This is a genomic window from Halalkalibacter kiskunsagensis (genome assembly GCF_037027555.1).
In the GTDB taxonomy this organism is placed as follows: domain Bacteria; phylum Bacillota; class Bacilli; order Bacillales; family Bacillaceae_D; genus Halalkalibacter; species Halalkalibacter kiskunsagensis.
In genome coordinates this window covers 1-48566 of sequence record NZ_JAXBLX010000035.1, presented here as the reverse complement: position 1 = coordinate 48566, position 48566 = coordinate 1, and the positions used below count along the sequence as shown (strand labels likewise).

Below are 48566 nucleotides of genomic sequence, written 5' to 3'. Positions count from 1 at the left end.
AAATTCTTCACTATATTTAGCCATAAAAATACACCCCAGAAGTCAGATTGTAACTCTAACTTTTGGGGTGCAGATCAAAACCAACCTTTTCAGTGGCCTCAAAAATTGACCTTTTTTAGTAGCCTCTTTAACTCAAGTTTTTTTGAGTTACTGGAAGTTTCCTTGAAATTTTATCAGAAAGTGACTGGTAAGCTTCTAATAAAGTTGGAGAGTCATTTATTAGAAGGGGAGGCTGTTCATCTATTTGTGTATAACATATAGGAATTTGAGCTAAAAGTTCAGTGTTTAAATTGGTTGCTAGTGCTTGGCCGCCATCTTTCCCGAATAAAAAGTACTTTTCTGTACCAAGAGAAGGTGTGAAATACGACATGTTTTCGACAACACCTAAAATCGTATGATTTGTCTCTTTCGCCATCAATCCAGCACGTTCTGCAACATGAACGGCATTTGGGTGAGGGGTAGTAACGATGATTTCATTTAAATTAGGTAATTTATTATGCAAATCCAGAGAGATATCACCTGTTCCTGGAGGCATATCAAGAATAGCGTAATCAACTTTCCCCCAAATGACTTCGTCCAAAAAGTGATCTACCATTTTACCGGCCATTGGACCACGCCATATGATCGGATCATTTCCCTTTGTTAAAAAACCCATCGACATTACCTTGATGTTTTCGTAACCAACGGGAATGATTTTGTTATTCATTGTCTTTGGTTTTGAGGTTATGTTTAAAATTTTAGGGACACTATTTCCGTAAACATCAAGATCTATAAGGGCTACTTCCTTTCCTGAATTCGCTAAAGTAAGGGCAAGGTTAATCGCAACTGTCGATTTCCCGACACCACCTTTCCCGCTAGTGACTGCTATTACATTTCCATTTAACATTTTGTTCACTCCTTTACTAGTAGATTACTGAATTTCATTCTAAAAGACTGTGATAATGATCACTCTTTTGTTCGTAAAAAAAAATAAGACTGAAATGAAGTCAGTCTTATTTTGGATTACATTCTACAAATTTCTAATGGACAATTTTCGCAATGACAAATGTCTTTTAATGCTTTAAGATTATTGATAACAAGATAGCCCTTATCTTGGCTTAGAATTTCTTTGTCTCGTAAGTCTGAAAGCATGCGATTTACACTTTCTCTTGTTGCACCGATATATTCTCCTAATTCACCGTTTTTTACTTTCTTTGTAATACGGATTTCATCTTCGAACGTCTTTCCATAAGAATTTGCCATTCGAATCAATGTTGAACAAAGGGCACCAAGCTTGCCGTGAAACGTTAGATCTCGGAGCTTTGATTGCGTGGTCTGGTTTAACAAAGACGTCCATTTCAAGAATTCAACAGCTATTTCTCCGTGTTGCCATAAAAGGATCTCTAAATCCTGTTGTTGAATGACACTAATCACACAATCAGATAATGCTATTGCATTGTAGCTATAATTGATTGGCATAAAGCTGCTTAGTTCTCCAAATAAATCACCGGAACCATACATATTTAGAATATAATCTTTGCCGTCTGCAGTACCTTTTACTATTTTTACATTGCCTTCTATTATATAAAAAAGCTTATCAGCGGCATAGCCTTCCCAAAATAAGTACGTACCAGCGTCAACTTTTTGTTCATACATAATTTCTGTTAAAGCAGTTAATGTTTTTTCCGAAAGGTGAAATGTATTTTGATGAGTAGTTCGCTCCAAATTTAGTGTTGCCATGTAAAAAACCTCCTACCAAATGATTAATAACTTCATTATAAGTGAAATGAAAAATGCAAAGTGTGATAAAAATCACACTTGCTTGAAAGTTGGTGTGTCCCTTTTAGGTCATAACAGTGACGGGCTTAACAGTTTTCAGCAGGTTTTTCGTTTTAAGCTTTTCTCACCCTTCCGTATACGAACGAAAGAAGTTGGTTCTCGTTTTTTTTATGCGCAGATGATGTTGTTCATTAAACTTTCACAATGATTTTTTCTAATGTGACGAACCTCACAGTTTAACTGAGGAAGAAAACTTACAATAAACTTATCAAATTAAGAGTCACAAATAAGGAGTGGCAAAATGAGTCAGATTGAAAAATCATTTTATTCGAAAGCAAGTATGTATTCATTCGTTATTGTTATGGTCCTGATTTTCTTAATGTGGGTAGGCACGGGGCAATTCTCACATGTAGATATGATGTTGTTTGGCTACTTAATCGCTTCATTTGTTTTTGCGATTGGAATGACCGTTCGATTATGTGCATGGGCAGTTAGACCAGCAACGCACCAAGTGCTTAAAAGAAGTTTTCGAAATATGAAGAAGAAGAAAAGAGTAAAACGAAATTGGAAAGCCGTAGCAAAAACGGCCTTTGATAACATCATACTTCAGAAGTTCATTTTTAAACGTGGTATTTATAGAGGAATTATGCATTGGTTGATTGCTTGGGGCTGTATTGGCTCATTTGCAATTACCTTTGGTTTAACATTTGGCTGGATGCACTTTAAACTTATTGATCCGGAAACATATCAGATGGTTGTGATGGGAATTCCGACTATTACGATGGCAGCAAATGGATTATTTGCTGAACTAGTGTACAACGGTTTAAACATCACAGCGATGATGGTGTTAATTGGTGTGACCATGGCACTTATTAGACGCTCTAGAAACCAAGATGTGAAAGTAACCCAACGAGTTGAATTTGATCTATTTCCATTATATATCCTACTTTGGGTAACGGTATCTGGATTGATACTTACGGTTTCTTATAAATTTTTAGGTGGCTGGATGCACAACTATTTAGCACTCATTCACCAAATAACAGTTGTTATTTTCTTAGTGTATTTCCCATTTGGTAAGCTGTTCCACCTTCCAGTAAGACCATTAACAACAGCTGTGCCTATGAATTATCAAGAAGTGGTTGGTATTGATACGAGGGAGTGTAAGTCATGTCAAGCACCATACAGTAATGATGATCAAATAGAAGATGTAAAAGAAATTCTTGGAGCACAAAGTTTTGACTTGCAACTAGCGGACGGTTCGTATTTAGCTGATTATTGTCCGAGTTGCAGAAGAAGAATTCGTGTGATGAAGCAGTTAAACATTCAATCAAACTTACCTTCTCCCAATGGACCGATTCAAACGAATAATGGCATTCATATCCCAGGATTCGGGCAAAAGCGAGAAGATTCTTATTACGAGAAAACGGGGGACAAATAAATGAGTGAATTTCTTGTCAAAGAGGGAGTAAAGAACTTACAAAAGCCTGGTGAAAAACTAGTGACCACGCATTGCTGCTATTGTGGCATGCAATGCGGAATGCATATTAGAGTGAATGAAAAGTCTGGAAAGGTCGTAGGGGTTGAACCACGTTATGATTGGCCGGTTACACTCGGAAAAATGTGTCCTAAAGGGGTTACGGCATATCAGACAGTTAATCATAAAGAACGTATCTTAAAGCCGTTAATAAAAAAGAATGGGAAATTTGTTGAGTCTAGTTGGGAAGAAGCCTATGACTTAATTGAGAAAAATTTCAAGAGACTTCAAAAAGACCATGGGAAAGATTCTGTTGGTGTATTTGGTGGAGTATCTATGACAAATGAAAAATGTTACTTAGTTGGTAAATACGCTCGTGTTGGAATCGGGACGAGATTCCTAGATTATAATGGTCGCTTCTGTATGTCCTCTGCGGCCGGTGGACTAATGAAAACTCTTGGAGTTGACCGTGGATCTAGTTTACCATTACCCGAATTTGAGCATACCGACTGCTTATTTATGGCCGGTTCTAACACAGCTGAATGTCATCCAACGATGATCCAATGGTTGTGGAAGGCAAAGGATAAAGGAGCGAAGTTAATCGTTGCCGATCCAAGAGAAACACCAACAGCACGAGTCGCCGATGTTCACCTAGATTTAAAACCAGGGTCTGATTCAGCGTTAGCAAACGGGATCATGCATTTACTCGTTAAAGAAGGCTATGTTGATGAAGAGTATGTAAATGAAAGATGCAATAACTATGAGGAATTAAAAGCGATGGTTATGAAATTTACTCCTGAATATACAGAATCCATCACAGGAGTTTCGAAAGAAAAAATCATTAAGGCAGCCCATATTTACGGAAGATCTCCTAAATCAATTGTAACGTTCTGTCGTGGGATTGAACAACAAAACAAAGGGGTAGACAACGTAACACTTTACACATCAATGGCGTTACTTCGAGGTCAAATCGGAAAATTTGCTGCTGGTGTTGCAACGATAACAGGACAAGGAAATGGCCAAGGGGGTCGAGAGCATGGACAAAAGGCGGATGCCCTACCTGGTTACCGAAAAATTGATAACCCAGAGCATGTCAAATATGTAGCGAGTGTGTGGGGAATTAAACCTGAGGAAATGCCGAAAGCAGGCGTTTCTGCATATGAAATGTTCCATGAAATTCAAAAGGAGAATATCCGCGGAATGCATATTATGTGTAGCAATCCTGCGGTATCTGCGCCGAATCTTGAATACATTTGGAGTGGATTAAAAAAGCTGGATTTCTTAGTAGTAAGTGATTTCTTTTTATCTGAAACAGCCGAATTTGCTGATGTCGTTCTACCAACAACAACTTGGGCAGAAGATGAAGGAACCACAACCAATTTAGAAGGTCGCGTCATCCGGGTACGAAAAGTAACAGAGCCAGTAGGAGAATCAAAAACAGACTGGCAAATCATGTGTGATATCGCCAAGAGAATGGGAAAAGAACAATTCTTTACCTACGACAACCCAAAACAAATTTTTGAAGAATTAAGAATTGCTTCAAAAGGTGGGAAAGCAGATTATCACGGGATTACATGGGAACGAATTGATAAAGAAGATGGTGTATTCTGGCCTTGTCCATCCGAAGATCACCCAGGTACACCAACTATGTTTAAAGAGAAGTTTGGAACAGAGGATGGAAAAGCGAACTTGGCTGCTGTTGATTGGGCAGAGCCTGCTGAGGTGCCAACGAAGGATTATCCTCACATTTTAACAACAGGCCGAGTTGTCTTTCATTATTTATCAGGTACACAAACGAGACGTGTTGACTTTTTAATGCAGCAATGTCCTCTGCCATATATTGAGATCCATCCTGAACTTGCAAGTCAATACAATATTTCAAACAAAGATAAGGTGTTGATCACAAGTCCACGTTCGAATATGACCGTTGAGGCCCGAATTACAAAAGCCATTCGTAAAGACACGGTATTTATTCCTTATCACTGGGGCAAGGAGCTAGCTGCGAACAAATTAACGAATCCTGCATTAGATCCAGTTTCAAGAATGCCGGAATTTAAAGTCGCAGCCGTGAAACTCGAAAAAGTATAAATCAAAGCTTACTGGAGGAACTTCCTATGAATAAAATTATGTACCTAGAATTTGAACGTTGTATCGGCTGCCGCGCATGTCAAGCGGCATGCCGAGAGTGTGGAGATCATGATGCAAAAGAACGGAATTATGTAGAATATATTGATTTTACTGAGAGCAGACAGACTTTTCCGATGATGTGTATGCAGTGTAAAGACCCAGCTTGTGCGCGAGTCTGTCCGGCTAATGCTATTCAAATTACGGAAGAAGGAGTTGTATTATCAGCGATGGACGAAAAATGTATCGGCTGTCGTAACTGTACATTTGCCTGTCCGTTTGGTATCCCTAAGTTTGATTTTGAAGAAAACAAAATGTATAAATGCGACATGTGTTACGACCGTTCAAAATATGATATTGCTCCAATGTGTGCATCGGTTTGTCCGAGTGAAGCGATTCGCTTTATTGATTTTGAAGAGATGCAGTCACTAAGGAGACGTCGTACGCAAATGAACTTAATTGATGGTAAGAAACCAAGTGAAAATGATAAATGGAAATATGTACCGGAATTTTTTGGAGTGTATTCAGACTAGTAGGAGGAATTATCATGACTGAGAAAACGAAATGCAAACGTGAGAAACATCAAAGCAAAGATGACATGATGAACTTAACGGGGAACATTAGCCGTTTTGATGACTTAAAGTTTAATAGAAGAGCTTTCTTAAAAACGGCAGTTGGAGCAACTGTAGCTCTTGGGCTCACAACATTACCATTTTCCGTAAAGGCACTGTTTGGTGATTTTGAAGAGGAAAGAGAGCTTGTTGAAATTGCCAAGCTAGATTCAGTACCTAAAGGTTCATCAATCACATTTAATTATCCAACTGAAAATGACCCAGCCCTTCTAGTTCATACAAAAGCAGGGGAGCTAAAAGCGTATAATAGTGCCTGTACTCATTTAATGTGTCCGGTATTTTATGAGCAAGAAAGTGAAGTGTTGTTATGTCCGTGTCATCAAGGATATTTTGATTTAAATAATGGCCATCCGATTGCAGGACCACCTCAGCGCGAATTACCTTTAATTGATATTGAAGTTCAAAACGGGACTGTCTATGCAGTTGGAAGGAAGATTCGACATGGCTAAAAAGATCTGTTGGGCTATTATTTTCATAACCTTAGCAATCAATGTTGTGATGTTACAGTGGACCATTGAAGCATATCTTGGATTAGAATTTGAACTCGTTTTTCGAAATACCATTATTGCCTTACTATCCTCGGTAGTAGCCTTTATTACATTTTTACTTTGGAGAAAATGGGAGTATAGCTAATAAAACAAGGGCGACTTCTATAAGTCCTCCTTGTTTTTTTCATTTAATCACAAGTAAGTTCTCTATTTTTCGTTAACGATTAATAAAAAAGGTAACATTACTCACAGACTTAAGAAACGAAATAACTTATAGTAAATGATAGTTATTTGGTTAACGAGGAGAGCTTGTAGAAGACATAATAATTTCATCTCCCCAAAAAATCGCAACATTTCGTTAAATCAAATGCTTAAATAGGAAGGAGTACAACGATGAAAAGAACTGATTTACCTCTTGTGTATTCATGCTCTGGATGTTCCTCGGCCGCACAAACCGCTAACATGATTGCGATAAAAATGGATCGAGAAAACGTTGCTGAAATGTCGTGTATTGCTGGTGTTGGTGGGGATGTCAAACCACTTGTCAGAACAGCGAAATCCGGTCGAGAGATCATTGCAATTGACGGTTGTCTCTTATCCTGTTGCAAGAGTTCTTTAGCTAGGCATGACATTCAACCTAAGCACCATTTTGTCCTGTCTGACTTTGAGGTACCAAAGATTAAAGGTGAAGATCCCAACCCTGACCTTTATATGAATGCTTACAAAAAGATTTTGGACCTTACAACCAATCATTCTTAGTAACAGGGAACACGTAAAACGTGTTCCTTTTTATTTTAATAACTTTCCAATCTTTCTTCCCTTTGCTCATCTATTTTATTTAAATGTCCCTTTTCGTAATGGTGACTTAGATCACCTTGTTACTCGATAAAAAATGATACCGTTAATGTAGAAATGGGGGAACCTCTTTCTAGCTTAAATGTCTTCTATTTATTCTAAGGGGGAGGAATCGTTAATGAGAATCAATAAACAGCTTTCTTTGCTGTTGGGTAGGAAGGAGCGTTTCATATCTGAATTAACAACACTTGTTAAACGAGGGGTGTTAGTTTCAAATGTGCTACCTGTTTTTATTGGATTTTGGTTAGCACTGCATTTTTCCAATGATTCTTTTATGAACCATGGAAATGTATTTTTTTTAACGATGATAGGAAGTACATTCGTAATTGCAGGTGCTCTTATCCTTAATAACTGGTACGATGTTGATATAGATCGATTAATGGAAAGAACGAAAAAACGTCCAACTGTAACGGGTACGATTCCTCTTCATGTTGTTTTGTCAATGGGGATTATCTTGACGGTACTTGGTTTTATCCTTTTGCTTTTTACAACTGTGGAAGCGACCATTTATGCATTTGTCGGGTGGTTCACCTATGTTGTTCTGTATACAATGTGGTCAAAACGAAGATATACGCTAAATACGGTTATTGGAAGCGTTTCTGGAGCTATTACCCCTTTAATTGGCTGGGCTGCTATCCAGCCAGCTTCACATATCGTTCCAATTGTCTTGTTTTTACTCATCTTTATTTGGCAAATGCCACATACGTTTGCGATCGCGATACGGAAATGTGAAGAATATAAAGCGGCAGGAGTTGCGATGCTTCCCGTTGTACATGGATTGAATGTGACGAAGCGGCAAATCGTTGTCTATGTTGCTTGCTTGTTGCCATTGCCCTTTTATTTAATGTCACTTGGAACAACTTTTATTGTGATTACAACCTTATTAAACGTAGCTTGGTTCGTTTTAAGTCTATACGGCTTTTTTACGAAAAATGAATTAAAATGGGCCCGTATCATGTTCTTGTGTTCTGTGAATTATTTAATGATCCTATTTTTCTTGATGATGATTGTTACTTTGCCAATATTTAGCCAACCGAAATAATAGATGCCCCGGAGGATTTACAATTTGATTGTAAACTTCCGGGGCCACTTTTTGTATTTTCCTCAAGTTGTCTATTTCTTTTTTCTACCTTACAGATAGTCGTTCACTATTTAGCCACACTCTAAGTGATTCAACTCACCACCTTAAGAGGCGTTATTAAATAAGATATGAGTAAGAAGATAAGGAGGTTGATAATCTATGGAAGCTAAAAAGAATAAGCAGGAGGCTATCAAAGATCATGGTACACGCGTAGGCACCTGGTTTTCCTTAGGAGTAGTAGCAGCAGTCATTCTCGGAACGTATGTATTAATGTTTTCGGTATATTTAGCTAGAGTATAGGGGGGAGTACGATGAAATTTCATCTCGATGAAAAAATATGGCTTATTGTAAGCTTTGGTATGATTATAGGATTCATGCTTTTTACAGGTTATCAAACATTTGTCTTAGGAATGGGACCACCAAGTCACATGGAAACGATCGATCCACAAAAGGTCGATGAGACAGCACCATTTGATAATCCAGGTGTGAAACAAATTGGTGAAAACGAATATGAAGTTGTTATGACACTGGAAATTTTCAGGTTTAATCCAAATAACATTGAAATTCCTGCTGGATCGACTGTACATTTTACGATGACTTCAAAAGATGTTGTCCACGGGTTCCAAGTTGCTGGAACAAACTTAAATGCAATGGTAACGCCAGGACATATCCAAAAAATATCACAGACGTTTAATGAACCAGGTGAATATCTAGTCGTATGTAATGAATACTGCGGCATTGGTCACCAACATATGGCTACAACAATTACGGTGAAATAAAAGGGGGGACCAAAAGTGGAAACAGCTATAAAAAAATCTTTTAACGAAAAATCGAATAAAGTGCTCGGAATAAGTCCAGAAGATGCCATCATATCAAAATCCTATTTACTTGTAGCATTCGCAGCACTTCTTATTGGTGGAGTATTAGGTTTGTTGCAAGGGTTAAACCGAGCAGGTCTTCTGGAACTACCATCCTGGTTTACTTATTATCAAGTGTTAACAGCACATGGTTTATTATTAGTTCTTGTGTTAACTGCGTTCTTTACGGTTGGTTATTTCTATGCAGCACTCTCTCATACGCTAGGAGGGCTTCTTCCTAAAGTAAGAAAGCTAGCATGGGTCGGTTTTGGACTGAAAATGATCGGGTTCGTGTTAGCGGTTGTCCCGATCCTAATGAATGAAGCATCTGTTTTATATACATTTTATCCACCTATGGCAGCACATCCTGTATTTTATATTGGTTTAGTATTTATTGTATTGGGTGTATGGATGTGTGCATTCGGAGCATTTATTCAAGTTGCGAATTGGAGAAAGAATAATAAAGGAAAGCACGTTCCAATTCTTGCTTACTTTGCTACAGGTGTATTTGTACTACTGTTTTTCGGGAGCATTCCTGTAACGATAGAAGTGTTAATGATCATTCCATGGGCGATTGGTTGGGTCGAGACGATCAATGTGATGCTTGCCCGGACACTATTTTGGGCTTTTGGACACACACTAGTAAATATATGGTATTTAACAGCCGTGTCTGCATGGTACGTTGTTGTCCCCAAAGTAATCGGTGGAAGACGGTTTAGTGATACATTAACTCGTGTCGTTATAATGTTACTTGTAATTATGAATATTCCGGGAGGGTTCCACCATCAAATTATTGACCCTGGAATTACAGAGCATGTTAAATTTTTACACGTGTTTATGAGCTTAGCGATCGGTTTTCCTTCGTTAATGACTGCGTACGCGATGTTTTCTGTGTTTGAGAAAACGGCCAAGAAGAAAGGTGGAAAAGGAGTCGTCAGTTGGTTTAAAAAATTGCCATGGGGCGATGTTCGGTTCTTAGCACCGATGATTGCAATGATTGCCTTTATTCCTGGTGGCGCAGGTGGGATTGTTCAAAGTACAAACCAATTAAACCAAGTCGTTCACAATACGATGTGGGTTGTCGGGCATTTCCATTTAACTGTAGGAACAAGCGTTATTTTAACGTTCTTCGGAATCAGTTACTGGTTAGTCCCTTATTTATCAAAGCGGGTGTTGACACCTAAAATGAATAAATTGGGAGTTATCCAAACATTGATTTGGACAGTAGGTATGGCACTCATGGCAGTTGCGATGCATTGGGTTGGAATACTAGGTTCACCTCGTAGAACTTCCTATACAACTTATTTTGATAATGCAACGGCATTAAGTTGGGATCCATATTTGATGTTTTTAGCTGTTGGAGGAACTTTACTAATGGTCGGGGTTATTCTTCAAGTCTATGCAGTTGTCCATCTCATGTTCTTTGCACCAAAAGGAGAAACAGAATTTCCTATCGCTGAGGTGGAAGTAAATGCTGCGAAAACACCTTATTGGACAGAGCGTTGGGGACGTGTGATCATCATTATGCTAGTCGTAATTGCCATCGGGTACGTGATCCCATTGTGGGAAATTATCGGGAATGCACCTCCAGGATCACCACCATTTAAAACGTGGTAATCGTGCGGTCAAGCTTATGGGGGGTGTCATATGAAAAGCGGGTGGAATTCCCGTCAACACATAGCTACACTCAATCATAGCGAGTCTTTGAGGTGTCGGGTAACCGACACCTTTATACATAGAAAGATATATTCAGCGAGGAAGGAGAGCCAAGGATGATAGATAACAGCAGTTGCAGTTTTTTTATATAAAGGATTCTTAAGTTTTTAGACCAACAATTAGATGGAACAAAATAATAACAAAAAGTAAGACTAAAGAACCGATAAAAAAAAGATATGAGGGTGTCACAGTCAACATACCTGAAAGGAAGGAACCAACTATTACACCGAAAGAAAAACAGGCGTAAAATAGCCCAAAGGCTTTCCCGCGTTTCGTTTCTCCAGAAGACTCCACTACAGTTGCGCTTGTAGATGGGAAGATGAAAGCAAACCCGATCCCATAGATGACCATCGTCAATAACAAATGCGCGAACGTGACTGACAACGATAAACCAATTAAAGCTAGAGAAGTGATTATTAGCCCTAACGTCATTATTCGAGTTCTTTTCCATTTATCAAAGAGAGAATTAGTAGGAAGGATAAAGATTAGAATCGCAACCATTCCAAATACGCTTAATAAAGGCCCTGTTAGTTCAGTATTCAATTGAAGTTCGTTTACTTTTAAAGGCAAGGCGAATGTTAGTATCCCTAGCGTGAATAATAACAAAAAGATAGAAAGATATGAGTAGAGAAGTGGTTTTGTTATGGAAAAGGGTTCATGGTTATTTTGACTGTTCACGCCATGGTCATCACCCCCTTTTTCTAAGGGAAGATCTTTTACAAAAATGATAGCTAATAAGGCAAAACCTATCATTAGGAAAGTAACCAAATAAAACAAAGAATCATAACCGAACCTTCCACTAATAATTGCTCCAAGTGCTGGTCCTGCAATTGCAGCAACCCCAACAGAAGCCCCTGAAAAAGCCATCAACTTGCTTTTTGATTGATCTGTCTTTATCGATCCTAAAAACGTAAAAGCAGCAGGTACAATCAACCCGCCAGCTATACCATGTATAAAGCGAACATATACTAACTGGTGTGGGGTGGTAACCATTGAATAGAAGAAAAGTACCACCCCAACAGATATCATTCCTACACAAAGTATTATTTTGGGTCCAATTCGATCGATCCAATATCCAGATACGATATTCCCGATAATATTTGAAAACGAATAAACACCAATAATAATTCCTATTTCGAATGGACTGGCTCCCAAACTAATAGAAAAAGGAGCGATAATTGGAAGCTGTGAAAAAGTATCTATAAATGCCACTACAATAATTATGTAAATTAATATCAATAACGTCACCCCATTTTGACTGATCATACAAATTACTAGTTGTGATTGAAACGTAATTGAATGACAACTTACATTGATTAAAACAATTATTATTTTGATAAGCAATAGATCAAATGTATTTTTTGGAATTTGGACAATTAAGGGTAAGGTAGTTATGTACCTAGAGCTATTACAGGGAAAGAATTAGAATTATGACATTCAACAAAAAGATGTAACTTGGAAGTGAACAAAGCGTGGATTCCAACAGAAAATAGATGATTGAACTTTTAAAAATGAGGCAATTAGTAAAGCATCGGGTGAATTTGATCTTTTTTTGTTGGAAACGTATCATTAAGTACCATATTGTAGGATAACTAGCATATGAATAGCCAATTCTATATAGCAAGGCATTGTACGTTAAAGGGAGGATTTTCTGTGAGTGACAACACGTTAAGCAATCTTATTAGTCATGTACATTCAGATGACTTTCGTGAGATGTGTAAGGAATTCAAAATTAAAGTCGACTACTCTCCTAAAAGCATAAAACAACTAGAAAAAGAGTTACCCTTTTTATTTGATACTGTTGAAGATGATTTAAAACTTAAAGTATCAATCCTATTCGCTGTTTATTTTGGAGAAGTTTTGAAACACACGTTTGAAGGGATGGTAGAGTGGGGCTCTTATTATCCGGTTGAGCCAGAGAAAACGGAATTGAAAATAATGACTGGAGAATCTGAGGCAATCCTTCGTCCTGTATTAGCCATTAGAAACTTTATTTACAAGGGAGAGCCTTTGTCCAATTACGTAAACTCTGTTGAGAGTATAGTGAACTCCAGCGATAATGCTTAGAATCAACTAAAAAAAAGAAATTCCTCTTACCAATGATTATGATGCCATTATTGACGATGGTTCTTCTATCGTCCATCGATTTTAGATAAACAAGGTGATAAAAATTTAGTTTTTGTAATGGATGATGGAGGTGCTAACTCATAAGATGGTAAGTGAAGAAGAGGCAGAATCTAAAAGGATTCTGCCTTAGGATGGTGTACTAGACATGGATTCAACTTGCTGAGATTGAATACTAAAGTAAATAACTCCTCTTATTAAGGGAGTCCAAAAAGGGCATACTATGTTTATTATTTAAAGTTGGAGGGGTTATTCTTGAGCACAAAGGTAAATGCAGTATCCATTTTCGCCTTAGGTGGCTTGCATGAAATTGGGAAAAACATGTATGCAATCGAATGTTCAAACGATATTGTAATCATCGATTGTGGGAATAAGTTTCCAGATGAAAGTTTACTTGGGATTGATTTAATTATACCTGATATTACCTATTTACTTGAAAACAAAGAGAAAGTCAGAGCGTTAATTGTCACTCATGGACATGAAGATCATATCGGGGGCATCCCATTTTTCTTAAAAAAGATAAATGTACCCGTTTATGCAACGCGCTTTACATTAGGATTAATTGAATTAAAATTAAAAGAGCATAAAATTCTGAGGGAATCTGAATTGATTGAAATTAACGCCAACTCAACTGTAACGTTTGACGATATAAGTGTAGATTTCTTTAAAGTGACTCATAGTATTCCTGATTGCTTAGGAATGGTCTTTCACACACCAGAGGGGAATATCGTACATACCGGTGACTTTAAGTTTGATTTAACCCCAGCAAATAACGAGCATTCTGATATTCATAAAATGGCTGAAATCGGCAAAGAAGGAGTCTTGCTTCTATTATCTGAAAGTACCAATGCAGAACGGCCAGGTGCTACCCCTTCTGAACAAAGGGTAGGTGAACATGTTGACGAGGCATTCATGAGGGCAGAACGCAAAGTCATTCTCTCTACGTTTGCTTCAAATATTAGCCGTGTTCAGCAAGTTGTGGATGCTTGCCAAAAAACAAATCGAAAGCTAGCATTGCTTGGAAGAAGCATGGTGAATGTCGTTGCTGTTGCGATGGAACGTGGGTATTTAACTGTTCCTGAGGGGATGTTGATTGATCAAAATGAAATCAATGAATTGGCTCCGGAAAAGGTCGCGATTTTATGCACGGGGAGTCAAGGGGAACCAATGGCTGCTCTTGCACGTTTATCTACCGGAAACTTTCGAGGTGTCGAGATTTTAGCTGGAGACACAGTTATCTTTGCAGCTGGTCCTATTCCAGGAAATGAACGGAATGTCACAAGTATCGTAGACAACTTATTTTCACTTGGAGCAAGAGTGATTTATGGAACAGGAAGTTCATCAGGTATGCATGTTTCCGGCCATGGTTATCAAGAAGATTTAAAGCTAATGCTTACATTAATGAAACCAAAATATTTAATTCCGATTCACGGTGAATATCGAATGCTCCACCATCACCGCTTGTTAGCAGAATCTGTTGGAGTAAAGCAAGGAAACACGTTTATTATCAATAATGGCGATGTTGTCGATATTGAAAACGGAATTGCGCGCCAGACTCGGAAAGTGCCTGCAGGGAATACTTATGTAGACGGGGTAGGTGTTGGTGATGTTGGAGATCTTGTGTTACGAGATCGCAAACAACTCTCTGAAGATGGGATGCTCGTAATTGTGTTAACATTGAGCAAAACAGAAAAAAAATTGGTTTCTAGACCGGACGTTATTTCTCGTGGATTTGTGTATGTCAAAGAGTCAGAGGAGCTCCAAAGAGATGTGAATCGCCTGATTACCAAAAACGTGAACGAGCTACTAGAAGCGAATAAATATCAATGGAATGTCTTGAAACAAACGCTAAAAAAATCAGTAGGACAATATTTATTTTCACATACCAAGAAAAAGCCAATGATCCTTCCTATTATTATTGAAATTTAATATCAAAACCGTTTTTTAATGGAAAGGGCGCTAACCTAACAATGGATTAGCGCCAGTTTTTATTTGTGAAGTAGAAATTCCGGACTAGAAGCCTACAAAAGTTTTGACAAGATTGAATACATCTTTTTAAAACAATGCGATTCAGAACACACAACTGGTGACTGACTCTAAACAAAATAGCATGTAATAATAGGTTACGGTCAGGAATAAATCTACTATTAACCACAAATACCATCATGTTACTCACAAGCATTTAAGTTTGTTTCTAATGTTTTAATTGTTACTATAGAAATGAATCTTCAACAAGAAAGGACAAATTTAAATGTCGAATATACAAATACCTGTTTCGGTCTTAAATCTGGCCCCGATTCGTGAAGGGCAGGGGGCGAAAGAAGCCATCGATGCAATGGTCGATTTGGCGCAAGCGACTGAGAAAATGGGCTATGTACGATATTGGATAGCTGAGCACCATAATACGCCAACTCTAGTGAGTTCAGCTACTCCCATTTTAATCAAACATACATTGGAACATACAGAGCATATACGTGTTGGAGCTGGCGGAATTATGTTACCTAACCATTCTCCTTTAGTCGTAGCCGAACAATTTGGAACGATGGCAACGATCTATCCAAACCGGTTGGACTTAGGGTTAGGCCGGGCACCTGGAACTGATATGAAGACTGCAAGTGCACTAAGACGATCGCAAAATGATTCGGTCTATACATTTCCAGATGATGTGAATGCATTGTTGACGTATTTTGGACCCGAAGAGCTTCAAGGTTATACAAAGGCTTATCCAGGTGTGGGCACGAATATTCCGATTTATATCCTCGGTTCATCGACAGATTCAGCTGTTTTAGCAGCAAAGTTAGGCTTGCCATATGTATTTGCTTCTCATTTTGCCCCAAGATATATGGAGGAAGCAATGACTATTTATCGTAGTAAGTTCCAGCCATCTGAATACTTAGATGCTCCATTTATGACTGTCTGTCTGAATGTCATTGCAGCTGAAAGTGACGAGGAGGCAAAATTTGAATCAACAACGATGCAGCAATTTTTCTTGAATGTTGTACGTAACTCCAGAACGCCATTACGTCCTCCGGTTGAAAATATGGATCTCATTTGGAGTCAGCATGAGAAAGAAATAGCGACATCGATGTCTAGTGTGACTTTATTAGGAGGAAAAGATTCGATACGAGAACAGTTGACGCGCTTTCAAGAAAACTATAACGTTGACGAAATCATGGCCGTATCCTATATTTATGACCCTGACAAACAAAAAAGGTCTTATGAACTTTTAAAAGAAATAGTTGATGGCAAATGACGAATGAGTAGAAAAATAAAAACTATGTCTAAGTGAGGTTACTGAAATAAGGTGAAAATCGAGGCCACTGAAAAAGTCCATCGAGGAAGCGGCAATGGCTCGCACGTTGCGCGCCCGCGATTGAGAAACCCACTCATAGCCGGCTTTAAGGTGTGAGACACTTCTCACACCAATGGCAACGGCTACGCTCATTGCCCTTTGAAAATTAACCTTTTAGTAGCGGTCATAAGCAAAAATAACAGTAGGTATCGATTTTAAAAATAATAAACCTAAGAAAGACGCGGAGTTCTTCTGAATTCATGCGTTTTTTTGTTGTTAGAATAAGCAAGAACATGGTCCACTTAGGTCAGTAGTGAATTAATTTAGTTTGAAAATTTTTTTATCTGTTAGTTTAGAATCTTTGTTTATGCTAATCAACGCTTTTTCGTTTTTGCTATAAAGATACTACCAATCACAAGGATACCTGAAATTAGCCAAATTAGATAACGATTGTTGCCATGCTTTTTTGTTTCACCTTCAAATTCTACCTCTACTGACGGTGCTAAACCGTCACCGAGTACGTCTAAATCTTCTTTTGCATCTACTACTAGTGCTGTCCGAGAGCAAAGAGATACGTCATATCCATCTTCATTTTCCAAGGCATAAATTAAATATTCGCTGCCAACTTGAAATTCAAAGCCGCAACTTGCAGAATTTGTAGCAGTATATAAGATAATTTGTGAATCCTCTACTCCTTGCCATACTCTATCTACTTCAACTACTATAGCAAGCTCAAACAGTATTAAACGCAAAAAAACTTAGAGAATCTCTAAGCTTTTTACTGTTGTGTGCCCGGCATGTCTAACAGCTAGGTGGTGAAAGTCCATTACAAGCTTGGCGGTGGGAACTGTTAGCGAATGTCATCTCAATAGGGCATATAAAAGAGTCAAGAAGAACAAAGGAAAACCTGGGATAGATGGAATGACGGTAAATAAATTGCCACTATTTTAGCCAAAGAAAGTAGCCGTATACGGCTCCGTACGTACGGTGGTGTCAGAGGTCTGGGGTTAATTCCCTCTCCTACTCGATTACTGGGTCTTATTTGTAATCGATTTCGATTCCCGAAAATTTTCAATGTTCGCATCTGAAAATATTGAAATTGTACCTCTAGTACTTTTGTTATAGTGAAAGCAAGAATAGAGCCTAACCAAAAGGTGCCTGCAATTGGCAAGAAGGAATTTCATAATAATCTTAGCTTTTGCGGTAATGGTAGGGCTGATTTTGATAGCTGTATTTAAGCATATGAAAGGTATCAAGTAATTATATATTGAAACAGCATAGTCTAGAAATATGAAACGAAGGGGTATCAAATGTTAAAAAGATTAGTTGTTCTTCTTCTTGTTATCTTTTCACTGTCTTTTATTTTCATAATATTTATATATAAACCATTGGTAGAGGAAAAACCTAAAATAACAGTTGTTTTAAAAGATTTAAATTCAGAGTATTGGAGAATTGTTGAAGCTGGGTTAAGAGATGGATTCCAGGATTTTGGTATAGAGGGTAAAATTATTGCCCCCAATAACCTATCATTTTTAGAGCAGGTCGAATTGTTAGAAAGTATTCTTATAGAAAAACCCGATATATTAATTATATCCCCAATGTATCCAGATTATAGTATCCCTATTTTAGAAAGGTTTATCGAAAAAGATATTCCCGTTGTTTTATTAGATACAGACCATCAATGGGAGAATAAAACAACTTATATCGGTACTGATAATGTTGCTTTAGGTAGAATAGCAGGAACGCTACTCGGTTCGCAACTGCAGCCTGGAAGTGAAGTAGCCATAATAGGAGTAGATTTATATAGTCCGGATGCATCAGAACAGATTAAGGGAGCTAAACTAAGTCTAGAGGCTGTAGGAATCAAAATTGTTGCAGAAAAAGTAAATATATACTCCGAAACTATGATAGTTAAAAAAGAGATTGAAAGAATTTTAGAAAATCATCCTAAAGTTAAAGGGTTAATAGCTACCAATGACGAACTGGCATTAGCCGCTTTTGAGGTAATTGAAAAGTATGGGTTTAAATTGCCAATCATTGGAGCAGATGGAATGAACGATATGATTAAATTGATAGAAGAGGGAGAGTTACCTGGAACCGTAGCACAGAATCCTTATGATATGGGATATTTAAGCGTTGAAACCGTAAAGAAAGTGATAAATGGAGAGAATGTTGAAAAACATATTGATAGTGGAGTCGATATAATTATTAAAGGAAATGCGAAGCAGAGGTTAGAGTTCCAGAAAAGGTTATTGAAATGAAGTGGTCCAAATTTAACTCTTTCTTTAAATATTATTTGTTTATAAGTACAAACTAATGTTGAAATTACATAAATATCTCTAAACTGCTATCTGTTTGGACGCTTATCTATCTTGACACTTTGTTTGAGGGGGGAACAGTTTTTTTATTGTTTTGAATTAGCATATTAAAAGGAGCTTACAAATGAAGTCCTTAAAAATTGGTAATACTTTCATCTTTATGATTATTTTGGCAATTTTTATTACTGCTATCAGTATGAATGCGCTTATAGTTAGTGCAAGTCCGGAAAATGATTCCGTTGGTCTTTATTTAGAAAAATATCGTCCTCAATTTCATTTTTCTCCAGAAAGAAATTGGATGAATGACCCTAATGGTTTGGTTTTTTATAATGGAAAATATCATATGTTTTATCAATATAACCCTTATGGTAATAAATGGGGAAACATGAGTTGGGGGCATGCCATTAGCAAGGATCTTGTCCACTGGGAACATCTCCCTGTTGCCTTAAGACCTGATAAGCTTGGAATGATCTTTTCTGGAAGTGCTGTAGTAGACAAGCATAATACAAGCGGATTATTTAAAGAAAAGCCGGGTGGTCTGGTTGCCATATATACGAGCGCTGGAGAAACACAGCAACAAAGTTTAGCCTATAGTACAGATGATGGAGTGACATGGACAAAATATGAGGGAAATCCGGTTATTCCAAATCCGGGGATAGAAGATTTTAGAGATCCGAAGGTTATTTGGTATGAGAAGGAGAAAAAGTGGGTTATGCTTCTGGCAGCAGGCGACCATGTAAGGCTCTATTCTTCGAAAAACTTAATCGACTGGGAATATATGAGTAAGTTTGATGAAGGTGCCCATGGAGGGGTTTGGGAGTGTCCAGAACTATTTGAACTTCCAGTGAATGGAGATCCGAACAATACAAAATGGGTTTTGCAGGTTGATCTTAATCCTGGAGCTGTTGCAGGAGGCTCTGGGGGACAATATTTTATTGGAGAATTTGACGGTAAAACATTTATCAATGACAATCCTCCTGATGAAATTCGTTGGGTAGATTATGGAAAAGACTTTTACGCAACCCAAACATGGTTTAATACAAATAATCGGAAAATTTGGATTGGCTGGATGAACAATTGGGAATATGCTGAATTCATTCCAACTCATCCATGGAGAGGTGCCATGTCTCTTCCTAGAGAATTAACATTAAAAACAATACCAGGAGAAGGAATTAAGCTGATTCAAGATCCGGTTATTGAATTGCAGGCAATTAGGCAAAGACCAAATGAATGGAAAGATCAAAGGATAATACCTGGACAAAATATTCTTTCTGATATGAACAGTAACACCATTGAAATTAGAGCTGAATTTGAAATAGGATCTGCAACCGAGTTTGGATTTAAAGTAAGAAAAGGGAAAAGTGAAGAAACGATTATCGGGTATAATACAGATCGCAACCAGCTGTTTGTGGACAGAACGAATTCTGGAGAAGATCAATTTCATGAACAATTTGCCGGCAAGCACACAGCGCCGCTTCATCCTGTAGATAATCGAATAAAATTACACATTTTTGTGGATCATTCATCTGTTGAAGTGTTCGGAAATACGGGTGAGAGAGTAATTACAGATCGAATTTTCCCAGAGCCTTCAAGTAAAGGTGTAGAATTATATGTTGAAAATGGAGATGTACAGTTACTTTCTTTAACAGTCAACGAGTTGGACTCCATCTGGCAAAAATAATTGGCGGCAAGAATCATGAATAGAAAAATTATCATGGCCTTGAAGCTTTTTAGATATAATGAAAGCCATAAAATTTCTAATAATGACAAAAAATTTTATGGCTTTTGCATTGGAACTCTTAAAAATTATTATTTATTTAGATTCATTATCGATATAATCTGCTGTACGAATTGACAAGGCGACAGTGGTAAGTGTAGGGTTTACTCCGCTAGAAGGTAAGAGGCTGTTGTCTGCTACAAAGAGTCCAGGAACGTTATGGATTTGACCATATCGATTGGTTGCAGAAGTCAAGGGGTTATCACCCATGCGACAGGTTCCACCTGAATGGAAAGTTGATCCAGGCGGGTTCATGCAAATATCCGGCTTTCCATTTATCCGCTCGATAGGCGACTTCATTATTTCAGAAACCTGCTCTATCGCTGCCCCCATTTGATTAATGACCTCTTTATCTTTTTCACTATAGGAGAAATGAACCTGAATTTCCGGAAACCCATATTTATCTTTCCTGTTAGGATCTAGATAGATTCTATTTTCAAAACGTGATTCAACTTTTCCATATCCACTTAAACCTATCATCAATTCGTCCTCTAAGGATGGTTCTTCTTCATAAGGCTGCCTCCAAAAGTAATCTCCATGAATTCCGAATGGCCCTCCAATTTGAATTTGGTAAGGACGTTGTTTCGTTTGGGGAACGATAATACCTAAAGGTCCTAAAGTTTCTGGATATTCTCTGCGATTTATTTTTCCGGCAGCTCCTACATTAGAAGAGTCGACCAGATAATGACCGATTGCTCTTCCTTGAATTCCTGAATTTAACAAAATTTTGGTGGTTTCAAAAGTACCTGCTGACAAAACAACGTGTTTGGCTTTAATAAAATATTGTTTCTTATCTGGTGACATGACTTTTACACCAGAAGCCTTACCATTTTCTACAAGGACTTGAACAGCATTAGCGTTCGCAGCTAAATCATAGGTTTTACGATTAAGGGCATAGGCCAGAAAAGAAATTGAACTCCAATTGACATTTGAATTGATTACCCCATATTTTGTAGGTTGCAGGTCAACAGCGACGGGGAAGTTTATCACATCATAATAGCTGCTATTGGTAAGGCGTTGAAGAAGGATCGATTGAATAGAAGACTGCTTAAAGTATTCATCCGTAACATTCATGGATTGCTCGGCAGTCCTATAGTAGAATTCCATCTCCTTTTCTTGGATTGGAATTTCTAACATTTCTTGCAAAGGCATTCTTGGAGACACTAATCCCCAAACTAATGTTTTTCCCCCTAAAGCATTAAGTACCCTTGCACCAGGGAGCATAGGTAGAGATTTTCCTATTGGTTGGGAAACTGTTTCAAAATAATTGCTGAGGCGTTCACTATCCATAGTGGCTAAGTTCCGTGCATGTGTCTGCAGTAAAAGATCGCCTTTTTCAATGATACCGATTCTTTTATTGCTATTTCTCCATTTTTCACATAACCTACGGAGGACAGAGCCACCTCCAGCTCCAGTTCCAACAATAAGAACATCATAATCTACTTGCTCCATCTCTTCTAATGATGAAAGCGGAATCCAGTGATAAAGGTAGTTAGGTGATTGGGGAGGAGGACATGGTGGTAAATTGACTTGTTCTGTATACGGCCTTGTAGATGAAGGAAGTTTGATGGCTCTGCCGACTATATTCTTATCAGGACTTGGAATATCTGGATTATGAGAAATGACCTTAATGATGTCGACACCTACTTTTTTCGCAATGGTTCTGAGCGTATCTCCATCATCCGCAATATAGATCTTCATGATTTCACTCCCCTTTTATTGTAAATTCGTATAGATATTATTTAATATGAATAAATGATGTATTTTATGAAAGAACTAGAGCTCTTGCGTTATACTAACCTTTTTTTCTGAAGTTCAAATCTAGGAGTGCTAAGGATTACAAAATCTGAATCAATGGAAAAGTGTAATAATATCCTGGAAATGAACTAAATAACTGCTTACGATTATACAACAAGACTACTACTCGTAAACGGCAAGAAGTTTGATTCCAGACGAGCAAAAAGAAGTTCTTCTAGCAGCTGCTGAAGCATCAGTCGTTGCAGAACGTCAATCTTTATATGAGCAAGAAGAAGAAGGTAAACAACAAGCCATTGAAGATGGGGCAGAAATTAATGAAATTGACCGTGCTCCATTTATCGACATTGCAACGCCATTAAATGAAAAGCAGCACAAGATCTGGGGATTGAGGACTTGTTGAGAAAAATTAATGATCTAAATGAAGTACTTATAAAAATAATGAGTGGAGGGGCACGGACATGATGGTGTTCCTCCCTTTTTGTTAACAGTTACATTGTTCATCCTTGCTGCAAATCTTATGAACTCTGGTCAAATCTCGCAAAAATTAATTAACTTCTCGCTTGCGATTGTTGGTCGTAGGAATGATTTTGAAATAGTCACTTTAGAAAAAGCGCTTCAAGCTCAAACTGTATTAAACGCAAAAAGCTTAGAGAATCTCTAAGCTTTTTACTGATAGAACACACTGCTTGATCCGTCTTGTGAGCAAGTGTTTTGCGTTTTTGCATCTTACAAGTAAGACAGTTTGTGTTGAACTCTTTTATTGTTGTTGGTTTTGCTGTTGTTGAACTTGTTGTAATTGTTGGGTAGCTTGTTGTAATTCTTGTTGAACTTGTTGGAATTGCTGTTGTTGAGCAGGTTGAGAACTATTTTGAGCTTGTTGTAATTGTTGAGTCGCTTGCTGTAGTTGCTGTTGAGCTTGTTGAATTGCTTGTGGGTTAACTGATTGACTTGCTTGCTGTACTGCTTGTTGCGCTTGTTGGATTGCTTGCTGAGCTTGTTGAACAGTTTGTTGTGTTTGCTGTACCGCTTGCTGAGCTTGTTGAACAGATTGTTGATTTTGTTGGTTTTGTTGCATGTGAAATCCCCCTAAAAGTGTTTATGAATTTTTGTTGCCTTTCATATAGTTCCAATTGATTTAAAAGTCATACTTAAATTTTAAAGAATTAAAAAATAATGACCCCAACTGGGTAAGATGTTCCTCACTTAAGTTTAACCGCTCATTTTTCCATCTTGATTCTGTCGCATCCAATGACGATGCTCGGCGAGAGCGTTAATAAATTCTTGAGTGAAAGCAGTTAAATCTGAAGTGTTTCGGACTGTCACAATTCCTAAGTCATAAAATACCTGTCCTTGTGTATCAACTCCAGCTAATGCAATTCGTTGTACATCTGAAGACATGAGTAAGTCTACAGCCTCATTCGTTGCCCCGATTGGTTTGGCATGGACGAAGGAATCGTTTATGAAGTCTTTCGCATCTTTGTGCATCAGTAAACTGTCTACAGACTGCTTTCCTCCAGCAATATAGAGAGCGTCATACATGATTGATCCACTATTTGCATAACTCTTGTTTGCTTCCAACTGCTGGCCTTCAGCGCTTGTGATCATACCTAAATTCATACTGATGATATCTGCGTGAATTCCTGCACCAGACAGGGCTGTCATTACTTGTGTTACATCATTAAAAGTAAACCCATTCTCGATAAGAATAGCTACCTTTCTCGTTCGGGCACTTTTGATCGTATTTTCTTGACTAATAGCTGGAGACGAAGCTGTAACCCCAGTCCCACCAGGTATCTGAGGTGGATTTACTCCAATACCTTTAGCAATCTCGGCTGCTAGCTGTCCGTCAACGTTATTGAACATTTCAACTACACGTTGCTTGAGTTGTTTATCTTTCACACTTCCTACTTCAAAATGGAATGCTTTAATAATGTGTTGTTTCTCGGCACTCGACATACTGTTCCAAAAGAGCGTGGCTTGGCGGTAATGGTCATCGAAGCTAACATTACGTTTTCGAATTTTTTGACCTTCGACCTTCTCAGCATAGTGAGTGTATCCATGCTCAATGTCTGAGGCAGGTTGTGGTGAGTTGTTTCTTAAAGAGTTTGGAGAATAACTAACGGCTCCTTTATCAATGGACATACGATGGAATCCATCACGTTGATTATTATTTACTGGTGCAATTGGACGATTAATAGGAATCTCATGAAAATTCGGACCATTTAAGCGAAGAAGCTGAGTATCAGTATAAGAAAAAAGTCTTCCCTGTAGCAGTGGGTCGTTACTAAAATCAATTCCTGGTACTACATGACCTGCATGAAAAGCTGCTTGCTCCGTTTCAGCGAAAAAATTATCCTGATTACGATTTAACGTCATTTTTCCAATTTTTATAACAGGAACGATTTCCTCAGGCCAAAACTTCGTTGGATCAAGAATGTCAAAATCAAATTTAAATTCATCTTCTTCTTCGATCATCTGTACTCCGAGTTCGTATTCTGGATATTCCCCCATGTTAATTGCATCCCATAAGTCGCGACGGTGGAAGTCGGGATCTTTACCAGCGAGTTTTTGCGCTTCGTCCCAAACAAGGGAATGGACACCAAGCAAAGGCTTCCAATGAAACTTAACGAATCTAGCCTTCCCCTGTTCATTAACAAATCGAAAAGTATTCACACCGAATCCTTCCATCATTCGAAAACTTCGAGGTATCGCTCTGTCAGAAAGTAACCACATAATCATATGTGCAGTCTCGGTGTTATTAACGACAAAGTCCCAAAATGTATCATGTGCTGCAGAAGCCTGAGGTATTTCATTATGAGGCTCTGGCTTTAGGGCATGAACAACATCAGGAAACTTAATTGCATCCTGTATGAAAAAAATAGGGATATTATTTGCAACGAGATCGTAATTGCCATCTTCAGTGTAAAACTTAGTTGCAAACCCTCTTACATCTCGAACGGTATCTGCGGAGCCACGCGATCCTACAACAGTAGAAAAGCGTACAAATACCGGTGTCTTTACTGATGGGTCTTGTAAAAATGCCGCTTTAGAATATTCTGCCATCGGTTCATACACTTGAAAGTAACCATGCGCACCAAATCCCCGGGCATGAACAACACGTTCTGGAATTCGTTCATGGTCAAAATGAGTCATTTTCTCCCGGAAATGAAAATCTTCCATTAAAGTAGGTCCTCGATCACCAGCTTTAAGCGAATCATCCGTGTCGGTAACACGAACACCTTGGTTTGTTGTAAGCTTCGTATTTTTGTGATCGATACGGAAATTTTCTAACTGCTGGTCCTTTTTGTTTTCTAAGTTCTGCTTTTGTTGTTCTTTATCCATTACTATTACCTCCAATTAATTGAATCGAACAGTTCCTAAAGTGAAATTAGAGTATCAAAACTGGAAAATTCATGATATAAAGTTAGTTATTTCTCACTATTCCTGTTTTATACTGAAATTTCATGAAAATAAAAAGGTATTATAACCACAATTAAATACCTAAATGAGATTTTTTAGTTATTGTGATCCTACAGTAAATGATGTACGATAGTCATAGTGATAAGTCGTATTTAAGGATGAAAAAAATGAATATTAAAAATGAAAAAAAAGCAACAGCAAAAGCAATAGCTGAAGAGTTAAATTTATCCCTTACAACTGTAGATAGAGCTTTAAATAATAGAGGAAATGTAAAGAAAGAAACGTACAATCTCATTATGGATAAAGCAAAAGAACTTAATTACACGCCAAATAAACTTGCAAGTTTTCTTTCAAGAAAACAACAATTCAATATTGCTGTTATTTACCCAGAATACCCACGCTATTTTTGGGGGCAAATAGAAGCAGGGATAAGAAGTGCTTATCATGAGTTATCGGATTATGGCTTAAATATTGAAACATATCATTACTCAGATCGTGACCTTTTAAAGAGTGCTGAAATGGTGAGAGAAATTATTCAATCACAGAAATACGATGGAATTGCTTTAACTGCTGGAGAAGATGTGTTTATCGATCTAATTGATGAAGCGATGGATAGCGGCATTCAAGTTTGTACATTTAATAATGATTCTCCAGCTAGTCAAAGATTAGCTTATATTGGTTCTGACTACCGGGCTTCTGGCAGACTAGCTGCTGAATTAATAAGTAAATTAGTAGGGATGTCTGGTAAAGTCGCTATTATTAAAGATGGTGAAACATCTTATCAAATTCTAGAGAAAGTAGCTGGTTTTCGCGAAGTTGTAAAAGAGTATCCAAACATACAATTAGTAGGACCAGTAAGAATGGATCGAGATAAGAATAGTTTTCAATCTTTGGAGCGTATCAAAGAAACTCTTACATCTGTTCAAGGGATTTATGTAGCGAATGCAGAATTAGCGAATGTAGCAAAGTATATGGAACAATTAAACTTAGGCAACATGATATTGATTGGTCATGATTTAAACCAAGACATTTATCAGTACCTTCAAAAAAACATTATTTCCTTAACGATCACGCAAGATCCCGTTTCTCAAGGGTACCTAACTGTAAAAAAGTTATTCAATCAATTATCGAAGCAAGAAGAGATAGGAAATCAAGACGTTATCACTAAACTTGGAATCATATCAAAAGAGAATGCAAAGTTTTATATTGAAGACTTAGTATAGAACTTTGCTCGAAATTCCATTAATGAAATATTAAAAAAATAAAAAATAGTTGAAAAATACAAAGTGATGATGTACGATAGTCATATCTTAATAAGTATTGCTTATTTCACTCGAGAGTTGATGTATGCGGTTACAAAGTGTAAAGTACATATAAATAATGAAATGGATTGAGGCACAGACCTAGTATATGAGTTTGTACTGTCGGAAATGACGTACGTACATCAAAAATAGTATTTGGGTGAATGGGAAGAATTACGGAATCGGATTCTTCAAAAAGTTAGTAGTAGTAAGGATTCAATAAAAACTCCACGGTAGAAAGGAATAGATCAATGGAAGAATTAAAGGTCATTCAAGTAGGAACTGGAGGATTTGGTCAATCATGGTTAAAAGTAATCATGGACTACCCGCAGACCAAATTAGTAGGGATTGTCGATATTATGCAAGAAAACTTAGATGCAGCTCAGCAGATTACAGATTTAGCGCCTACAAAATTATACCAAGATCCAGATCTTGCATTTAAAGAAGTGGATGCTGATTTAGTGTTAATTGTGACTCCCCCGAAAACACACAAAAACCTTGCCATAAAAGCATTACAAGCAGGTTTTCATGTCTTAATGGAGAAACCAATCACTCATACGTTAAAAGAGGCTCAAGAGTTAATTGAAGTGAGTAAGAATATCGATAAAAAAATAGCGGTAAGTCAAAATTATCGTTGGAGAGCACCAATTCTTACAGCAAAAAAACTTCTTTCAGAACAAGTGATTGGTCAAGTTGGTTATATGGAATATGAATTTAGAAAAGCAATGAAATTTGGAGGCTGGCGTGACAATTACTCTGAAATCTTATTAGAAGATATGAGTATCCACCATTTTGATATTATGAGATTTTTACTTGGAGCAGAGCCGTTAGGAGTATATGCGAAAAGTTTTCGGCCGAAATGGAGCTGGTTTAGTGGAAATCCATCGGCAACCTTATCAATAGATTTTGAGAACGATATTCAGGTTAGTTATTTCGGAAGCTGGGTTTCAAGAGGTAAAGAGACAACTTGGAACGGTGACATTCGAATAGTAGGAGAAAAAGGGGCGATTGAAGTCCTTGATGACGAAGTATCGGTTTCCTTAGTTAATGATAATGATGAGGTGACATGTGAGTCTATCAAGCTAGTAGATGTCCCATTCGATGACCGAACGTCTTCTTTGGATAACATGGTTCAGTCGATTTTTACGAATACGACTCCTGCTACATCGATTGAAGATAATATTAAAAGCTTTCAACTAACATGCTCTACGATTGAATCGGCGCAAACTGGTGTGTCGGTAAAAATCAGTGAAATTAAAAATCAACAATAGTTGATGATGAGTAAACTAGTATATAGAGAGGATAGATGACATGAAACTAGGTGTGTTCTTAACATTATTTAGAAGTTATACATTAGAAGAAGCTCTTGTAATTGTATCAAAACGAGGAATCAAAACCGTAGAGATTGCAACAGGAGGATATGTAGGCAATCATCATCTAAAGCCTGCTGAAATTCTTGGAAATCAAGAAAAAATAGATGAAGTGAAAAATCTATTAAAAAAGTATGATATTGAAATTAGTGCCCTGAGTTGTCATGGGAATCCGCTACATCCAAATGAAGAAATCGCCACCGAGCACCACGAGGATTTTAAAAACACGGTGTTATTAGCAAAGGAATTAGGAGTAGACACGGTCGTCAATTTCTCTGGGTGCCCTGGTGAATCGGAAACCTCTCAGAGACCTGTCTGGATCACATGTCCATGGCCAACTGATTTTTCAGAGATCGTCCAATGGCAATGGGAAGAAAAAGTGATCCCTTATTGGATTGAAATGGGAAAGTTTACACGAGAGCATGGCATTAAAGTGGCCGTTGAGCCACATCCAGGTTTTGTTGTTTACAATACAGAAACGTTGCTCGAATTACGTAAAGTAGCAGGAGATAATATTGGAGCCAACTTTGATCCGAGTCATTTGTTCTGGCAACAAATGGACCCGGTTGAGGGCATTGTTAAGCTAGACCAGATTATTTATCATTTCCATGCAAAGGATACAGTCATTAACAAACGTAATACAGAGATTAATGGTGTGCTAGATACGAAGACCTACCGAGATATTGCAAACCGTTCTTGGGTATTTAGAACAGTAGGTTATGGACATGGGGAAGATACATGGAAAGGGATTATAAGTGCTTTAAGAATGGTAGGGTATCATGGTGCGATTAGCATTGAACATGAAGATGGCTTGATGTCAATTGAAGAAGGTTTTGAAAAAGCTGTTAGTTTCCTAGAAAATATTTTAATAACAGATGATGCTGGTGAAATGTACTGGGCATAATGTGTGATGCTTGTAAAAAGGTCGAAATCTTTTGTGGAAAGGAGATATTCGACCTTTTTTATGTGGAAAGGAAGACAGAATTTGACAATGTGTAAAATGAACAATAAATAATAAAAATGGTCAATATTTTTGTAGAGTAAGAACCAGTAGTATATAAGTAACAGAAAGGAGGAGCGATATGAAAATTGAAGTAGGAACACCGGTGAAGGTCAACGATGGAAAAAATTGAATCGCTATAAAAATGAATTTATCATTACCGACAGAAAACTCCCTCTTCAATCGCGAGAAGGGCTTTAGCCCAGTTAGTAAACTTCTTATAATTATTTTTTTAAACCCCCCCTAAAAAAGTCTGTCCATTCGTATAGATTACAGAAAGTAGCTTTTAAGAAAGATCTATGTACATAGAAGTGAGGTGCCATATTGTTTCCAACGCGTTTATTAGTGCTATGCATAGCACTTGCCCTTTTCGTCGTTTCTGGTTGTGAATCATCACAAGCAAAGGTAGAAAAAGTGGTGTTCTACGAAAATGTAGATGCAGGATTGAAAATCTATGAATCAAGCAATTGGATATTAGACTCAGAAGTTTCAAGTAAACCATTTAATGCAATATTTAAACAGGATAATGTTCGAGTGATCGTATCCATAGTCCCGAGTGTAAAGTCGCTAGATCAGATTAAGAAAGAGTTAAATCTAGATCGGGATTACGTCCAGTTAATCGAGGAAACGGCGGACAGCATATCGTTTCAATTGAATGAAAAAGAGAGCATCCGTTCTGATATCTATTTAGAATCTAAAATTGATGAGACGCTAGTGCTAACTTTCTTCACTCCAGTAGAGGGATACGAAGCGAACCAAGAGATAATGGAAGAATTTAAAAATCAGATTGAATTGACATATTAAGAGAGGAAGATGATGATGAAGAAAAAGATGATGATAAGCGTTGCCTTAGGATTGTTATTAATTACTTCAACAGTTCAGGCCGCAGACCCTGAGCAAAATCAAATAGAAGTTGTAGAGGAAGAGGTTGTCTACACTGGGGATATGGCAGGATATCAAGAAGAAGTGGAGGCGTCTGTTGATCTCGAACTAATTAATTATGTTGATCTTTTTCAAGCAGTTGCTGTTGAATTAACAGATGATGAAAAAGAAAAGTTGCTATTACTAGTTGAGTTCGTTTCTCAATCAAATGAAAAGCTTGAAGTTCTACTTCAAAAAGAAAAATTTGAAGAAGCTGCCCATTTGTTAGAAAAATATAATATCGAAATAGAAGAGGTCCAAGATCTTCTTTCTAGCGATAAAGTTGCTCAAGAAGTCGATGATGAAGAAATAGCAGAATTAAAGGAAGTATTTACTGAAAAGACGTCCATGCGTGGAGTGAACCTACAATTGTTGCTAGAGCGTGAGGATTTACCTGATTCTGCAAAGGCTGGGATTGAAAAGGCACTTGCAAACCAAGCAAAAGCGCTGGAAAAGCGTCAAGCTGTCCAAGAAAGAAAAGAAGAACGTAAAGCACTGAAAGCGGAAACGAAAGCATCTATAAATGAGCAAGATGATGATAAAGAAGTCATTGATCTTGAGGAAGAAGCATCTAAACCAATCGACAAGAAAAATGCTCAAGCTCAAAAAGTACACAAAAAAGCTGAGAAAGGACAAAATCGTGCAGCGGAAGCAAAGGAAAAAGCAAAGCAAAACGGCAAAGGAAATAGTGACAAAGGCAACGGAGGAAAGCCAACTAATCCTGGTAGATCATAAAGAGAAATAGACGATGGGTAACAGCATCCAGTTGTTACCTATTTTCTAGGGTTCTTTATCGTGCTATCTTTAAGAGATGAAAAAAGCTTCACTAAAGTAGGTGTTGGCAATGCAACAATATCTTAAACAAGCAATGATGGGGGATGAACTAGCTCGAGAGAGACTCATTCTTCATTACAAACCATATATGATTAACGTAGCTGGACACGTCACAAAAAAGTTTATTTCATGGAGTGACGAAGAAGCTAGTATTGCTCTCCTTGCATTTAATCGAGCAATTGACACGTTTGATGAAGCTGGTGGACGTCGTTTCTTAAGTTATGCTTACTTATTAATAAATAGAGACTTGGTCGATTTTTATCGTAAAGAAAAGCGAGAAAATCATCTTTCATTAGATAGAAGTTTGGATGAAGAAGAAAGCTTGTCCAATAAACAGGAAAATGAGAAGTCACTGAAGGAGTATGAACAACAGGTTCAATCAGCAGAACTTGTTGAAGAAATACTCGAACTTGACCAAACATTAAGACAGTACAAAATAAAGTTTGAGGAGCTAGAAGACTATTCACCAAAGCATGAGGATACAAGACTTGCTTTGTTTGAAATGGCAGCGACTTTTTCCAAGGACGCAGAATGTGTGGAATTGCTACAACGAAAAAAAAAGCTTCCAATCAAATTGATTTCAAAAAAATTAGGATATAAAAAAAAGACATTAGAGCGTCATCGAAAATACTTAATTACGTTAATTCTTCTCACTTTGCATCCACAGTGGGAAAAGCTATCACAGTTTATTAAGAGGGAGAGTTGAAATGGGATGAATGTGATAAATGGAACCGTTGTGAAAGTAACTGAAACAAATATCGTCATGTTAACAGAGCAAGGGACGTTTAAAAATGTCCCACGTCCAACTTCGCCTTCAGAGATCCCACTAGTAGGCCAACTGTATACTCATACAGAGAAGAAAAAAGGTTATTATTCGTTTTATAAATACGCTTCAGTAGCTTCTGCATTATTTTTAATCATACTTACTTCATTCATTTTCCCTTTTGGAGGGAGTGCAAAAGAGGCTGTGATTGTTACGATTGATGTTAACCCGAGCATCGAATTAGTGGCAGATGAGAATCTTGACGTTATTCAAGTCGAAGGATTAAATGCAGACGGTCGGAAACTTCTCTCTTCTCTTCAATTAGAAGATGAATTATATAGTGTAATTGAACAGATTGTTGCTGAAACGGTTAAACAAGGGTTCTTTGCGATTGAAAATGCGCTTATTGCTACATCTGTTGTTTCACTTCAAGTGGAATTTGAAGAAGTGACTCCACGTGTAAAAGAAGTGATTGAGACGTCGCTTGAGAAAAACGATTCTATGGCTAAGGTTGAACTCACTAGTGATAATCATGAACTTTACGAAGAAGCCAAACAATCAAACCTATCAATTAACTACTATAAAGAGTATAAGGTACTTGAAGCTAGTGGAGTAGTTGATGATCAGGAAGAAATAAAAGGGAAAAGTTTAGCTGAGCTTAAGAAAATGGAAAATCAGAAGAGAAAAATAGAAAAAGAAGCAGACAAAAAGCCTAAACAAGAAAAGAGCAGAACGCCACGGAATAACAGTAAATTTGATCGTCCTAATCAAGAAAATAACGGTAACTCGTCTAAAGAGAATGGGCCGCAGCAATCAAAAGACGACCGTAGCAATCAACCGGAAAAAACTAAGAACAAAGGAAACAAGCCTCAGACTGAAAAGGAAAATAGAGGGAAGCAACCAGAAAAAACAAGAGAATTTCAAATGAATCCCTCCCAGTTACCGAAGGAATTGAAAGGAAATGCTCCAGAAAATTCAAATGGGAATGGTCCCAAAACTCCAAACTCTCCCAATCAACGCGGGAATAAGTAAATTCGTTTATAGTTACCGCTTTAGAAGCCTACTCTTTTGTAGGCTTCTTTAGTTGATCAAAAAAATCATTATACATGACTACAAATTAAATTCTCTTTGCAGAGTGCAACGTTTTAGCTAATTCACACAGAGGTTCACTTCTAGTGGCGTGATGTAATCTAAATTAAGAATGGAGTACGTATTTCTAAATTTTAACGAAATATAGCCAAAGTCTCCTTCCTCAAAAATTCGATAGAATGTTAGGTGGGAGATGAATGGCGCTATTTTTATTTTCTTCAGATTCATAAAAATAGGTGGTAAAAAATAACTATATTTTGGTAAAGTAAAATAAGAACTTACGTTTGGGGTGACTTGGTATGGCTAAAAAGAATAAGGCGTTCAAATATCGTTTATACCCATCGGATGAGCAACTCCTTTTGATGAAGAAAACGGTTGGGTGTGTGCGATTTATATACAATAAAATGTTGAATGATAGAATCGAAACATACGAAAAATTCAAAGAGGATAAGGTCCAGCTATTAAAACAGAAACACCCAACTCCAGCTAAGTATAAAAAGGATTATCCGTTTTTGAAGGAAGTGGATAGCCTTTCTTTAGCGAACGCTCAAATGAATTTAGAGAAAGCGTACAAAGCTTTCTTCAAAAAGAACGCGAATTTCCCAAAATTCAAGAGCAAAAAACATAGACAATCTTATACAACGAACGTTGTGAATGGAAACATTGAAATTTTGGATGGTCATATCAAGTTACCTAAACTTAAATGGGTGAAAATGAAACAACATAGAGATATTGCAGAGTCGCATCAAATAAAGTCAGTAACCATTTCCATGACTGGTTCTGGAAAAGTCTATGCATCTGTTTTGACGGAATTTGAAGAGGTAACTAAAAAAATTGAACCCAATAACGTTGTTGGTTTAGACTTTTCGATGACTGATTTGTATGTAACAAGCGATGGTGAGAGAGCCAATTATCCTCGTTTTTATCGTCAATCCCTCGAAAAATTAGCCAAAGAACAGCGTGTTTTGTCACGTCGAAAAAAGAGTTCTAACCGTTGGTATAAACAAAAGCGTAAAGTAGCGAAGCTACAAGAGAAAACAGCAAATCAACGTCGTGATTTTCTTCATAAGAAAAGCTATGCGTTGGCAAATAATTACGATGCGATTGCAATTGAAGACTTAGATATGAAAGGGATGTCTAAGGCTCTTAATTTTGGCAAAAGCGTCTCTGACAACGGTTGGGGTATGTTCACCACATTCTTAAAATACAAATTCGAGGACCGTGGTAAGTTATTCATCAAAATTGGCAGCTGGTTTCCTTCTTCTAAAATGTGTTCTAAATGCGGGAAAGTAAAAGAAGAATTATGCCTCTCAGAACGGACATATTCATGTTCTTGTGGTCATGAATCAGACCGAGACGCGAACGCTGCGACCAATATAAAAAGCGAGGGAAAAAGACTATTCTCGGAAGCGAAAGTAAGCTAAAAAATATATCATTTCATAAACCGCTGGTTCAGCGGGGTTAGCTAGATGAATTTGGTTGGCTAGTAAAAGCAACTATTATCCGAGAAGCCCCCACTTCAAATTCTGCAAGAATTAAGTGGTGGGTAGTTCACTATCCAACATTCTACTATATTGTTCTATCTTTTCATAACCATACCCGTATAAATCAATATTTGTTAAGGGAGAAGTCTGGCTGTTTTCATTTATTGATCTATTATAGATGTTAAATTTTTGCTGACTCTGGTGTCGGTCTGCACTTGCGTATATTTGCTTAGTCTTCTGCACAAGTGGTTGTCTATGGGTGTACGTAACAATAGAATTCAATATTTATTCTCCTTTCTGTGTTGGATTTTTGTTAGGCTTCAATAAGCTGTAATTATTCGCCACATTAAAAAGATGTATTACGAGAAAATGAATATCTCGTTATCATTAAGGTTGTTTACCAATATCTTTGCTAGGCTTTAAACCCAAACTACCTAATTTACATAAACATAAAAAAGGGAAGAAGTAGATTCCACTTATCTATTCGAATGCCAATCTTGTTTTAAGGGGATCTTCAAAGAAAAACGAATAATTGAGACATTTGTAGTAGATGAAATAGGGGGTTAATTAGTAATTTAGTAAGAAAGTATAATGAAAAAACAATACTAAAAACCCACTAGGATATTGCCGATCCAAGTGGGTTCTTAGTAAATTTGTTTAGAGATAATGGGCTTTTGCAAATAATTATAGAATGAAGATGAACGCGGTATGGTAGGAGTTCTTAATTTGGATATTGAGGATTGGGAGATCGTTCCTAATTAATGGAAGAAGTTCCGACTGCTAGACACTGAATTAACCGCTTAAGGCTATCACTATGTAATAGTTAGTCAATTGTTAGAATATTAAGTGGCAGTTTTAAAAAAAAACCTGCTCCACCTAACAGGGGAGCAGGTTCACATTCATTAGATTTTCTCAACATTCACACGACCAGAAAAGAACGTCGCGCCGCCACCCATGTCTGCTAAACGATCAGGGGCTAGTGCATTAACCAATTGCTTCTTACCTGGCATATCTGCCCATAATCCTTGGCTGACAACGACACCTGAAAGGACATTTTCTCCAACGGAAGCGATAATTTCACACTCGCCACGTTCATTCCAAATTCGAACGAGTTCCCCGTCCTCTATGCCTAGTTTCGTTGCATCTTCCTGATTCAAATGAACCTTTGCCGATTTTTCCAACTTTTGATGTTTTTCATTATTTGAAAACGTCGAATTTAAAAAGTTGTGATTCGGCCCAGGAATAAATAAGAAAGGGAAGTCCCCGTCATCTACTAATGGAGTATAAGTAGGCAAGGCTGGATATCCTTTCTTTACCATTTGTTTTGAATAGAGCTCTATTTTTCCACTCGGCGTTTTGAGTTTTTTTAAAGAAAACTTTGTTCTGTCTGCTTTCATGTACTGTTCTTTGACTAAAGAATCATAATTCACATGTTTAAAATATGGGTTTGCTGAATGATCAAGAGCTTGTCGAATCAGCTCATCATCTGAGTTTTTTAACGCATCATCTTCAAAGCCCATTGCTTCTGCTAGTAGACGGAATAGATCGGTATTTGACTTACTTTGGCCGTATGGTTCGATCACAGGCTGTTGCAGGTGTACGTAATGATGCCAATATGACGTGTAGAAGTCCAAATTTTCAAAAGCAGATGTTGCGGGTAGAACAATGTCTGCAAACTGAGCAGTTTCTGTTAGAAATAAATCATGGACAACGGTAAAGAGATCATCTCGTTCTAAGCCTTGGCGCACTTTATTGCTCTCGGGGGCGACAATTGCAGGGTTCGAACCATACACAAATAAAGAGTAGACAGGTGGATCTGTTTCTACTAATACCTTGCCTAATTGATTCATATTAAACTTTCTTGTTTGCTTGTTTACTAATAAATCAGGTCTTTGTAAAGAGGTGGTGTTGTAATCTAAGAAACTACTGTTTGATTTAAGCGCACCGCCACCACGAGCAAGCCAAGCCCCAGTAAGTGCTGGTAAACAAGCAATTGTGCGAACGATCATTCCACCATTATCATGATGCTGCAAGCCATTTCCGATACGGATTAAAGAAGGGGAAGTTGTGCCATACATCCGCGTTAATGTGTAGATATCTTTAACCGGAACACCTGTAATTGTAGACACTGTTTCTGGGTCATATTGTCTCACATGCTCTTCTAATTCCGCATAACCAACGGTATAGTCCTCTAAGAATTCGCGGTTGACCATCTGCTCGGTAAATAAAATGTGCATCATTCCAAGAGCGAGGGCACCATCTGTACCTGGACGAATTGGAACGAACCAATCAGCCATCCGCCCTGTTTGGTTCTTATGGACATCAATGACAATGATTTTAGCGCCATTTTGCTTGCGTGCTTTTTGAGCGATCGTCATTTGGTGCATATTTGTGCTAACCGCATTAATTCCCCACATAAGAAAGAGCTTAGTTTCTGTTGTTTCCTCAGGATCGCATCCAACATTCGCACCCATCGTGTAATTATAGCCTGTCGAACCAGCAACGGAACAAATGGCTCGGTCTAATTGACTCGCTCCTAGGCGGTGGAAGAAACGACGATCCATTCCTTCAGCAGTGAGATTTCCCATATTTCCATAAAAGCTATAAGGAAGAATCGACTCAGGTCCATGCTTGTCGATTAGTTGTTTCCATTTCAATACGATCGTCTCGATTGCCTCGTTCCATGAGATGGGGGCGAACGCTCCTGCTCCTTTTGGTCCAACACGTTTTAAAGGGGTCGATAATCTATTCGAATCATATAGACGTTCTGTCATATTTCTTACTTTGTTGCAAATATTTCCTTGAGTGACAGGGTGATTAGGCTCTCCCTCGACTTTTACAATTTTTCCGTCCTTTTTATGAACTAATAGACCACATTGGTCAGGACAGTCAAGAGAACAAACGGATGGAAATACACCATCTTTCTTTGTTAATAATGATTGCATGGTCAAAATCCTCTCAAAAAATAATCAAGTTAATAGATTATAACACTTAATTAAATAGTAGAAAAGTTTCGTGAATAGGTTGACGGGTGACAGTCATCTACTTTTTAAAATTCCCTATAAAAAACCCTTCTAAAAAAACCAATTTTGGGGATAGTAAGGAAAAAAGGCGGTGAGCTACATGCATTTGTTCAGTCATTATACAGTGAAGAAACGTAACACTGGTTATGAGATTCATTTGTATTTAGATCCGATGGAGGAAGAGTATTCAGAAGCGTTCGGTCGATTAAAGGACAAGGATAAGAAAACAATTGAACAAGAAGCAAGTCATTACATAAAGGGAAAGCTTCCTGAAATTAAGGGGGGATTAGTAAAAGTAATGAGCGGAGCTATAGTAGTGACAACATTAGTTTTGGGAGCTGAGGCACCTCACACTAAGGCAGCCGAAATAGATAAAACTGATGAGGAAGAGGTTAATACGAACAGTGTAGCTGAAGAAGTTTTGTTAGATATTTCGACAAGGAATGAATTAGAAAGTGATGCGCTAAAAGAATTGGAGCAGATAAAAGGAGAAAAAGAATCAATTACCATACCAGAAAGAAGCAATGAAGAGATTAATATGGTGGAAGCAGAATTTGTGTGGCTGGCTAAAATGATTCATTGTGAGGCAAAAGGTGAATCTTTAGAGGGACAAATCGCTGTTGGGGCCGTTATTTTGAATCGAGTCAAAAGTGATCAGTTCCCGAGTACAGTTGAAGAGGTTATTTTAGAGAAAACTTCTGGCACGTATCAATTTAGTCCAGCAGGGAGTGGGGCTATTTATTCAGCAAAGCCTGATGCGAATAGTATAGAGGCTGCCAAACGTGCTCTTGAAGGGGAGGATCCAACTAATGGCTCCCTATATTTCTATAATCCAGATAAAACCGGGGATCAATGGATTAGAACTCGAACAGTTTCTACGGTGATTGACAATCATGTATTTGCGTATTGAATCGATGTTTTATTAAAATGAAATTCACATTCATAATCTGGGTATTTAAAATTGAAATATAACGGAACTAGAGACAGAGTTTTTTTGCACTAACAAGTAGAAATTGAACTTTTTCCTTATGTCCTTTTTTTGAAAAAAAGAACTCTCATCTATTATTTTTAGTAGCGACATCTCCTAAAATGCATTTTAGGAGATGTCGCTTTTGGTTGTAGAAAAAAGACTTATTAAAAATGCCAAAACATTGATTCGGGGAAAAGAGTATGTTTGCCTTTACTTTTTTGTAAGATATTGTTACAAGATTATTGAATTGGTAGGAACTGTAAGGCATTGTCTAATTGTTTGATGACCTTGGAAAATATTAGGAAGTTCTTTGGCGTTGTTTGTAGTTCAACTGGAAAAGACAGCTTGCAATTGATTTAGAACAATTAAAAAAAATGAAGGAGGCAGGCTACGTTACTAAGTAACATGTAGGATTGTGAAACTACACAGTGCGAGTCAATTTTTAAAAAGAGCTTGGAGTTACAGGGTAGTTCACTCCAAGCTTTTTTTGTGTGTAACTAACAGCAATAGCAGTTAATCTTTTGTTTCTGGGGAGCTAATAAAACCTTTCTTTCGTGCTAGCGCTTCTTTTGCCTTATTATATGTGAGCCCCGACTGCGCGTTAAGACGTTTAACCTCTTCTATATCGGTTCCTGACATGGTTTTTCGCTTGTTTCGCATAATATAGCCTCCTATAGTGAAGTAGTTTTATTATTTACGGGAGAAGAGCTTTTTAAAATGAAATAATTGTTTTGACTTGTAATGTTAGCGAAGCGTTATAAATTGATTTGCAATAAAGCCGTTTGATATAGTCGTCCTAGCTTCAAAAAGAAGGACGGTTAGTAGTTCATTTTGAATTTGAAGGTGATCTGAGCAATAGTGTAATGACTTTGGTTCAGGTAAAGTTACGGGAAATAGGATTAATAACACTGGTGGTGACATTTTCTTTACAAAGGGTGAATTTGGCCAAACGGTTTGATTTCAATCAATAGCTATACCGTTTCACTATAGAAATGGTTGACCGAAAAGATCGTGTGGAACGATTGTATTTGGTCAGCCTTTTCTAGTTACTAGTGTGTTGGATTCAAAAGAAGTTATTGACAACGATTTCATCTAAAAATATACTAAATACAAATAGTTAATATATATATTAATTATTTATAATTACATTAATGTTGTTGGTTTATTTATAAAGTTTTTGAAAAGGGGAGAGCCTTCACACCTTTTACAGTTGATTTGGAGCTTGATTATGGACGTATATGTTTTGTAAGTAGTTAAACTTTTCAAAGGTCATTAGTTAAAACCAATCATAAAGGGGTTAGAATAATGAACAATCAAAACGAGTATAAGAATCCAATTGTAGAGCAGCGTGCAGATCCATGGGTTTATAAACATTCAGATGGCTATTATTATTTCACAGCATCTGTGCCTGAATATGACAGAATTGAACTAAGGAGGGCTGCATCATTACAGGAATTAGAAAATGCCACTCCAAAGACTGTTTGGAAGAAGTATGAGATAGGTGATTTAAGTGCGAATATTTGGGCTCCTGAAATTCATTTCATTGACAAAAAATGGTATATATATTTTGCTGCTGCTAGAACGACAGGAACAAAAGAAGGATTATTTGATCATAGAATGTATGTACTTGAAAATGACTTAGAAAATCCGTTAGAAGGTAATTGGATAGAAAAAGGACAGATCGAAACAAAATGGGAGTCGTTTTCCCTTGATGCAACAACATTTGAACATCTTGGTGTAAGATACTTGGTTTGGCCGCAGAAGGATCCGGAGATTAAAGGAAACTCAAATTTATATATTGCAGAAATGGAGAATCCTTGGACGATCAAAGGAGAACCCGTTATGATTGCTACTCCTGAATATGACTGGGAAAAGATTGGATTTTTAGTGAATGAAGGTCCAGCTGTATTAATAAGGAATGAAAAGATATTCATTGCATTTTCTGCAAGTAGTACGGATCATAATTATTGCATGGGATTACTAATTGCCTCAGAATCGAGCGACTTACTTAATGCAAAATCTTGGAAGAAGCATCCCGAACCAGTTTTTACTACATGTGAGGAAACGGGGCAGTACGGTCCTGGTCATAATAGTTTCACTGTATCAGAAGACGGTACACAAGATGTGATTGTCTATCATTCAAGGAATTATAAGGAAATTAAAGGGAATCCTCTTTACGATCCGAATCGTCATGCAAGAGCTCAAGTGTTTACATGGGATGAACAAGGGATGCCTTTGTTTGGAGTTCCTGTTGCAGATGGAAAGCCTGTAAAGAATTAAGAGAAAGTGAGAGTGAACTCTGAAATGCGAGAGAGCAAGAGCAGAGATTAAACTAAAACAAGAAGGTTCTTAACGATTTGTCGATAAGAGCCTTCTTTCATGATATTATTCTGACAAGCTTTCTTCTTTCTGGTTCTTAGAATAAAAGAGCCGGAAAAGAATATCTTGGTTGTAATTTCCGAAACCTGAGCCGAATAGAGTCACTCCGCCTATATGTTCAGCTTCTTCATGTACGGCAATACGAAATGTCCATTGCTTTTCCCGGATGTTAAGGTCATCAATGGTTATGCTTGAAATTTTTATCCCATCTATGAACGTACCAGTCGTTGTTATTCGAATACATTTTAACAGTCCATATTGGTTAACAACCCTTGGCCACCAATCTGGTGTATATTTTCCTGAGTTGTCACCAAAGTCTCCTGGGCTTGTCCACGTACCTAACTCAACATTATTTAAGATAAAAGATATATCTGATGGCCAATTTTCATTTGTAAATGGGGCTTCAGAAGAAAGTTCCATCGAAATTTCAAGTTCTGTTGGTTTCTGATTAGATAGTAGGAAATTCGGTACTTTGTATTCAATATAACCTTTGCCGAACCAGAGGATTTTTGCATTAAATCGTTCAGAGTCTAAAAAGTAGCGTGTATCATCAAATTCACCTATTATCTTTTCTTTGGTAGCCAGTCCACAGGTTGGTTCAATAAGAAAATCAGTATAATGCCCGACGGATAGTTCAGTTTGATGATAATTAGACAGCTTGGTCATTTTTGTTGGGAAATTAATTTTTATATGATCAACCGTAAGAATACATAACTTTTGAATACCAGCTTTCCCTGGAGTCATCTCAGTACGAATGATTCCGGCTTTTTCAAGTTTCTTAATATGCATGGTCATAATGGCGCTACTAAGTCCAACAGCTTCTGCTAATTCTCGTATATTCATAGAACGTTCTGATAAATTTTGAATAATTGCTAACCTTACATTACTAGCAAGTGCTTCAAATACAGGAATAGAATGATTCGATAAATCTATTTGCATGAGCTTACCCCCGAATGATAAATGAAAAGCAATGAGCAGATGAAATTCATTAATGTTTATATAAATAGTATACTTCTTTTGTTGACAATCAGACAACCAATAACCAGTTATGTCACTTACGTGAGATAACGAATAGTACATATATATTAGATTGTGACGACGGTGGATCCAGACTCAGCTGTAGCAAAAGCAGAGCTCCATGTAGAGGGCATTCTTGTTTCCATAGCTAGGAATGGAATCAATGACTCAAGTGATTTACAATGCACTTGTACACAGCGTTTTCTATTGCCGGTCAAGTAACGATTATCGTCAAAGTGAACTGAAGTTGACTGATCGTACATTAACAAGTAATCAGCTTGCAAATTAATATTTTTATAAAATGGTAAGTATTATTGTTATCATGTTGTGAAATGGTTGGAAGAGAATGTAGTTTATAAAGGTATAAAGAACAAGAGCATCGGTTCGTTCCGAAGCGCTTGTTCTTTTTTGAATGATCATCCGAAAAGAATCAACTTTATTCTTTGTGAGATCACCCATAGTTATAGAGTAATAAAACCCTTGTATAATAAGGGTTTTCAGTCTTATTAATAAAAAAAGTCAAACGAATCAAAAAAGTACTATCAGTAATTTTTGAGTATTAAAAATAATTGGATTGTAGGAAACCTGTTCATTTTATACATTGGTAACTGTAAGCTGACAACCAATAGCTGGTTGAAAAAAGCAGGTGCTTAAGCTTAGTTAAAAATAGGAGAAAGGATGGTGAGTATCAAATGGCAGATCAAAATACCAACACACAAGAGCAAAAATATGTAAGCGTATACAACGAACTTCAGAAACGACCTGGCAAAGGAAAGAGATTGTGGAGATCCATCTTGAAAGACAAATACTTATATTTACTTGCATTACCGGGTTTACTTTATTTTTTGATTTTTAAGTACGTGCCTATGTGGGGCATAATCATTTCTTTTCAAGATTATTCACCGTTTATGGGACTTAGAGGGAGTCCTTGGGTTGGGTTTGAGCATTTCGAGAGATTGTTCTCTAACTCTGATTTCTGGATTATATTAAGGAACACACTTGCGATCAGTTTTTTAAATTTAGCTTTATTCTTTCCATTACCTATTATTTTAGCTGTTTTATTAAATGAATTACGCAGTCAAGTATACAAGCGAACCGTGCAATCCATTGTTTATTTGCCTCATTTCTTATCGTGGGTTATCATCGTTAGTTTATCTTTCTTAATGTTATCAAGGTCAGATGGGATTATTAATCAACTAATCGAACATTTTGGCTTTGCAAAATTTGATTTTCTAACGAATCCCAATATCTTTTGGTTGTTGTTAACATCCCAATCGATTTGGAAGGAAGCGGGTTGGGGGACGATTATCTTTTTAGCTGCGATTGCTGGCGTTAATACGGAATTATATGAAGCTGCAAAAATAGATGGGGCAAATCGATTTAGGCAAATTTGGCATGTAACATTGCCAGCAATTCGAAATGTCATTATTATTCTATTGATTTTGCGCTTAGGTGACATTATGGAAGTTGGATTTGAACAAGTCTTTCTTATGTACAATGGTGCTGTTGCGAATGTAGCCGAAGTATTTGATACGTATGTCTATCGGGTTGGGATTCAGCAAGGACAATTTAGTTATAGTACAGCTGTAGGATTGTTTAAGTCAATTGTCGGACTCGTGCTCGTCGTTGTAGCTAACAGGATGGCGAAGAAAGTCGGAGAAGAAGGAATTTACTAACAGAAAGGAGGGGTAACATGAAAGCTAGTTTAGGTAATCGAATTTTTGATATCGCCAATATTATCTTCTTAGGTTTGGTAGCTCTCGTATCGGCGTTTCCTATTTATTATGTATTTATCGTCTCTTTTACAGAGCCAGCGGAGTTTTTACAAAAGTCCATTGTTCTGTTCCCGGAAAATTGGTCTCTTGCTTCTTATAAATATTTACTTTCTGCGGGTTCATTTGTTCAATCTCTCGGTGTTAGTTCGTTTTTAGCAGTTGTTGGAACTGTGTGTAGTCTCGTGATCACGTCCTCACTTGCTTATGCTTTGTCCCGGAAAAAATTTAAAGGGCGAAAGTTTATCTTATTATTGGTTCTATTTACGATTTTGTTTAATCCAGGGATCATTCCTAACTATTTGCTTGTACGAGAATTAGGATTGATTGATAGTCTATGGTCTGTCATCCTTGTTTCTCTTTCAAACGGTTGGTTTGTCATCTTAATGAAAGGGTTTTATGATAGCATTCCCGAAACATTAGTGGAAGCAGCAACCATTGATGGATGTAATGATTTTACCGCGTGGATTCGGATTGTTCTTCCTTTGTCCTTGCCAGCAATTGCTGCCTTTGGTTTGTTTTTTGCGGTGGCCTATTGGAATCAGTACTTTAATGCTCTATTATATTTAAATGATGCAAGTAAGTGGCCAATACAAGTGTTGTTACAAAACATGTTAATTGATTCCTCGAGTAGTAGTCTTGGTGACGTTGATCCACTCATGCAGCCGCCACCAAGTGAAACATTAAAAATGGCCGCAGTTATCATCGCCATTGTGCCTATTTTAATGGTTTACCCGTTTTTACAAAAGCATTTTGCTAAGGGGGTGATGATTGGATCGATCAAAGAGTAAGTAGTTTTCTAGGGTTCATCATAGTCTTTTAAAAAATTCTACTATGGGGGAAATAAGATGAAAAAAAGCGCACTTTTAATCTTTGGGTTACTTTTGATCATGGTACTAGCAGCATGTAGTGGCGGAGGAAGTGAAGAAACTAGTACGAATGAAGAGGCTGAATCAAATGAAGGAGCGACTGAGGAAACAGTAGTACAAGATGAGGATCCGACGGAAGTTCGCATTATGAGTCATTTTTTTAGCCCGACACCTCCAAGTTCAGACAATCTAGTGCTACAAGAAATTGAAAAAGTAACAAATACGAAATTAAATGTTGAATGGGTTTCTGCTAATAACTATGCGGACAGGTTTAATGTAATTTTAGCCTCTGGTAATCTTCCAGATCTGATGCTAGTTCCTGATCCATTTAGTCCTGTATTCAAAAGAGCTGCAGAGCAAGGTGCTTTTTGGGATGTCTCACCTTACATTGATGATTATCCAAATTTAAAAGAAGGAATTGCTGATATTGCGTGGGAGTTAACGCAGATTGATGGCGCTAATTATGGTATCCCTCGTCCGAGACCATCAGAAGGAGAAACGTTCTTCATTATCCGCAAAGATTGGCTAGATAATGTTGGATTAGAGATGCCAACAACGTCAGATGAGCTTTACGAAGTTATGAAAGCGTTTGCTAATGAGGATCCGAATAATAGTGGCAAAGATGATACGTATGGAATGGTAGGGTATGTCAATCCTGAAGACATGGGAGATATGGGCTCATATGAAGGCATGTTTACTGGTGTGAATGGGGAATGGAAAGAGGAAAATGGTGAATTAACACATGTAGCTTTCCTTCCAGAAACACGTGATGCGCTTGAATATTTAGCTAATGCATATGCAGATGGTCTAATCCCTGAAGACTTTGCTTCCTTACAAGTGAGTCAAGTAAAAGATATGTTTAAAGCTGGTAGAGCAGGGATTATTAATGAGAAAGCTGGAGCGATGCAGGAGTATTATGATCACTTTTCACAAGTTGACCCTGACTTTGAATTTACGAACTTAATGCCAGTAACAAGTATTAATGATTACAATCCAGCAGGGCCTGGTTTTGCTGGTGCAAATGTCATTTCAAAAAGTGTACCAGAAGTGAAAATGAAACAAATTCTACAGATGATGGACAGGTGGATGGAAGATGATGTGTTTAGTTTGCACAGACATGGAATTGAAGGAGTCCACCATACGGTTGAAAACGGGGAAATTGTCATTGATACAGAAAAGATGACATCTGATGCAGTAGGAGATCATAATCAAATTGTTTATGTTTCTGACCCTTATGCAAGCTCTGTTAAGCCGACTTTTCCAGAAGACGTTCAACAGTTATATAAGGAAATTCAAGATGAAAGAGAGAATACGAGTGTCGCAAATATTAGTTTAGGCTTGTTTTCAGAAACTGGAGTGAACTATTTACCAGAGCTTAGAAAAGACATTCAAGATTTAAAAACAGTTATTATTTTAGGAAGAGAGCCAATTACAGCATGGGATGCATTTGTAGAAAAACTGAAAGAAAATCCGCAAATGCAGGCGTTGACAGCTGAAATCAATGAATCGTATTCAAACAGATAAAAGTAGGGAAAGAAATCTCCTTAGTTCGTACGTCGTTCTAAGGAGATTTTTATTATGTGTGAATATGTCGTTTTTTTACATTTTGGTGAACCTCACACAAAAATTGTGAAAATATATGGTAAACTATATGAAAGCGTTTTCTAAGGAGGTGTAGTTATTGAAGAATAGCTTACTAAGACGACTGATGCGACCTTTTTCCTTTCAATCCAAAGGGCACTATCGCAAAAACCTAGTTGCTTTTTTGTTACTTGCTAGCATTCCAGGCATTATCGTAAGTGTCATTTTGTTTATGGTTAGCAAAGCGCAGATGGAAAATGAATTGCAAGAGGTTCATCAAAATCATGTACACAATTCTGTGAAAGCAATTGACGACCAGTTTTCTTACCTTGAACTGTTACTAGCGCACTGGGCATTTGACTCCAATTTTAAGGAAAGCTATGAAAATATCGATGTCGTGTTTAACTACGAGGATGTACATAAAATTTATAAAACATTGCTTGTTATGGAAGGGTCAAATCCTTTAATCGACCGCATTGAATTATTTGTAAATCAACCAAAAGAGGTCGTTTTCCAGAAGAATCGCTATGATTTTATTGAGACAACAGAACATAGTGATCATTATAATCAGTTGGTTTCACAAGGGAAGGACCTGTATTGGAATCAATCTTTTTCTAGTTTGGGGACGAGTGAAACTTCATTAGGGCTAGTTCATAAGCTGCCTGGAGGAGAGGTTTTGCCATTTGGGTCATTAGCTGTTTTTTTAAACAAAGAGAAGCTTGCCGATTATGTAAAATCGCCTTATGAAGAAGGTTCTGTCTATCTTTTTACTAATTCTGAACAATGGTTTTTTGATAATCCAATTCAACAACACCCTACTGCTATGCAAAAAGCTATTTTTGATGAGATTAGCCAGCAATTAATAAGTTCGAATTCGTTTTTATTTGATTGGGATAATCATACCTATACGATAACGTATGATTATATCTCACGTTTAGGAGAAAGGTGGTATTACGTATCTGCAGCTCCGCTATCGGCTATCACGGCTCCTGTTGTTTATATTTCAAAGCTGTTTATCGCCTTAAGTATTGTGATATTCGTTATTGCTATTATTCTTTCAATATTTGCTTCACAGAAATTATACTCACCAATTGACCAACTCATCCAGAAGATTCATGGGAATAAACGGATAAATGTGAAAAATGAGTTTGACTTAATTGAAACGAAGTGGAATACATTATCTACGAATAGTGAAAATCTACAAAAACGTTTGGAACATCAACTTCCCCATTTACGCGAAGGCTTTCTTTTGCAACTTATCCAAGGCTATTTATACTCTTATGGTGAAAAAGAGATACAGGAGAGAATGCAGCACTTTGGATGGGAAATGAATGATAAGAACTACCTTGTGCTTTTTGTTCAATTGTATGGATATAAAAAGATAGAAGATCGATCGATTGAAGGGGAAGAAGGTCTAGTGACGGTTTTAGCAGCTGACATCATTGAGGATTTGATAGGGCAATCAGCTATAGAAGCTAATATTATTAATTTTCATGATCTCTCATTTGGATTATTCTTAATGTTCCCGAATGATCAAACACATGAAAAGGTAAATAACAACGTTGTGAATTTAAGTAAAAACATCATTACGCAAATTAATCAGATAGAGAAAATGGAAGTTTCCATTAGTATAAGTAGAATGACGGATTCGATTAAGGGCGTACATGCCTTATTTGAAGAAGCGAAAACGTCATTAAGTTATCGCAATCTGCAAGATCATAATCAAATTATTGAAATAGAGAAGCTGGATCGATTAAATAGTAATCATGAAAGGATTGAATATCCATTTTCGTTGGAAAAAGAAATTACACATGCCATAAGACTTAGAAACGAAGAAGAGGCTGTTAAACTATTACATCAATTTATTTCAGTACTAGCTGATAAAAATGTGAGTGAAGCTATGCTGAAACAAGGCGCTTTTCAGCTTCTTGGAAGTATTTTTCATGTTGTATTGCAATCGGGTTTGATGGAGGATATCGGAAATGAAGGAGTAAGCCTATATGAGCAACTCTCACAATTACGAGATCCAGTACAAATGACTCAATGGTTTGAAACAAATGTTATTTTGCCAGTTATTCAAGAACTATCTCAGAAACAAGATCAACGCCAAAGGCTTTTAGTCGAAAGAGTAGCGGTTCTATTGCAAGAAGAATATATGAATGATATTTCGTTAGATTACTGCGCGGACCTGATAAAAATGAATCCTTCTATTTTGAGCAAGGTGTTTAAGGAGATTACAGGATGGAACTTTATTGATTATTTAACGAATATTCGTTTAGAAAAAGCCAAAGAGTTATTGATGGAAACCGATATGAAAATCAACCTGATAGCTGAAAAAATAGGCTACAAACATAGTTATTTTAATCGCCTCTTCAAAAAACACGAAGGAGTAACACCAAGCCACTTCCGAGAAATGAATCGAAAGAAAATTGTATAAGAGGAAAGTCAAAAAGGTTGGTTTTTACCTTTTTGACTTTCCTCGAAGCGCTGAGCGGAACCGCTGCAAGGTTTTAAGTAAG

42 protein-coding genes are annotated in these 48566 nt (G+C 37.3%); 32 read left to right on the top strand and 10 right to left on the bottom strand.

Annotated features, from left to right (window positions below):
• Window positions 1-127 precede the first annotated feature (127 nt).
• Together SLH51_RS17990 and SLH51_RS17985 are read right to left on the bottom strand one after the other, a co-directional pair.
• Window positions 128-886 carry an Mrp/NBP35 family ATP-binding protein gene (locus SLH51_RS17990; RefSeq protein WP_335962835.1) on the bottom strand — a complete coding sequence of 253 codons (759 nt, stop codon included), beginning with the start codon at window positions 884-886 and terminating at the stop codon, window positions 128-130.
• Window positions 887-1002: 116 nt separating this feature from the next.
• Window positions 1003-1719: a Crp/Fnr family transcriptional regulator gene (locus SLH51_RS17985; RefSeq protein WP_335962834.1), complete on the bottom strand. Its 717-nt coding sequence runs from the start codon at window positions 1717-1719 to the stop codon at window positions 1003-1005.
• 340 nt (window positions 1720-2059) lie between these two features.
• Between SLH51_RS17985 and SLH51_RS17980 the strand changes: the two genes are divergently transcribed.
• The 10 genes from SLH51_RS17980 to SLH51_RS17935 all read left to right on the top strand — a co-directional run bounded on the left by SLH51_RS17980 (window position 2060) and on the right by SLH51_RS17935 (window position 10886).
• Window positions 2060-3196, top strand: a complete 1137-nt coding sequence (locus SLH51_RS17980) for an MFS transporter (protein ID WP_335962833.1) — start codon at window positions 2060-2062, stop codon at window positions 3194-3196.
• Window positions 3197-5320, top strand: a complete 2124-nt coding sequence (fdhF, locus tag SLH51_RS17975; RefSeq protein ID WP_335962832.1) for a formate dehydrogenase subunit alpha — start codon at window positions 3197-3199, stop codon at window positions 5318-5320.
• A 26-nt stretch (window positions 5321-5346) separates the two neighbouring features.
• On the top strand, window positions 5347-5889 hold the full coding sequence (locus tag SLH51_RS17970) for a 4Fe-4S dicluster domain-containing protein (RefSeq protein ID WP_335962830.1): 543 nt from the start codon (window positions 5347-5349) through the stop codon (window positions 5887-5889).
• A 14-nt stretch (window positions 5890-5903) separates the two neighbouring features.
• The gene (locus tag SLH51_RS17965; protein WP_335962828.1) at window positions 5904-6437 is read left to right on the top strand and encodes a QcrA and Rieske domain-containing protein; all 534 of its coding nucleotides are present in this window, start codon (window positions 5904-5906) and stop codon (window positions 6435-6437) included.
• A complete protein-coding gene (locus SLH51_RS17960; RefSeq protein WP_335962826.1) occupies window positions 6430-6621 on the top strand; it encodes a hypothetical protein in 192 nt (63 codons plus the stop codon). Before SLH51_RS17965 ends, SLH51_RS17960 begins: the two co-directional genes overlap by 8 nt.
• A gap of 248 nt (window positions 6622-6869) precedes the next feature.
• Window positions 6870-7235: a putative zinc-binding protein gene (locus tag SLH51_RS17955; protein ID WP_335962824.1), complete on the top strand. Its 366-nt coding sequence runs from the start codon at window positions 6870-6872 to the stop codon at window positions 7233-7235.
• Between the two features lie 214 nt (window positions 7236-7449).
• Entirely contained in the window at window positions 7450-8373 is a 924-nt protein-coding gene (cyoE, locus tag SLH51_RS17950; protein ID WP_390183946.1) for a heme o synthase, read from the top strand.
• Window positions 8374-8571: 198 nt separating this feature from the next.
• A complete protein-coding gene (locus SLH51_RS17945; protein WP_335962821.1) occupies window positions 8572-8712 on the top strand; it encodes a hypothetical protein in 141 nt (46 codons plus the stop codon).
• Between the two features lie 11 nt (window positions 8713-8723).
• The gene (locus SLH51_RS17940) at window positions 8724-9191 is read left to right on the top strand and encodes a cytochrome c oxidase subunit II (RefSeq protein ID WP_335962820.1); all 468 of its coding nucleotides are present in this window, start codon (window positions 8724-8726) and stop codon (window positions 9189-9191) included.
• Window positions 9192-9206: 15 nt separating this feature from the next.
• On the top strand, window positions 9207-10886 hold the full coding sequence (locus SLH51_RS17935) for a cbb3-type cytochrome c oxidase subunit I (protein WP_335962819.1): 1680 nt from the start codon (window positions 9207-9209) through the stop codon (window positions 10884-10886).
• A gap of 198 nt (window positions 10887-11084) precedes the next feature.
• On the opposite strand, the gene SLH51_RS17930 is transcribed toward SLH51_RS17935, so the two are convergent.
• The gene (locus tag SLH51_RS17930; protein ID WP_335962817.1) at window positions 11085-12224 is read right to left on the bottom strand and encodes an MFS transporter; all 1140 of its coding nucleotides are present in this window, start codon (window positions 12222-12224) and stop codon (window positions 11085-11087) included.
• A 414-nt stretch (window positions 12225-12638) separates the two neighbouring features.
• Here SLH51_RS17930 and SLH51_RS17925 point away from each other — a divergent pair, with 414 nt between their 5' ends.
• The 3 genes from SLH51_RS17925 (at window position 12639) to SLH51_RS17915 (ending at window position 16362) form a co-directional block, all read left to right on the top strand.
• On the top strand, window positions 12639-13052 hold the full coding sequence (locus SLH51_RS17925; RefSeq protein ID WP_335962815.1) for a hypothetical protein: 414 nt from the start codon (window positions 12639-12641) through the stop codon (window positions 13050-13052).
• 312 nt (window positions 13053-13364) lie between these two features.
• Window positions 13365-15038 carry a ribonuclease J gene (locus SLH51_RS17920; RefSeq protein ID WP_335962813.1) on the top strand — a complete coding sequence of 558 codons (1674 nt, stop codon included), beginning with the start codon at window positions 13365-13367 and terminating at the stop codon, window positions 15036-15038.
• Between the two features lie 322 nt (window positions 15039-15360).
• Entirely contained in the window at window positions 15361-16362 is a 1002-nt protein-coding gene (locus SLH51_RS17915; protein ID WP_335962811.1) for an LLM class flavin-dependent oxidoreductase, read from the top strand.
• A gap of 413 nt (window positions 16363-16775) precedes the next feature.
• On the opposite strand, the gene SLH51_RS17910 is transcribed toward SLH51_RS17915, so the two are convergent.
• Window positions 16776-17153: a hypothetical protein gene (locus tag SLH51_RS17910; RefSeq protein WP_335962809.1), complete on the bottom strand. Its 378-nt coding sequence runs from the start codon at window positions 17151-17153 to the stop codon at window positions 16776-16778.
• 558 nt (window positions 17154-17711) lie between these two features.
• Between SLH51_RS17910 and SLH51_RS17905 the strand changes: the two genes are divergently transcribed.
• Together SLH51_RS17905 and SLH51_RS17900 are read left to right on the top strand one after the other, a co-directional pair.
• The gene (locus tag SLH51_RS17905; protein ID WP_335962807.1) at window positions 17712-18662 is read left to right on the top strand and encodes a sugar ABC transporter substrate-binding protein; all 951 of its coding nucleotides are present in this window, start codon (window positions 17712-17714) and stop codon (window positions 18660-18662) included.
• 181 nt (window positions 18663-18843) lie between these two features.
• Window positions 18844-20400, top strand: a complete 1557-nt coding sequence (locus SLH51_RS17900) for a glycoside hydrolase family 32 protein (protein ID WP_335962805.1) — start codon at window positions 18844-18846, stop codon at window positions 20398-20400.
• 132 nt (window positions 20401-20532) lie between these two features.
• Here SLH51_RS17900 and SLH51_RS17895 read toward each other — a convergent pair whose 3' ends face one another.
• The gene (locus tag SLH51_RS17895; RefSeq protein WP_335962803.1) at window positions 20533-22197 is read right to left on the bottom strand and encodes a GMC family oxidoreductase; all 1665 of its coding nucleotides are present in this window, start codon (window positions 22195-22197) and stop codon (window positions 20533-20535) included.
• A gap of 241 nt (window positions 22198-22438) precedes the next feature.
• On the opposite strand from SLH51_RS17895, the gene SLH51_RS17890 reads away from it, so the two are divergent.
• Together SLH51_RS17890 and SLH51_RS17885 are read left to right on the top strand one after the other, a co-directional pair.
• On the top strand, window positions 22439-22654 hold the full coding sequence (locus SLH51_RS17890) for a hypothetical protein (protein WP_335962801.1): 216 nt from the start codon (window positions 22439-22441) through the stop codon (window positions 22652-22654).
• Window positions 22655-22732: 78 nt separating this feature from the next.
• Window positions 22733-22915 carry a hypothetical protein gene (locus SLH51_RS17885; protein ID WP_335962799.1) on the top strand — a complete coding sequence of 61 codons (183 nt, stop codon included), beginning with the start codon at window positions 22733-22735 and terminating at the stop codon, window positions 22913-22915.
• Window positions 22916-23011: 96 nt separating this feature from the next.
• Here SLH51_RS17885 and SLH51_RS17880 read toward each other — a convergent pair whose 3' ends face one another.
• Both SLH51_RS17880 and SLH51_RS17875 read right to left on the bottom strand, forming a co-directional pair.
• Entirely contained in the window at window positions 23012-23329 is a 318-nt protein-coding gene (locus tag SLH51_RS17880) for a hypothetical protein (protein WP_335962797.1), read from the bottom strand.
• Window positions 23330-23463: 134 nt separating this feature from the next.
• Window positions 23464-25596 (bottom strand): catalase, encoded by a 2133-nt coding sequence (locus tag SLH51_RS17875; RefSeq protein ID WP_335962795.1) that lies wholly within the window; start codon window positions 25594-25596, stop codon window positions 23464-23466.
• Window positions 25597-25841: 245 nt separating this feature from the next.
• On the opposite strand from SLH51_RS17875, the gene SLH51_RS17870 reads away from it, so the two are divergent.
• The 8 genes from SLH51_RS17870 to SLH51_RS17835 all read left to right on the top strand — a co-directional run bounded on the left by SLH51_RS17870 (window position 25842) and on the right by SLH51_RS17835 (window position 34376).
• The gene (locus tag SLH51_RS17870; RefSeq protein WP_335962793.1) at window positions 25842-26897 is read left to right on the top strand and encodes a LacI family DNA-binding transcriptional regulator; all 1056 of its coding nucleotides are present in this window, start codon (window positions 25842-25844) and stop codon (window positions 26895-26897) included.
• Window positions 26898-27226: 329 nt separating this feature from the next.
• Entirely contained in the window at window positions 27227-28246 is a 1020-nt protein-coding gene (locus SLH51_RS17865; RefSeq protein WP_335962791.1) for a Gfo/Idh/MocA family protein, read from the top strand.
• A 40-nt stretch (window positions 28247-28286) separates the two neighbouring features.
• A complete protein-coding gene (locus SLH51_RS17860; protein ID WP_335962789.1) occupies window positions 28287-29249 on the top strand; it encodes a sugar phosphate isomerase/epimerase family protein in 963 nt (320 codons plus the stop codon).
• 420 nt (window positions 29250-29669) lie between these two features.
• Window positions 29670-30149 carry a hypothetical protein gene (locus SLH51_RS17855; protein WP_335962788.1) on the top strand — a complete coding sequence of 160 codons (480 nt, stop codon included), beginning with the start codon at window positions 29670-29672 and terminating at the stop codon, window positions 30147-30149.
• 12 nt (window positions 30150-30161) lie between these two features.
• Window positions 30162-31001, top strand: coding sequence for a hypothetical protein (locus SLH51_RS17850; protein WP_335962787.1), 840 nt, complete (start codon window positions 30162-30164; stop codon window positions 30999-31001).
• A 109-nt stretch (window positions 31002-31110) separates the two neighbouring features.
• Window positions 31111-31806, top strand: coding sequence for an RNA polymerase sigma-I factor (gene sigI, locus SLH51_RS17845; protein ID WP_335962786.1), 696 nt, complete (start codon window positions 31111-31113; stop codon window positions 31804-31806).
• 6 nt (window positions 31807-31812) lie between these two features.
• Complete coding sequence (locus tag SLH51_RS17840) at window positions 31813-32895, top strand: anti-sigma-I factor RsgI family protein (protein ID WP_335962784.1); 1083 nt, start codon at window positions 31813-31815, stop codon at window positions 32893-32895.
• Between the two features lie 356 nt (window positions 32896-33251).
• On the top strand, window positions 33252-34376 hold the full coding sequence (locus tag SLH51_RS17835) for an RNA-guided endonuclease InsQ/TnpB family protein (RefSeq protein ID WP_335962783.1): 1125 nt from the start codon (window positions 33252-33254) through the stop codon (window positions 34374-34376).
• Between the two features lie 962 nt (window positions 34377-35338).
• Here the strand turns inward: SLH51_RS17835 and SLH51_RS17830 are convergent.
• Window positions 35339-37381, bottom strand: a complete 2043-nt coding sequence (locus SLH51_RS17830) for a molybdopterin oxidoreductase family protein (RefSeq protein WP_335962782.1) — start codon at window positions 37379-37381, stop codon at window positions 35339-35341.
• 178 nt (window positions 37382-37559) lie between these two features.
• Here SLH51_RS17830 and SLH51_RS17825 point away from each other — a divergent pair, with 178 nt between their 5' ends.
• Window positions 37560-38369 (top strand): cell wall hydrolase, encoded by an 810-nt coding sequence (locus SLH51_RS17825; protein ID WP_335962836.1) that lies wholly within the window; start codon window positions 37560-37562, stop codon window positions 38367-38369.
• A 573-nt stretch (window positions 38370-38942) separates the two neighbouring features.
• Here SLH51_RS17825 and SLH51_RS17820 read toward each other — a convergent pair.
• A complete protein-coding gene (locus SLH51_RS17820; RefSeq protein WP_335962781.1) occupies window positions 38943-39089 on the bottom strand; it encodes a hypothetical protein in 147 nt (48 codons plus the stop codon).
• A gap of 645 nt (window positions 39090-39734) precedes the next feature.
• Between SLH51_RS17820 and SLH51_RS17815 the strand changes: the two genes are divergently transcribed.
• Window positions 39735-40709, top strand: coding sequence for a glycoside hydrolase family 43 protein (locus SLH51_RS17815; RefSeq protein ID WP_335962780.1), 975 nt, complete (start codon window positions 39735-39737; stop codon window positions 40707-40709).
• 105 nt (window positions 40710-40814) lie between these two features.
• On the opposite strand, the gene SLH51_RS17810 is transcribed toward SLH51_RS17815, so the two are convergent.
• Window positions 40815-41747, bottom strand: a complete 933-nt coding sequence (locus SLH51_RS17810; RefSeq protein WP_335962779.1) for an ArsR/SmtB family transcription factor — start codon at window positions 41745-41747, stop codon at window positions 40815-40817.
• A 241-nt stretch (window positions 41748-41988) separates the two neighbouring features.
• Here SLH51_RS17810 and SLH51_RS17805 point away from each other — a divergent pair, with 241 nt between their 5' ends.
• The 5 genes from SLH51_RS17805 (at window position 41989) to SLH51_RS17785 (ending at window position 48484) form a co-directional block, all read left to right on the top strand.
• Window positions 41989-42114 (top strand): hypothetical protein, encoded by a 126-nt coding sequence (locus SLH51_RS17805; protein WP_335962778.1) that lies wholly within the window; start codon window positions 41989-41991, stop codon window positions 42112-42114.
• Window positions 42115-42517: 403 nt separating this feature from the next.
• A complete protein-coding gene (locus SLH51_RS17800; RefSeq protein WP_335962777.1) occupies window positions 42518-43501 on the top strand; it encodes an ABC transporter permease in 984 nt (327 codons plus the stop codon).
• A gap of 17 nt (window positions 43502-43518) precedes the next feature.
• Window positions 43519-44388 (top strand): carbohydrate ABC transporter permease, encoded by an 870-nt coding sequence (locus tag SLH51_RS17795; protein ID WP_335962776.1) that lies wholly within the window; start codon window positions 43519-43521, stop codon window positions 44386-44388.
• Between the two features lie 57 nt (window positions 44389-44445).
• Window positions 44446-45990 (top strand): extracellular solute-binding protein, encoded by a 1545-nt coding sequence (locus SLH51_RS17790; protein ID WP_335962775.1) that lies wholly within the window; start codon window positions 44446-44448, stop codon window positions 45988-45990.
• A gap of 157 nt (window positions 45991-46147) precedes the next feature.
• Window positions 46148-48484, top strand: coding sequence for a helix-turn-helix domain-containing protein (locus tag SLH51_RS17785; RefSeq protein ID WP_335962774.1), 2337 nt, complete (start codon window positions 46148-46150; stop codon window positions 48482-48484).
• Window positions 48485-48566: the final 82 nt, after the last annotated feature.

Coding starts and splice junctions, on each gene's coding strand:
- SLH51_RS17875 (WP_335962795.1), bottom strand. CDS start 25,596: ATGGATAAAGAACAACAAAAGCAGAACTTAGAAAACAAAAAGGACCAG.
- SLH51_RS17915 (WP_335962811.1), top strand. CDS start 15,361: ATGTCGAATATACAAATACCTGTTTCGGTCTTAAATCTGGCCCCGATT.
- SLH51_RS17835 (WP_335962783.1), top strand. CDS start 33,252: ATGGCTAAAAAGAATAAGGCGTTCAAATATCGTTTATACCCATCGGAT.
- SLH51_RS17945 (WP_335962821.1), top strand. CDS start 8,572: ATGGAAGCTAAAAAGAATAAGCAGGAGGCTATCAAAGATCATGGTACA.
- SLH51_RS17825 (WP_335962836.1), top strand. CDS start 37,560: ATGCATTTGTTCAGTCATTATACAGTGAAGAAACGTAACACTGGTTAT.
- SLH51_RS17905 (WP_335962807.1), top strand. CDS start 17,712: ATGTTAAAAAGATTAGTTGTTCTTCTTCTTGTTATCTTTTCACTGTCT.
- fdhF (WP_335962832.1), top strand. CDS start 3,197: ATGAGTGAATTTCTTGTCAAAGAGGGAGTAAAGAACTTACAAAAGCCT.
- SLH51_RS17970 (WP_335962830.1), top strand. CDS start 5,347: ATGAATAAAATTATGTACCTAGAATTTGAACGTTGTATCGGCTGCCGC.
- SLH51_RS17830 (WP_335962782.1), bottom strand. CDS start 37,381: ATGCAATCATTATTAACAAAGAAAGATGGTGTATTTCCATCCGTTTGT.
- SLH51_RS17850 (WP_335962787.1), top strand. CDS start 30,162: ATGATGAAGAAAAAGATGATGATAAGCGTTGCCTTAGGATTGTTATTA.
- SLH51_RS17865 (WP_335962791.1), top strand. CDS start 27,227: ATGGAAGAATTAAAGGTCATTCAAGTAGGAACTGGAGGATTTGGTCAA.
- SLH51_RS17840 (WP_335962784.1), top strand. CDS start 31,813: ATGAATGTGATAAATGGAACCGTTGTGAAAGTAACTGAAACAAATATC.
- sigI (WP_335962786.1), top strand. CDS start 31,111: ATGCAACAATATCTTAAACAAGCAATGATGGGGGATGAACTAGCTCGA.
- SLH51_RS17955 (WP_335962824.1), top strand. CDS start 6,870: ATGAAAAGAACTGATTTACCTCTTGTGTATTCATGCTCTGGATGTTCC.
- SLH51_RS17870 (WP_335962793.1), top strand. CDS start 25,842: ATGAATATTAAAAATGAAAAAAAAGCAACAGCAAAAGCAATAGCTGAA.
- SLH51_RS17795 (WP_335962776.1), top strand. CDS start 43,519: ATGAAAGCTAGTTTAGGTAATCGAATTTTTGATATCGCCAATATTATC.
- SLH51_RS17860 (WP_335962789.1), top strand. CDS start 28,287: ATGAAACTAGGTGTGTTCTTAACATTATTTAGAAGTTATACATTAGAA.
- cyoE (WP_390183946.1), top strand. CDS start 7,450: ATGAGAATCAATAAACAGCTTTCTTTGCTGTTGGGTAGGAAGGAGCGT.
- SLH51_RS17980 (WP_335962833.1), top strand. CDS start 2,060: ATGAGTCAGATTGAAAAATCATTTTATTCGAAAGCAAGTATGTATTCA.
- SLH51_RS17965 (WP_335962828.1), top strand. CDS start 5,904: ATGACTGAGAAAACGAAATGCAAACGTGAGAAACATCAAAGCAAAGAT.
- SLH51_RS17810 (WP_335962779.1), bottom strand. CDS start 41,747: ATGCAAATAGATTTATCGAATCATTCTATTCCTGTATTTGAAGCACTT.
- SLH51_RS17940 (WP_335962820.1), top strand. CDS start 8,724: ATGAAATTTCATCTCGATGAAAAAATATGGCTTATTGTAAGCTTTGGT.
- SLH51_RS17790 (WP_335962775.1), top strand. CDS start 44,446: ATGAAAAAAAGCGCACTTTTAATCTTTGGGTTACTTTTGATCATGGTA.
- SLH51_RS17895 (WP_335962803.1), bottom strand. CDS start 22,197: ATGAAGATCTATATTGCGGATGATGGAGATACGCTCAGAACCATTGCG.
- SLH51_RS17960 (WP_335962826.1), top strand. CDS start 6,430: ATGGCTAAAAAGATCTGTTGGGCTATTATTTTCATAACCTTAGCAATC.
- SLH51_RS17880 (WP_335962797.1), bottom strand. CDS start 23,329: ATGCAACAAAACCAACAAAATCAACAATCTGTTCAACAAGCTCAGCAA.
- SLH51_RS17805 (WP_335962778.1), top strand. CDS start 41,989: ATGACTCAAGTGATTTACAATGCACTTGTACACAGCGTTTTCTATTGC.
- SLH51_RS17990 (WP_335962835.1), bottom strand. CDS start 886: ATGTTAAATGGAAATGTAATAGCAGTCACTAGCGGGAAAGGTGGTGTC.
- SLH51_RS17985 (WP_335962834.1), bottom strand. CDS start 1,719: ATGGCAACACTAAATTTGGAGCGAACTACTCATCAAAATACATTTCAC.
- SLH51_RS17900 (WP_335962805.1), top strand. CDS start 18,844: ATGAAGTCCTTAAAAATTGGTAATACTTTCATCTTTATGATTATTTTG.
- SLH51_RS17820 (WP_335962781.1), bottom strand. CDS start 39,089: ATGCGAAACAAGCGAAAAACCATGTCAGGAACCGATATAGAAGAGGTT.
- SLH51_RS17815 (WP_335962780.1), top strand. CDS start 39,735: ATGAACAATCAAAACGAGTATAAGAATCCAATTGTAGAGCAGCGTGCA.
- SLH51_RS17800 (WP_335962777.1), top strand. CDS start 42,518: ATGGCAGATCAAAATACCAACACACAAGAGCAAAAATATGTAAGCGTA.